General features: G+C 63.6%; 56 protein-coding genes, 1 tRNA gene and 1 pseudogene (2 of these 58 only partly in view). 24 read left to right on the top strand and 34 right to left on the bottom strand.

The genetic code is table 11. From position 1 onward, the window contains the following. The 4 genes in view from M1E10_RS12610 to M1E10_RS12595 are tightly spaced (at most 58 nt apart) and all read right to left on the bottom strand, a layout consistent with a single transcriptional unit that may run on beyond the window. Positions 1-1094: the 5' portion of an ABC transporter substrate-binding protein gene (locus tag M1E10_RS12610; protein WP_499176758.1), read on the bottom strand. Its footprint begins 196 nt before the window's first position; 1094 of the gene's 1290 nt are visible here — the first part of the coding sequence; its start codon is at positions 1092-1094; its stop codon lies off the left edge, out of view. A 58-nt stretch (positions 1095-1152) separates the two neighbouring features. Continuing rightward, positions 1153-1974, bottom strand: coding sequence for a carbohydrate ABC transporter permease (locus M1E10_RS12605; protein WP_499176757.1), 822 nt, complete (start codon positions 1972-1974; stop codon positions 1153-1155). Continuing rightward, positions 1974-2900, bottom strand: a complete 927-nt coding sequence (locus M1E10_RS12600) for a carbohydrate ABC transporter permease (RefSeq protein WP_499176756.1) — start codon at positions 2898-2900, stop codon at positions 1974-1976. The genes M1E10_RS12605 and M1E10_RS12600 overlap by 1 nt, the downstream gene beginning before the upstream one ends. Further along, the gene (locus M1E10_RS12595) at positions 2897-4042 is read right to left on the bottom strand and encodes an ABC transporter ATP-binding protein (protein WP_499176755.1); all 1146 of its coding nucleotides are present in this window, start codon (positions 4040-4042) and stop codon (positions 2897-2899) included. Before M1E10_RS12595 ends, M1E10_RS12600 begins: the two co-directional genes overlap by 4 nt. A gap of 285 nt (positions 4043-4327) precedes the next feature. On the opposite strand from M1E10_RS12595, the gene M1E10_RS12590 reads away from it, so the two are divergent. The 3 genes from M1E10_RS12590 (at position 4328) to M1E10_RS12580 (ending at position 6286) form a co-directional block, all read left to right on the top strand. Then, a complete protein-coding gene (locus M1E10_RS12590; RefSeq protein WP_499176754.1) occupies positions 4328-4513 on the top strand; it encodes a CsbD family protein in 186 nt (61 codons plus the stop codon). Positions 4514-4603: 90 nt separating this feature from the next. Next, entirely contained in the window at positions 4604-4789 is a 186-nt protein-coding gene (locus M1E10_RS12585; protein ID WP_499176753.1) for a hypothetical protein, read from the top strand. 114 nt (positions 4790-4903) lie between these two features. After that, positions 4904-6286 (top strand): M20 family metallopeptidase, encoded by a 1383-nt coding sequence (locus M1E10_RS12580; RefSeq protein ID WP_499176752.1) that lies wholly within the window; start codon positions 4904-4906, stop codon positions 6284-6286. A 4-nt stretch (positions 6287-6290) separates the two neighbouring features. Here the strand turns inward: M1E10_RS12580 and M1E10_RS12575 are convergent, their stop codons facing one another. Together M1E10_RS12575 and M1E10_RS12570 are read right to left on the bottom strand one after the other, a co-directional pair. After that, positions 6291-8105: a putative bifunctional diguanylate cyclase/phosphodiesterase gene (locus M1E10_RS12575; protein WP_499176751.1), complete on the bottom strand. Its 1815-nt coding sequence runs from the start codon at positions 8103-8105 to the stop codon at positions 6291-6293. 312 nt (positions 8106-8417) lie between these two features. Further along, a complete protein-coding gene (locus M1E10_RS12570; protein ID WP_499176750.1) occupies positions 8418-10307 on the bottom strand; it encodes a sigma-54 interaction domain-containing protein in 1890 nt (629 codons plus the stop codon). 178 nt (positions 10308-10485) lie between these two features. Between M1E10_RS12570 and M1E10_RS12565 the strand changes: the two genes are divergently transcribed. The 5 genes from M1E10_RS12565 to M1E10_RS12545 all read left to right on the top strand — a co-directional run bounded on the left by M1E10_RS12565 (position 10486) and on the right by M1E10_RS12545 (position 14639). Further along, positions 10486-11856, top strand: coding sequence for a CmpA/NrtA family ABC transporter substrate-binding protein (locus M1E10_RS12565; protein ID WP_499176749.1), 1371 nt, complete (start codon positions 10486-10488; stop codon positions 11854-11856). Between the two features lies 1 nt (position 11857). Next, positions 11858-12697 carry an ABC transporter permease gene (gene ntrB / locus M1E10_RS12560; protein WP_499176748.1) on the top strand — a complete coding sequence of 280 codons (840 nt, stop codon included), beginning with the start codon at positions 11858-11860 and terminating at the stop codon, positions 12695-12697. Continuing rightward, complete coding sequence (locus M1E10_RS12555; RefSeq protein ID WP_499176747.1) at positions 12697-13593, top strand: ABC transporter ATP-binding protein; 897 nt, start codon at positions 12697-12699, stop codon at positions 13591-13593. The genes ntrB and M1E10_RS12555 overlap by 1 nt, the downstream gene beginning before the upstream one ends. Before the next feature lie 32 nt (positions 13594-13625). Further along, entirely contained in the window at positions 13626-14108 is a 483-nt protein-coding gene (gene cynS / locus M1E10_RS12550; protein WP_499176746.1) for a cyanase, read from the top strand. Between the two features lie 69 nt (positions 14109-14177). Then, entirely contained in the window at positions 14178-14639 is a 462-nt protein-coding gene (locus M1E10_RS12545; protein ID WP_499176745.1) for a nuclear transport factor 2 family protein, read from the top strand. Positions 14640-14657: 18 nt separating this feature from the next. Here M1E10_RS12545 and M1E10_RS12540 read toward each other — a convergent pair whose 3' ends face one another. After that, entirely contained in the window at positions 14658-15284 is a 627-nt protein-coding gene (locus tag M1E10_RS12540; RefSeq protein WP_499176744.1) for a class I SAM-dependent methyltransferase, read from the bottom strand. An 11-nt stretch (positions 15285-15295) separates the two neighbouring features. After that, positions 15296-15964 carry a pseudouridine synthase family protein gene (locus tag M1E10_RS12535; RefSeq protein WP_499176743.1) on the bottom strand — a complete coding sequence of 223 codons (669 nt, stop codon included), beginning with the start codon at positions 15962-15964 and terminating at the stop codon, positions 15296-15298. A gap of 322 nt (positions 15965-16286) precedes the next feature. Between M1E10_RS12535 and M1E10_RS12530 the strand changes: the two are divergent. Then, positions 16287-16507, top strand: a pseudogene (locus M1E10_RS12530) (hypothetical protein); the annotation flags it as partial. Between the two features lie 464 nt (positions 16508-16971). Further along, the gene (locus tag M1E10_RS12525) at positions 16972-17070 is read left to right on the top strand and encodes a peptidoglycan-binding domain-containing protein (protein ID WP_499176742.1); all 99 of its coding nucleotides are present in this window, start codon (positions 16972-16974) and stop codon (positions 17068-17070) included. Between the two features lie 247 nt (positions 17071-17317). On the opposite strand, the gene wecB is transcribed toward M1E10_RS12525, so the two are convergent. The 3 genes from wecB to M1E10_RS12510 form a co-directional block, all read right to left on the bottom strand. Then, a complete protein-coding gene (gene wecB / locus M1E10_RS12520; RefSeq protein ID WP_499176741.1) occupies positions 17318-18451 on the bottom strand; it encodes a non-hydrolyzing UDP-N-acetylglucosamine 2-epimerase in 1134 nt (377 codons plus the stop codon). Beyond that, entirely contained in the window at positions 18444-18650 is a 207-nt protein-coding gene (locus M1E10_RS12515) for a hypothetical protein (protein WP_499177165.1), read from the bottom strand. Before M1E10_RS12515 ends, wecB begins: the two co-directional genes overlap by 8 nt. 1265 nt (positions 18651-19915) lie before the next feature. Beyond that, positions 19916-19990: transfer RNA gene (locus M1E10_RS12510), tRNA-Gln, on the bottom strand. Between the two features lie 217 nt (positions 19991-20207). Here M1E10_RS12510 and M1E10_RS12505 point away from each other — a divergent pair. Together M1E10_RS12505 and M1E10_RS12500 are read left to right on the top strand one after the other, a co-directional pair. Continuing rightward, a complete protein-coding gene (locus M1E10_RS12505) occupies positions 20208-21134 on the top strand; it encodes an MBL fold metallo-hydrolase (RefSeq protein ID WP_499176740.1) in 927 nt (308 codons plus the stop codon). 119 nt (positions 21135-21253) lie between these two features. Continuing rightward, positions 21254-21667: a PRC-barrel domain-containing protein gene (locus tag M1E10_RS12500; RefSeq protein ID WP_499176739.1), complete on the top strand. Its 414-nt coding sequence runs from the start codon at positions 21254-21256 to the stop codon at positions 21665-21667. 48 nt (positions 21668-21715) lie between these two features. On the opposite strand, the gene M1E10_RS12495 is transcribed toward M1E10_RS12500, so the two are convergent. Continuing rightward, complete coding sequence (locus M1E10_RS12495) at positions 21716-22669, bottom strand: DUF1499 domain-containing protein (RefSeq protein ID WP_499176738.1); 954 nt, start codon at positions 22667-22669, stop codon at positions 21716-21718. A gap of 107 nt (positions 22670-22776) precedes the next feature. On the opposite strand from M1E10_RS12495, the gene M1E10_RS12490 reads away from it, so the two are divergent. After that, on the top strand, positions 22777-23031 hold the full coding sequence (locus tag M1E10_RS12490; protein ID WP_499176737.1) for a hypothetical protein: 255 nt from the start codon (positions 22777-22779) through the stop codon (positions 23029-23031). Between the two features lie 60 nt (positions 23032-23091). Here M1E10_RS12490 and M1E10_RS12485 read toward each other — a convergent pair whose 3' ends face one another. From M1E10_RS12485 to M1E10_RS12465, 5 genes are all read right to left on the bottom strand, one after another. Further along, positions 23092-24756 carry an alpha/beta hydrolase gene (locus tag M1E10_RS12485; protein ID WP_499176736.1) on the bottom strand — a complete coding sequence of 555 codons (1665 nt, stop codon included), beginning with the start codon at positions 24754-24756 and terminating at the stop codon, positions 23092-23094. Between the two features lie 56 nt (positions 24757-24812). Beyond that, complete coding sequence (gene ppdK / locus M1E10_RS12480) at positions 24813-27536, bottom strand: pyruvate, phosphate dikinase (protein WP_499176735.1); 2724 nt, start codon at positions 27534-27536, stop codon at positions 24813-24815. A 123-nt stretch (positions 27537-27659) separates the two neighbouring features. Further along, complete coding sequence (locus tag M1E10_RS12475; protein ID WP_499176734.1) at positions 27660-31121, bottom strand: chromosome segregation SMC family protein; 3462 nt, start codon at positions 31119-31121, stop codon at positions 27660-27662. A gap of 63 nt (positions 31122-31184) precedes the next feature. After that, entirely contained in the window at positions 31185-31883 is a 699-nt protein-coding gene (locus M1E10_RS12470; RefSeq protein WP_499176733.1) for a DsbA family protein, read from the bottom strand. A 132-nt stretch (positions 31884-32015) separates the two neighbouring features. Continuing rightward, positions 32016-32528 carry a DUF721 domain-containing protein gene (locus M1E10_RS12465; RefSeq protein ID WP_499176732.1) on the bottom strand — a complete coding sequence of 171 codons (513 nt, stop codon included), beginning with the start codon at positions 32526-32528 and terminating at the stop codon, positions 32016-32018. A gap of 155 nt (positions 32529-32683) precedes the next feature. On the opposite strand from M1E10_RS12465, the gene mutY reads away from it, so the two are divergent. Both mutY and M1E10_RS12455 read left to right on the top strand, forming a co-directional pair. After that, a complete protein-coding gene (gene mutY, locus M1E10_RS12460; RefSeq protein WP_499176731.1) occupies positions 32684-33742 on the top strand; it encodes an A/G-specific adenine glycosylase in 1059 nt (352 codons plus the stop codon). Between the two features lie 16 nt (positions 33743-33758). Beyond that, positions 33759-34373, top strand: a complete 615-nt coding sequence (locus M1E10_RS12455; RefSeq protein WP_499176730.1) for an HAD family hydrolase — start codon at positions 33759-33761, stop codon at positions 34371-34373. Positions 34374-34485: 112 nt separating this feature from the next. Here the strand turns inward: M1E10_RS12455 and M1E10_RS12450 are convergent, their stop codons facing one another. Then, positions 34486-35616, bottom strand: coding sequence for a site-specific DNA-methyltransferase (locus M1E10_RS12450; RefSeq protein ID WP_499176729.1), 1131 nt, complete (start codon positions 35614-35616; stop codon positions 34486-34488). Between the two features lie 145 nt (positions 35617-35761). On the opposite strand from M1E10_RS12450, the gene M1E10_RS12445 reads away from it, so the two are divergent. Beyond that, on the top strand, positions 35762-36058 hold the full coding sequence (locus tag M1E10_RS12445) for a nucleotidyltransferase family protein (RefSeq protein WP_499176728.1): 297 nt from the start codon (positions 35762-35764) through the stop codon (positions 36056-36058). A 37-nt stretch (positions 36059-36095) separates the two neighbouring features. On the opposite strand, the gene M1E10_RS12440 is transcribed toward M1E10_RS12445, so the two are convergent. After that, a complete protein-coding gene (locus M1E10_RS12440; RefSeq protein WP_499176727.1) occupies positions 36096-36443 on the bottom strand; it encodes an antibiotic biosynthesis monooxygenase family protein in 348 nt (115 codons plus the stop codon). Continuing rightward, the gene (locus M1E10_RS12435; RefSeq protein WP_499176726.1) at positions 36440-36769 is read right to left on the bottom strand and encodes an NIPSNAP family protein; all 330 of its coding nucleotides are present in this window, start codon (positions 36767-36769) and stop codon (positions 36440-36442) included. Before M1E10_RS12435 ends, M1E10_RS12440 begins: the two co-directional genes overlap by 4 nt. A 70-nt stretch (positions 36770-36839) precedes the next feature. Here M1E10_RS12435 and M1E10_RS12430 point away from each other — a divergent pair, with 70 nt between their 5' ends. Continuing rightward, a complete protein-coding gene (locus tag M1E10_RS12430; RefSeq protein WP_499176725.1) occupies positions 36840-37538 on the top strand; it encodes an ArsR/SmtB family transcription factor in 699 nt (232 codons plus the stop codon). 134 nt (positions 37539-37672) lie between these two features. Beyond that, positions 37673-38362, top strand: a complete 690-nt coding sequence (locus M1E10_RS12425) for an HAD family hydrolase (protein WP_499176724.1) — start codon at positions 37673-37675, stop codon at positions 38360-38362. Positions 38363-38384: 22 nt separating this feature from the next. On the opposite strand, the gene M1E10_RS12420 is transcribed toward M1E10_RS12425, so the two are convergent. Beyond that, positions 38385-38927 carry a PilZ domain-containing protein gene (locus M1E10_RS12420; RefSeq protein WP_499177164.1) on the bottom strand — a complete coding sequence of 181 codons (543 nt, stop codon included), beginning with the start codon at positions 38925-38927 and terminating at the stop codon, positions 38385-38387. Between the two features lie 133 nt (positions 38928-39060). On the opposite strand from M1E10_RS12420, the gene thrC reads away from it, so the two are divergent. The 4 genes from thrC to M1E10_RS12400 all read left to right on the top strand — a co-directional run bounded on the left by thrC (position 39061) and on the right by M1E10_RS12400 (position 45451). Further along, entirely contained in the window at positions 39061-40458 is a 1398-nt protein-coding gene (gene thrC / locus M1E10_RS12415; RefSeq protein WP_499176723.1) for a threonine synthase, read from the top strand. Between the two features lie 26 nt (positions 40459-40484). After that, a complete protein-coding gene (locus M1E10_RS12410) occupies positions 40485-41783 on the top strand; it encodes a M16 family metallopeptidase (RefSeq protein WP_499176722.1) in 1299 nt (432 codons plus the stop codon). Between the two features lie 153 nt (positions 41784-41936). Beyond that, the gene (locus tag M1E10_RS12405; RefSeq protein ID WP_499176721.1) at positions 41937-42548 is read left to right on the top strand and encodes a GNAT family N-acetyltransferase; all 612 of its coding nucleotides are present in this window, start codon (positions 41937-41939) and stop codon (positions 42546-42548) included. Positions 42549-42589: 41 nt separating this feature from the next. Further along, positions 42590-45451 (top strand): EAL domain-containing protein, encoded by a 2862-nt coding sequence (locus M1E10_RS12400; protein WP_499177163.1) that lies wholly within the window; start codon positions 42590-42592, stop codon positions 45449-45451. A 76-nt stretch (positions 45452-45527) separates the two neighbouring features. On the opposite strand, the gene M1E10_RS12395 is transcribed toward M1E10_RS12400, so the two are convergent. Both M1E10_RS12395 and M1E10_RS12390 read right to left on the bottom strand, forming a co-directional pair. Then, positions 45528-45719 (bottom strand): CsbD family protein, encoded by a 192-nt coding sequence (locus M1E10_RS12395; RefSeq protein ID WP_499176719.1) that lies wholly within the window; start codon positions 45717-45719, stop codon positions 45528-45530. Positions 45720-45811: 92 nt separating this feature from the next. Next, positions 45812-46414 (bottom strand): YqgE/AlgH family protein, encoded by a 603-nt coding sequence (locus M1E10_RS12390; RefSeq protein ID WP_499176718.1) that lies wholly within the window; start codon positions 46412-46414, stop codon positions 45812-45814. 168 nt (positions 46415-46582) lie between these two features. Here M1E10_RS12390 and M1E10_RS12385 point away from each other — a divergent pair, with 168 nt between their 5' ends. Continuing rightward, a complete protein-coding gene (locus tag M1E10_RS12385; protein ID WP_499176717.1) occupies positions 46583-47446 on the top strand; it encodes a protein-disulfide reductase DsbD domain-containing protein in 864 nt (287 codons plus the stop codon). Between the two features lie 59 nt (positions 47447-47505). Beyond that, the gene (locus M1E10_RS12380; protein WP_499176716.1) at positions 47506-47991 is read left to right on the top strand and encodes a peroxiredoxin; all 486 of its coding nucleotides are present in this window, start codon (positions 47506-47508) and stop codon (positions 47989-47991) included. 61 nt (positions 47992-48052) lie between these two features. Here M1E10_RS12380 and M1E10_RS12375 read toward each other — a convergent pair whose 3' ends face one another. From M1E10_RS12375 to ctaD, 11 genes are all read right to left on the bottom strand, one after another. Continuing rightward, the gene (locus tag M1E10_RS12375) at positions 48053-48361 is read right to left on the bottom strand and encodes a Dabb family protein (RefSeq protein ID WP_499176715.1); all 309 of its coding nucleotides are present in this window, start codon (positions 48359-48361) and stop codon (positions 48053-48055) included. 71 nt (positions 48362-48432) lie between these two features. After that, positions 48433-49242 carry an endonuclease/exonuclease/phosphatase family protein gene (locus tag M1E10_RS12370; RefSeq protein ID WP_499176714.1) on the bottom strand — a complete coding sequence of 270 codons (810 nt, stop codon included), beginning with the start codon at positions 49240-49242 and terminating at the stop codon, positions 48433-48435. A gap of 60 nt (positions 49243-49302) precedes the next feature. Further along, positions 49303-49743 carry a ribonuclease H family protein gene (gene rnhA, locus M1E10_RS12365; protein WP_499176713.1) on the bottom strand — a complete coding sequence of 147 codons (441 nt, stop codon included), beginning with the start codon at positions 49741-49743 and terminating at the stop codon, positions 49303-49305. Next, positions 49740-50717 carry a homoserine kinase gene (locus M1E10_RS12360; RefSeq protein ID WP_499176712.1) on the bottom strand — a complete coding sequence of 326 codons (978 nt, stop codon included), beginning with the start codon at positions 50715-50717 and terminating at the stop codon, positions 49740-49742. Before M1E10_RS12360 ends, rnhA begins: the two co-directional genes overlap by 4 nt. 99 nt (positions 50718-50816) lie before the next feature. After that, positions 50817-51833, bottom strand: coding sequence for a 4-hydroxy-3-methylbut-2-enyl diphosphate reductase (gene ispH, locus M1E10_RS12355; RefSeq protein ID WP_499176711.1), 1017 nt, complete (start codon positions 51831-51833; stop codon positions 50817-50819). A 77-nt stretch (positions 51834-51910) separates the two neighbouring features. Next, a complete protein-coding gene (locus M1E10_RS12350; protein WP_499176710.1) occupies positions 51911-52672 on the bottom strand; it encodes an SURF1 family protein in 762 nt (253 codons plus the stop codon). 94 nt (positions 52673-52766) lie between these two features. Further along, positions 52767-53642, bottom strand: a complete 876-nt coding sequence (locus tag M1E10_RS12345; RefSeq protein ID WP_499176709.1) for a cytochrome c oxidase subunit 3 — start codon at positions 53640-53642, stop codon at positions 52767-52769. Positions 53643-53692: 50 nt separating this feature from the next. Next, the gene (locus M1E10_RS12340) at positions 53693-54304 is read right to left on the bottom strand and encodes a cytochrome c oxidase assembly protein (RefSeq protein ID WP_499176708.1); all 612 of its coding nucleotides are present in this window, start codon (positions 54302-54304) and stop codon (positions 53693-53695) included. A 4-nt stretch (positions 54305-54308) separates the two neighbouring features. Then, on the bottom strand, positions 54309-54446 hold the full coding sequence (locus M1E10_RS12335; RefSeq protein ID WP_029617119.1) for a cytochrome c oxidase system small membrane protein: 138 nt from the start codon (positions 54444-54446) through the stop codon (positions 54309-54311). Then, a complete protein-coding gene (cyoE, locus tag M1E10_RS12330; RefSeq protein WP_499176706.1) occupies positions 54446-55402 on the bottom strand; it encodes a protoheme IX farnesyltransferase in 957 nt (318 codons plus the stop codon). The genes M1E10_RS12335 and cyoE overlap by 1 nt, the downstream gene beginning before the upstream one ends. Before the next feature lie 57 nt (positions 55403-55459). Then, positions 55460-55554 carry the 3' end of a cytochrome c oxidase subunit I gene (gene ctaD, locus M1E10_RS12325; protein ID WP_499176705.1) on the bottom strand. 1606 nt of this gene lie beyond the right edge of the window, so the window shows 95 of its 1701 coding nt (coding positions 1607-1701); its start codon lies beyond the right edge, outside the window — the gene reads right to left on this strand; it ends in the stop codon at positions 55460-55462.

Here is a 55554-nt window from a genome sequence, read left to right as displayed (position 1 = left end):
TAGTAGGGGGCGAGGAATTTCTCGCCGGTCGCCAGCTTGTTGGTCGGCAGGTAGCCGGTGATGCGCACGATGGTGTTCTGCGCCTCGGGACCGGTGATCCACTTGAGGTACTTCCAGGCGGCATCCTGTTTGGCCTTGTCCTGGGTCAGGATCACGGCCGAGTTGCCGCCCGTCGGAACGCCACCCTTTTCGGCATTGTCGAGCGGGAAGGTTGCGGTCTTGAGTTCAAACCGGTCACCGACCAGGCCCTGGATGGTCTGTACGTGGGCCGGGGTCGAGAAGATGAAGCCGGTCTGGCCTGCACCGAACTGCTGGCGCGACTGATCCCAGTCGAGCAGGGTCTGGTGACCGTCGGTGACGAACTGACGGGCAAGCTTCAGGGCGTTGAGGCCGATCTCGTTGTCGAAGGCGACCGTCTTGGTGGCCGGGTCGACGAGCTGACCGCCCTGCTGGAAGATCAGCGCCTGCCACAGCCAGTCGTCCGGCCAGCCGTTGATGTCGTAGCCCATGCCAGCAGTTTTGGAGTCCAGCGCGTGGATCTTGCCGGCGAGTTCGATCAGACCGGCGAAGGTCTTGGGCATGTTGTCCGGATCACCGCCGGCTTTGCGAACGAGATCGGAGTTGATGTAGATGATCGGCGAGGAGGCGTTGACCGGCAGGCCGTACTGCTTGCCGTCGATCTGGCCGAGAGCGGCCATCTTCGGGCTGTAGTTCTCGTCGAGGAAGGCTGCGCCTTCGGCTTCGATGAATGGGCCGAGATCGGTGATCTGGTTGCGCGGCGCCAGCGTGTGGACGAGTTCCGCGGTCAGATTGTAGCCCGAGAAGTAGACATCTGGCAGGTTGCCGGTGACGGCCGAGCGCAGAACCTGCTGCTGGCCTTCGTTGTAGCCAGCGGCAGGCGCCAGGAAGTTGATCTTGATGTCGGGGTTGTTCTTCATGAACTCATCGGCCAGTGGCTGATGGAATTTCGTGAAGCCCGGCAGGTTGTAGAGAACTTCCAGCGTCATTTCCTGCGCGAAGGCAGGCTTGCCGAGGCCTGCAACAGCCAGGCCGATGGCCAGGCTGCTCAGGGCGGTGCGTCGAGACATCTTCATAGCAGATCTCCAGTGTGTGGGTTTATCGGGTTGGGAGGCAGGCTTCATGCGGGGCGGATCACTTGACTCCGGTCATGGTGATCCCCGCGATGAAATGTCGGCGCACGAGCAGGAAGCAGACCAGCATCGGCGCGGTAATGATGGTCGCGCCGGCCATCAGCGCGCCGTAGTTCGCACCGGACTCGACGTCGGCGAAATACAGCATCCCGAGGGGCGGCGGCGCGAGATTGGTGTCGGAGACGACGATCATCGGCCAGTAGAGGTCGTTCCAGTGCGCCACGAGGGAAAACACCGAGAAGGCGGCGAGCGAGGGCAGCGAACCGCGCAGCACGAGGCGCCAGCAGATCTCCATCTCGGAGAAGCCATCCATCCGCGCCGCCTCGATGATCTCATTGGGGTAGCTGCGGAAGGACTGGTGAAACAGGAAGATCGCAAACACCGACAGGAAGAAGGGCATCATCATGGCGAAGTAGGTGTTGAGCAGTTCGGTCATCGCCAGACCGACGAAGAGCGGCAGCGCCAGCGCCTGGATCGGCACGCAGAGGGCGGCAATCACCAGGGTCATCAGCAGCCTGCGGCCCGGGAAGCGGAGCTTGGCCAGCGCATAGGCGGCGGGCACCGCCGTCAGCACCTGCACGATCAGGATGCCGAGGCAGACGATGACGCCGTTCAGCATGAAGCGGGCCATGGGCACCTGGCTTGCGGCGCGCGAGAAGTTCTCTGCCGCCGAGAAGTCTTTCGGGATCGGCCAGAGCGAGACATCGAAGATTTCCGCCGACGAGCGGATCGACGTCAGGAACATCCAGTAGAAGGGCAGCAGCATGACGAAGGCGCCGAGGGCGAGGACGAGATGCGGCAGGTATCTGCGAACGTGGGCCATCAGTAATGCACCTTCCGGTCCATGTGCACCGTCTGCCAGATCGACAGGATCAGCACGATTGCCAGGAAGATCAGCGTCAGCGCTGCGGCGTAGCCGGTGTTGGAATATTCGAAGCCCTCGAGATAGAGGTTGAAGAGCAGCGTCTCGGAGCCGAAGCGGCCCTTGGTCAGCACGGCGACCGTCTCGAAGACCTTGAAGGCGGAGATCGAGGTGGTGACGACGACGAACATCGTGGTCGGGCCGAGGATCGGCCAGGTGACCGTGAAGAAGCGGTCGATCGGGTTCTTGGCGCCGTCGAGGCGGGCGGCCTCGTAGAGGTCCTTGGGGATCGCGGTGAGACCGGCGAGGAACAGCACCATGTTGAAGCCGAGCACCTGCCAGATGCCGATCATGGCCATGGTCGGGATCAGCAGCACCGGATTCGAGAGGAAGGCGACGGGCTCGAGGCCGAACCACTTGATGGCGGCATTGACCGGGCCGATGGTGGGATGCAGCAGGAACTGCCAGACGGTCGCCATGGCCACCAGCGTCGCGGTCACCGGCAGGAAATAGGCCACTTCCCAGAAGGCGCGGCTGCGCTTGCGGTTGTAGACCAGCAGTGCGACGCCGAGCGCCAGGAAGACGCCGAGGGGAATGACGATCGCCGCATAGAGGACGGTGTTGCTGAGCGCCCGCAGGAACACGTCGTCGTCCATGGCGGCGGTGAAGTTCTGCAGGCCGACGAAATTGATGGAGAGTGCACCGAGCTGGTAGTCCGTCACCGAGAAGACGGCGAGCACGATCATCGGCAGGATGTAGATGGCGATGAGCAGGAGGGCGGCCGGGGCGACGAAGGCAAGGCCGCGTAGGGTCATGCGCCGGTCTGTCCGCGACCGGCTGGGGGCGGTTGCGACAGAGGCGTTAGCGGGGAAATCCGTCGCCGTCATGCCGCCACCCGCTCGCGCACCGAGAGTTCGCGGCGTGCACCGTCGGCGCCGAACAGATGGGCCCGTTCCAGCGCGAAGGCGAGATAAGTCAGGCCGTCGGCGCCGGTCTCGAGCGTCTCGCCGGCTAGTTGCCGCAGGGTAATCCGCACCGTCTCGTCGGCCAGGAGCTGGCAGCTGACGAAGCGATCGGCGCCATGGGTTTCGGCACGCAGCACGCGCACGGCCAGGCCTTCGGCGGCGGGGCGCAGGTCTTCCGAGCGGATGCCGAGGGTCGCGGGACCGGCGTGCGCGGTGGCCGCCTGCAGTCCGAGATCCTGACCGAAGGCTGCCACCCTGCCCTGCGTGTCGATCTCGACCGGCAGCAGATTGATCGACGGGGTGCCGATGAAGCGCGCGACCGTCAGCGTTGCGGGGCTGCGGTAGAGCTCGTCGGGCGTGCCGAGCTGTTCGATGCGGCCTTCCGACATCAGCGCGATGCGGTCGGACATCGTCATCGCCTCGATCTGGTCGTGCGTGACATAGATGAAGGTGGCGCCGAGGCGTCGATGCAGGGAGGCCAGTTCCTCGCGCATGTGGGCGCGCAGCTTGGCGTCCAGGTTGGACAGCGGCTCGTCCATCAGGAAGGCGGCCGGCGAGCGCACCAAGGCGCGCGCCAAGGCCACGCGCTGGCGCTGGCCACCGGACAGCTGCGCCGGCTTGCGGTCCAGCAGATGGGGAATATGCAGCGTTTCGGCGGCCTGTTCGACGGCGGCATCGATGTCTCGCAGCGTCTGCGACGGCGCAAACAGCCCGCCGATCAAAGGCAGCCGTGCCGACAGTGGCAGGCGGCGCATGCGCAGCGGCGTGGCGATGTTCTGGCGGACGTTCATGTGCGGATAGAGCGCGTAGGACTGGAAGACCATGGCGAGGTTGCGCTCGCTCGGGTCCATGTCTGTGACGTCACTGCCGCCGATCGAGACGGTGCCGCTATCCGGCGCCTCGAGGCCTGCGATCATCCGCAGAAGGGTGGACTTGCCGCAGCCCGACATGCCGACGAGAGACAGAAACTCGCCCGGGCGGACGGAGAGATCGATCCCCTTCAGGACGTTTTCCGTCCCGAAGCTCTTGCCTATGCCCCGAAGTTCTACCGATTGCGGCGTCATACTGCGCTCCTGTTTCAGCGGCGCGTATGGAGCTTTCAGATGACAGACAGACTACGGTTTCAAGAAGTTTTAGTGACGCGGCGCGGGAGGCTCTCCATCCATTTTTGCGTATAGGTCTCAAACATTTATCGCGAATTCCCTAATATTCGCTGCCGCCGCATTTGGGCTGGAAGTGTACATCCGACCGGCGAACGTACCTGCCTCGCAAAGCTTTGCCGAGTGGACAGTCAGGAACCATGAGCCATTGCCGTCGTTGGACTCGGTCAACCCGAAAGGAGATCCCAGATGAACAGCACGATGGACAAGATGAAGGGCAAGGGCAACGAGATCGCCGGCAAGGCACAGCAGTCCGCCGGCGACGCCACCGGCAATGACGACATGAAGGCAGGCGGCGCAAAGCAGGAAGCAAAGGGCGATCTGCAGCAGGCCAAGGGCGATGCCAAGGACGCCGCGAAGAAAGTGACCGAGTAACCGCGCGCTTCACCGTCCACCTTCCGGGGCAGGCCGCCGGCCAAGCCCCGGTGAGGTGACCTGAAGAAGCAACTGCTTGTGAGGTCCAGGATGATCCAGAAGCGCGAAGACACTCCCGAACGGCGCGCGGCACCCCTGCTGCCGGTCGCCATCCTAGGCACCGTGGTGGTTGCGATCATCGCTTATCTCCTGGTCGGCAGCATGCTGCTGGACGAGGACCCAAACGGGGATGCAACGATAGAGCCCGCGGCCCGGGAGCAACCGGTTGGCGGTTAGCCAACGAAGCCCGCCGCACATCCTGCCGTACCCTTCTGCTGGCCTTCCCTGGCGGCCGGAAACGCCCTTCTATCCGTTGTTGTCGCGCGGTGCGGCCTCGGGTACGAAAGAGGGATGGATAGACATGATGTTCTTGCTCAGGCTTCGGCCTATGTTTCCACCGGCGCATTGATCGCCGACCTGGCGGGGCTGGTCGCGCGGCGCTCCGTCAGCCAGTCGGAAGGACGGCCGGACGCGCTTCTGGCCTATCTCGAGAGCGACATGCGGCCGATGCTGCAGGCGATCGGCTTTGCCTGCGATATCTTCGACAATCCGCGCGAGGGCGGTGCGCCGCTGTTGATTGCCAACCGCGTCGAGGACGAAGCCCTGCCGACCGTGCTGGTCTACGGCCATGGCGACGTCTGCAACGGCGAGGCGCAGCGGTGGCGCGAGGGGCTGGATCCCTTCGTGCTGACCGTCGAGGGCGACAAGCTCTACGGCCGCGGCACGGCGGATAACAAGATCCAGCATCTCATTAACATCAAGGCGCTGGAGACCATCATCAGGGCGCAGGGCCGGCTCGGCTTCAACGCCAAGATCATCATCGAGATGGCGGAGGAGACCGGCTCCTACGGCCTTCGCGAATTCTTCGCGCTGCAGAAGGAGGCGCTCTCGGCCAATGTGCTGATCGCCTCCGATGGGCCGCGGCTCGCCATCGATACGCCGACCATGTTCATGGGCTCGCGCGGCGGCCTGTCCTTCGATCTCGTCGTCCACCTCAGGGACAGCGACCACCACTCCGGAAACTTCGGCGGCCTGCTGGCCGATCCGGTGATCATCCTGTCACATGCCATCGCCTCGATCGTCGACGCGCGCGGCCAGATCCGGATCGCCGAATGGCGGCCGACGAGCCTGACGCCGGAGATCCGCGCGACGTTGAAGGATCTGCCACCGCGCCGGCACGACGCCGACTGGGGCGAGAGCACGCTCACCCCTTCGGAACGCGTGTTCGGCTGGAATTCGCTGGCGGTACTCGCCATTGCCGCCGGCAATATCGATGCGCCGCAGAACGCCATCTCCGGATCGGCGCGGGCCACCTGCCAGCTGCGGTTCGTCGTCGGCACCGACATGGAGGAGATCCTGCCGGCGCTTCGCCGTCATCTCGATGCCCATGGGTTTGCCATGGTCGAAGTGCGGGCGTCCAAAGGCGAGCCGTTCAAGGCCACCCGCTTTCCGCCCGATCATCCCTGGATCGCCTTCGTCGAGCGGTCGATCACCGCGTCCACAGGTCGCAAGCCACATGTGCTGCCGAACCTCGCGGGCTCGCTCCCCAACGACGCCTTCACGGATATTCTCGGCCTCCCCACCATCTGGATCCCGCATTCCCACGCCGAATGCGGACAGCATGGGCCGAACGAGCATGCCCTTCTCACCATTGCGGAAGAGGGAATGCGCATCATGACGGCGCTGTTTCTCGACATTGCGGCGCATGCGGGAGAGCTGAAACAGGCCGGGTGACAAGCTAGGAGACGTTGCGCTTCTTGCTGTGCTCTCCCAGCGGCTGACCGAACCGTTCCAGCAGATCAGCCGCGGCCGTGCGATCGACCGCCCTGGAGAAGAGGTAGCCCTGGCCGAGCTGGCAGCCCAGATCCAGCAGGTGATCCACCTGAGACTGAACCTCGATCCCTTCGGCGACGACCCGGATGCCGAGATTGCGGGCGATCCCCATCAGGCCTTCGACGATGAAGATCCCGGCGTCGCCGGGCACGAGGCGGTCGATGAAGGACTTGTCGATCTTGATGATGTCGACGGGCACCGTCAGGAGATGGGTGAGCGACGCATACCCGGTGCCGAAATCGTCGAGCGCAACGCGCATTCCATCCGCCCGCAGCGCCTTGATGGCATCGGCCACCACGTGATCGCGCTGTCCCAGATAGACCGATTCCGTGACCTCCAGGATGATGTGGTCCAAGGGCACGCCGGCTTGGCCGAAAACCCTGCAGAGCCTCGTGCGCAGGTCGCCCGTATGGAAATCCGCAGCCGACAGGTTGATGCCGACGTGCTGGAGCGGAAGCCCCTTGTCCAGCCACGTGCGGATGTCGCCTGCGACGCGCTCCATCATCCGCTGCGTCAGCTCGGCCGCGATATGGGCGTCTTTCAGGGCCTCCTGGAACTTTGCGGCGGCAATGATCTCGCCCGAGGGCGCCGTCATGCGTGCCAGGGCCTCGAATCCAACGACCTCGCGGGTGTCGAGCCGAAAGATCGGCTGGTAGTGGGCGTCAAGCCGGTTTTCCCCCAAGGCGGCGCCCACCTCGTGTATCGCCCGGAAGCGGCGGGTCTGGGCTGTCCGCAAACCGTGATAATACTGGACATATTGACCACGGCTGCGTTCTTTCGCGTGGTACAGCGCCACGTCTGCATACTGGCGGATTTCCTCGGGATCGCTCCCCACGTCCGCAAATGCGCCGCCGATCGTTGCCGCCGGGTAAACGACGTGCCCATCGCAGGTCGAGGGCGATGAAAGGCCAGACAGGATGGCGCTAGCCCGGTTCGGCAGGTTGCCCGCTTCCGTGTCGCTCACGATGACGGCGAATTCATCGCCGCCCAGTCGAAAGGCAGTCCCGGCCCCGGCCGCCGTGGAGATCCGGTCGGCCACGACCTTGATCAAGGCATCTCCTGCTGCGTGGCCGAAGGTGTCGTTGATCTGCTTGAGGTTGTCGATGTCGGCGAGCAGTATGCCCCAGCGCTGGGCCGGCTTGGAGGATACCTCCGAGAGGACCTGGTTGAAGCGGGCCCGGTTGGGCAGGCCCGTCAAGGCGTCCGTATAGGTCAGGCGCTGACGCTCCAGCACCCGATCGCTTCGATCGATCGCGATCGAGCAGAGGTGGACACAGGCATCGACGAGCTTCTGCTCCAGGGCACTCGGGCCGCGGCGTTCACGATAGTAGAATGCAAAAGTACCCACCACGCGCTCGCCGCTCTTGATGGGGGACGACCAGCACGCCTTAAAACCGAGCGCCATGACACCAGCCCTGCCGTGCTGCCAGCGGGGATCCGTTTCGATGTCCGCCGCGGTCACCGGCTCACCGTAAAACGCGGCTGTTCCGCAGGAGCCGGCAAGCGGCCCGCTTTCCAGACCTTCAACCGCTGCCGAAAACTCTGAAGGAAGCGAAGGCCCGGCCAGCGGATGCAGGTACCTGCCATCGAACGCAAGCACCGAGACCGTAATGTCCGGCACCAGGGCCTCGACCTTGAGACACAGCTTATCGACAGTGGTTGCCAGGTCCTCGCCCTTGGCAATCATCTCGAGAATCGTGTTCTGCAGCTCGAGGATCATGGCGTAGCTCCCGTGGAGACGATGGATCCTTAGCAGGATGGGTTTCTCTTCCGGTTACGTCGTTAATTAGACTTGGATCAATTAGACAAAAGATAATTCTGCACCGCCAAGAGCCTTGCACCGCTCGAGCGGTGCTCGAATCCGTCTCCGTCGTGCCATCGCGCAATTGTCGAAGATGATCGATTCCGTGATCCATCGGCGCGCCGGGCTGTGGGTTGTCCGGCCGCAGTTCGTTCGGCGGGCGCCAGTCGCCACCCTCCTCTACGTCTTTTCGCTGCGCAGATTCCGCATCGCGGGTATAGCCGGGTCGCGTCACCGTGGCAGCGCGTCCAGATCCAGTCCGAAGGCCTTGATGCGCGATGCCAGGGTGGTCGGTTTCATGCCGAGGAGGCGCGCGGCGCCGCTTGGGCCGGAGACCCTGCAGCCGCAGGCCGTCAGCGCCGCGACGAGGTTGTCGCGCTCCAGGTCGCGCAGCTGCGCATCGGTCAGGATCTCATCTGCCGCGGGTCTCTGGCTCGCCCGGGTCGCCGTCGTTGCCTCGCGGCGATGCGCATCCGGGAGGTCGATCGTCAGCCGCCCGTTCTGGGAGAGGATGGCGGCGCGCTCGATGACGTTCTGAAGCTCGCGGACATTGCCCGGCCAGTCGTAGCGGCAGAGCTCGCGGATATCGGCTTCCGAAAACCGCAGATCCATGCGCTTCGACTGGCTTTCGCGATCGAGGAAATGCTGCGCCAGGAGCGGAATGTCGTCGCGTCGTTCACGCAAGGGCACGGAGACGATCGGGAAGACGTTCAGGCGGAAATAGAGATCCTCGCGGAACTGCCGGCGCTGGACGGCCTGCTTCAGATCCCGGTTGGTGGCGGCGATCAAGCGCACATCGACGCTGCGGGTCTTCTCCTCGCCGACCCGCTCGAAGACGCCCTCCTGCAGGACGCGCAGGAGCTTGCTCTGCAGCTCCAGCGGGATTTCACCGACCTCGTCCAAAAAGAGCGTGCCGCCGTCGGCAAGCTCGAAGCGGCCGATCCGGTCGCGGATCGCGCCGGTGAAGGCGCCGCGGACATGGCCGAAGAACTCGCTTTCGAAGAGTTCGCGCGGGATCGCCGCGCAGTTCACCCGGATCAGCGGCCGGTCGCGCCGGTCACTCGCCTCGTGGATGGCGCGGGCAATCAGCTCCTTGCCGGTGCCGGACTCGCCGGTGATCAGCACCGTCGCGCCGGTCGGCGCCACCAGGTGGATCTGCCGCAGGACCGCCTGGACGGGCGCCGAGGCGCCGACGATGCCGGAGGCGTTCATCTCGATGCGGATTTCCTCCTGCAGGTAGGCGTTCTCGTGCTCCAGGCGCTCGCGCAGCTGGTCCACCTCGGCGAGCGCTGCCCGCAGACGGCTGTCGGCCTCGCGCCGCTCGGTCACGTCGCGAAAGACAATGACGGCGCCGACGATGACATTGCGGTCGCGGATGGGGGTGGAGGTATATTCCACCCAGACCGGCGAGCCGTCCTTGCGCCAGAAGACCTCGTCGACGACGGTGTGCACGGCGCCATCCCGGAAGGCGGCGTAGATCGGGCAGTCTTCATGCGGGTAGTGCGTTCCATCGGGGCGCGTGTGATGCATGATCGAGTGGATGTCCCTGGCCACCAGTTCGTCGGCGGTCCAGCCCAGAATGCGCTCGGCTGCCGGATTGACGAAGGTCGTCTTGCCCTCTGCGTTGACGCCGTAGATCCCCTCGCCCGCAGCGCGCAAGATCAGGCGGTTTTCCCGTTCGATATCGCGGAAGACGCGCTCGGCCCGCTGCCATTCCGTCAGGCCGCCGCCCATGAAATCTTCTGCCGCAGAATCGATGGAGCGGCGCCGGCGCTCGTGCAGGTCGTGAAGGCAGACGATGATCAGCTGCCGGCTGCCGTCGATCGGCAGACGCGAGCCGATGTACTCGACCTCCACCTCGCGGCCTGTCGCGTGCCGTGGCCTGAGCGTCGTCGTCCAGTAGGAGCCCTTGTCGAGGATCGCCTGGGTGAAGACGATGAGCGTCGGTATCTGCCCGTCATGGAGCTCGGTCACCGTCATCTGCAGAAGTGCCGCATGGTCGTAGCCCAGGAGACGGCAGGCCGCTGAATTTGCCGCCACCACCTGATCCGCCACGGGATCGAAGATCATCTCCGGCTGCGGGGAGAGATCGAAGATCGAGCCGGTGAGCGCCTGGGCCATGACGAATTCTCGTGAATTTGAGTTACGAAAATTCGTATATCATGAAATGTCGTGATCCACCAACGGCGCCTGACGCGCCTGAAAGTGCCGATCACCCAAGGGTGTTGCGGCGGCGGGACCACTTGGCACGCGCATTGCAAGACCTGTTCCAGTCAATGGCACAAAGGGGAACAGTGCAATGTTCGATAATCCATTTGATGCGCGTACCGTCTTTCGATCCGGCTGCAACTGCGGCCAGCACAAAAGCCAGAGCGAACACGACCAGCAGATGCGGGCGCAGGAGGTCTCCTCCAGCACCGACAAGCAGTACGAGAACGTCGTAGCGACAGCCGTTCTGCGCGCCATGTTTCCGCAAGATGCCTCCCGGCGCGCCTTCCTGAAGGCGGTCGGCGCCAGCACGGCGGCAGCCGCCGTTGCGCAGTTCTTTCCGCTGGCCACCGCCACGGAAGCCTTTGCCGACACTGGCCCGATCGAGAAGCCGGACCTGAAGGTCGGCTTCATTCCGATCACCTGCGCCACGCCGATCATCATGGCTTCGCCGATGGGTTTCTACGAGAAGCACGGGCTGAACGTCGAGGTCATCAAGACGGCCGGCTGGGCCGTCATCCGCGACAAGACGCTGAACAAGGAATACGACGCGGCCCACATGCTGTCGCCGATGCCGCTCGCCATCAGCATGGGCATCGGCTCCAACCCGCAGCCCTATGCGATGCCGGCGGTGGAAAACATCAACGGCCAGGCCATCACGCTGGCGATGAAGCACAAGGACCGGCGCGACCCGAAAGACTGGAAGGGTTTCAAGTTCGGCGTGCCCTTCGACTATTCGATGCACAACTACCTGCTGCGCTACTATCTGGCCGAACACGGCATCGATCCGGACGCCGACGTGCAGATCCGCGCCGTGCCGCCACCGGAGATGGTGGCCAATCTCAGAGCCGAAAACCTCGACGGCTTCCTTGGCCCCGACCCGATGAACCAGCGCGCCGTCTACGATGGCGTCGGCTTCATCCACATCCTGACCAAGGACATCTGGGATGGCCATCCGTGCTGCGCCTTTGCGGCATCGAAGGAATTTATCGACACGATGCCCAATACCTACAGCGCGCTCCTGAAGTCGATCATCGATGCGACGGCCTATGCCCATGAGGCCGGCAACCGCAAGGAGATCGCCGCCGCCATCGCGCCCGCCAATTACCTGAACCAGCCGGAAACGGTGCTGGAGCAGATCCTGACCGGCACCTTCGCCGACGGCCTCGGCAACATCGTGCAGCAGCCGAACCGCGTCGATTTCGACCCCTTCCCGTACCAGTCCTTCGCCGTCTGGATCATGACCCAGATGAAGCGCTGGGGTCAGGTGCAGGGCGACATCAACTACGACGAGATCGCCTCCCAGGTGTTCCTCGCCACCGACACCTCCAAGATGATGGAAGAGCTCGGTATGACGCCGCCGAAGGAAACGAACAAGACCTTCGTGGTGATGGGCAAGACCTTCGATCCGGCCGAGCCCGAAGCCTATCTCGACAGCTTCGCCATCAAGAAAGTGAACTGAGGTGACTGCACCCCTTCCCTTGCGGGCAGCGCTGCTGTCGGCTCTCATCCTCGCCCTCTTCCTCGCTGCGTGGCACCTTGCCACGCAGTCGACGGGGCCGGTCGCGGACATGGACCCGGAATATGCGCGGCTGATGGGCGCCACGGCGACCACCGGCGTCTCGGCCATGCCCGGACCGCTCGATGTCGGCGCAAAACTATGGGAGCATCTGAGCGATCCTTTCTACGACAACGGACCCAACGACAAGGGTCTCGGCATCCAGCTCGGCTTTTCCATCGCCCGCGTGCTGCTCGGCTATTGCCTGGCGGTTCTCGTCGCCATTCCGCTCGGCTTCCTGATCGGCATGTCGCCGCTCGTCAGCCGCGCGGTCGATCCCTTCGTGCAGATCCTGAAACCCATCTCGCCGCTCGCCTGGATGCCGCTAGCTCTCTACACCATCAAGGATTCCAACATTTCGGCGATCTTCGTCATCTTCATCTGCGCGCTCTGGCCGATGCTGATCAATACCGCCTTCGGCGTCTCTGCCGTGCGCCGCGAGTGGATCAATGTCGCCCGCACGCTGGAGGTCGGTCCGATCCGCCGCGCCTATGCGGTGATCCTGCCGGCGGCCGCGCCGACGATCCTGACGGGCATGCGGATCTCGATCGGCATCGCCTGGCTCGTCATCGTCGCCGCCGAGATGCTCGTTGGCGGAACCGGCGTCGGCTACTTCGTCTGGAACGAGTGGAACAACCTTTCGATCACCAATGTGATCATCGCCATCCTGGTGATCGGCGTGGTCGGCATGCTGTTCGATCAGATCCTCGCCCGCCTGACGCGCCTCGTGACATTTCCGGAGTAATGATGAGCAAGTTCATTTCCATCGAGGCCATTGCCCGCCAATATCCCGGCAAGCCGGGGTCGCCGCCGACGACGATCTTCCAGGACCTGTGGCTAACGCTCGAGCGCGGCGAATTCGGCTGCGTCATCGGTCACTCGGGCTGCGGCAAGACGACGATCCTCAACATTCTCGCCGGCCTCGATGCCCCGAGCGAAGGCGAGGTCATCGTCGACGGCCAGGCGATCTCCGGCACCAGCCTCGACCGCGCCGTCATCTTCCAGAGCCATGCACTGCTGCCCTGGCGCACGGTTCTCGGCAATGTGGCCTTCGCCGTCTCCTCCAAATGGCCGAAGTGGACGCGAAGCCAGGTTGCCGCACATGCCGGGAGCTTCATTGATCTCGTCGGTCTTTCGGGCTCCGAACACAAGCGACCGTCGGAGCTTTCGGGCGGCATGAAGCAGCGGGTCGGCATTGCACGGGCATTGTCGATCACCCCGAAGATCCTGCTGATGGACGAGCCCTTTTCGGCGCTCGACGCCCTGACGCGCGGCACCCTGCAGGACGAGGTCCGGCGCATCTGCCTGGAAACCGGGCAGACCTCGCTGCTGATCACCCATGATGTCGACGAGGCGATCTATCTCGCCGACAAGATCTTCCTGATGACCAATGGTCCGGGCGCCGTGCTCGCCGAGGTGGTGGCCAATCCGCTGCCGAAGGATCGCACGCGCGTCGACCTGCACCGGCACCCTGACTACTACCCGATGCGCAACCACATCGTCGACTTTCTGGTCACCCGCAGCCGCACGTTCCGCGACACGGTGCCGGACCACGACCCGCGCCAGGTTCCGGTGGTGAGCCCCAGAGCCTCGGTTGACGCCCCCTTTTCCAGTCCCGCTGCGGCCGCCGTCCGCAGCTGAACCAAGCCTCAAGCAAACGATAGGAGACCCCCATGAAGCGCGAAGACCTCACGGAAAAACTGCTCGACATCAAGCGCGAGAAGGGTTGGACCTGGAAATACATCTGCGAGACAATCGGCGGCTCTTCGGAGGTGCTGATCGTCGGCGCCATCCTCGGCCAGATGAAGCTTGCCAAGCCGCAGGCGGAAAATGCCGGCGAGCTCTTCGGCCTGTCGCGGCCGGAGATCCGCATGCTGAATGAAACGCCGATGCGCGGCATGCCGATGCCCCCGACCGATCCCCTGATCTACCGTTTCTACGAGCTGGTGATGGTTAACGGCCCGGCCTGGAAGGCGCTGATCGAGGAGGAATACGGCGACGGCATCATGTCGGCCATCGACTTCGACATGACCATGGAGCGCCTGCCCAACCCGCGCGGCGACCGCGTCAAGATGGTGATGTCCGGCAAGTTCCTGCCCTACAAATATTACGGCGCCAGCGGCAATGTGCCGGAGTATGGTTTCAAGGAAGAATAACCGCCATCACCTCGGTCCGGCCGAGACGCCGGACCGAGGTGATCTTTCTCGGGGAGGGAAAACAGGACCATGGTAAAGCTCGTACCGCCTTTCACGCTGGAAACAGCGATAGCAAAAGTGCGCATGGCCGAAGACGGCTGGAACAGCCGCGACCCGCAGCGGGTGTCGCTCGTCTATACGCCCGACAGCCGCTGGCGAAACCGCACGGATTTCCCGGTGGGGCGGGCCGAGATCGTCGCCTTCCTGACCCGCAAATGGGCGAAAGAGCTGGACTACCGGCTGATCAAGGAGTTGTGGACCTTTGCCGACAACCGCATCGCGGTGCGCTTTGCCTACGAGTGGCACGACGACAGCGGCAACTGGTTCCGCTCCTACGGCAACGAGAACTGGGAGTTCGACGCCGACGGCCTGATGCAGCGGCGCTTCGCCTCGATCAACGACATGCCGATCGCGATTGAGGATCGCAAGTTCCACTGGCCGCTCGGACGCCGCCCGGACGACCACCCGGGTTTGTCCGACCTCGGGCTGTAGGTAACCCGGCGCCCTTGCTCAGGCGAGCGTCTCCGGGATCTTCGCCTTGACGAAGACGTCATAGCGGGTGCTTTTTCCGAGGATCTGGTAGGACGGCTTGCGCACGCCCGGCATCGGCTCGCCGCGCAGCGGCCACTTCAGGACGACACGGTATTGCGCCGCCTCAAGGGCGACCTCCATGAGCTCAACGGAATCGGAATCTGTGCCGACGATTTCGCGGATCAGCCGCATCTCCTTCTTCACCAGCGCCGTCTTGTCGCGCGGCGGATGCATGGGATCGATCAGCACGACCTGCGGGTTCAGCTGCGGCAGCAGGTCCCGAGATTCGCCCTGGATCAGCGTCATGCGGGCGACCGCCTCGGCGTAGCGCCCGCCTTCCGCCCTCGCCCGCTCCAGTCCTTCGGCGAGCAGATCATGCATCACGGCGGAGCGTTCGATGAGCGTGACGCGGGCGCCGAGCGAGGCGAGAAAGAAGGCATCGCGGCCAAGGCCGGCGGTCGCATCGACGATCTGTGGCGTCACGCCGCTCGCAAAGCCGGCCGCCTTCGGCAGATCCTGCCGGCGTCCCTCGCCGGCGCGAAACCGGTGGCCGACGGCACCGCCGACAAAATCGACGATCAGGGGCGTTTTCTCGAGGTTCTGCACGCTGTCCGATCTCAGAAGGGTGTGGGGGCCGTGAAGGTGATGTCCGACCCGTTGGGATGGCGAAAGCCTAATTCCTCGGCGTGGAGAAGCAAGCGGGGCGCGGCCGAAAGCGCCTCCCCTTCGGCATAGAATTCATCGCCGAGGATGACGTGGCCGAGCGCCTTCATGTGGACGCGCAGCTGATGGGTGCGCCCCGTCAGCGGAAACAGGCGCAGGCGCGTGCTGTTCTCGCCGTAGCCGATCACCTGCCAGCGCGTCTGCGCCGGCTTGCCGTTCTCAAGATCGACCCGGTGGCGAGGCTTGTTGTCCGGGTCGATCGCCAGCGGCAGGTCGATCAAGCCTTCCGTCTCCGTCACCCGGCCCCAGACCTCGGCGACATAGGATTTTCTTGCGGTGCGCGCCTCGAACTGCGCGGCGACAAAGGCATGCGCCTTGCGGTTGCGCGACATGACCACCACGCCGGAGGTGTCCTTATCCAGCCGATGGACGATCAGGGCCTTGGGGAACTCCTGCTGCACGCGCGTCAAAAGACTGTCCGACAGCGCCGGATGCCGCCCCGGCACCGACAGCAGCCCGCTCGGCTTATCGAACACCAGCAGATCCGCATCCTGGTGCAAACAGGTCAGATAGGGTTCCAGCGGCGGATGGTAGATCGGATCTGGTTCGGGGAGGTTAGCCATGGCGGGCGTTTATCATATTCGGGGCGCTGGGGAAGGTGGTGGGGTGGGGGGGAAGCGGGCTGAGCACTCTCTGTCTCGCGGGATCGGCTGGGGCGCCGGAATTCCCAGCTAAGGATTCCGCCGTTTTTCAAGTCCCTGAAGAGGCTGTCATATCCCAATCACCTGATGTTCGTGTACGACAGTCTTGTACTACAGTCCTGTGCGGCTGTCCGGGGGGCCTTTCGCACGCTATAACCGAGGCTCGTTTAAGGTTTCTACCTCGTCAGATCACGTCCATACAGGATGCGCCCCAGAAGTTGATGCCGTCATCTACAGTTTGAGCTTGATCAGCATTGTCAATGATGTCACGAGTGAGTGCCTCGCAGCGCCCCCCACTTCGATCTCCGCGTGTGGCTCGCGAACTGCGACAATCGTCAAAAGACGCGGCGAATCCGGCATGATCGCATCCAACAATCGCACTGATTCAGGTCGAATGCAGTCCTGGCCTGGTCTAGGAATAACAAGGTCGGGTGGCACTACATCGCTCCGGGCAAGCCGATGCAGACGCAGTCGGGCGGACTGAGCGCCAGACGCCAAAGACCACGATCTAAACGTCACAGGATATGGTAACGAGCATTGCATTAGTGTGGGCAATGACGACTGACACGGTCGCTATTTTAGATTGTCCGACCCGATCTGCACTTCTTCACTCTGATAGGTCCGACTGCGGACTCTTGCTTCCGCCAGAAGTTTCGCGCCAGAGGTGTTAAGGTGCCCGTAGTCCCATGAAATCAAATCCGTAGGATCGTCCGAAACGCGCGACAGGCATCCTGAAGCGTTGCAGAAGCTCTCCACAGCGGACACATAGGAGACATCCTAAGCCACGCCCCAGCCGAGCCATCAATATCGGCAAAGATCACTCCGGCCCTCGGCAACTGGCCTTCCCGTGCCCAAATCTGACTTCCCACCGAGGAACGCTACCATGAACACAACCTTGCATTCTCAGCAGCTCTGGTCTGCAGCGGCGCTTGACCGCGCTTGGCTACGACCCTGGCCCTGCTGACGGCATACGTGGGCCGCAGACAATTGCCGCCGCGAAGGGTTCCAGGATGATGCGGTTGGCATGATGGTCTATGGCATTGCCGACCAGTCGCCCATGGCGGTGCTGAAGCAGGCGGAGACCCGGTTAAGCCGCAGCGGCCGGAGCCTGACAAGGGTGCGGTGGCGCAGCTGTTGCAGGACGGCTATTTCGAATCCTTCGACGGCCATCCAACCAACATGACACGCCCTACCGCGAGACGGCACCAATCATGTCAGGTCTCCCACAAATAAGCTAAAGACCGGACATCCGTCCTACGCTGTGTCGGCGCACTATTATTCATTCACTGACCACACCGTTCTCTTCACATACCCAATGTAGCTCAGGACAATCCTGAGGACTTGCTGGGACACCATATTAGTTTCGTAGTCAGCGACTTTCCCAAGAATGCGGCTGGACCCGCTTCTCTGCTGTATGATGACGCGAACAGCTTCAAGAACTCGCGACTTCGAAAGACCTGCCATGATCAATGTTCCAACATCCATCCCCTCCGGACGCTCATGAGCATTGCGAATCGTTATGGCGGGCAAGTCAAGTAACGACGCTTCTTCGGTAATAGTACCACTATCCGAGATCACGCAGAGCGCTTCCATCTGAAGTCGAACATAGTCTGTGAAACCGAATGGTTTCAGAAACTGGATACGAGCATCAAACTCAGCCCTGTCAGTCAATGAAGTCAGCCGGTTAGCGGTTCTCGGATGTGTGGAAACGATTACTGGAACATCATATGTTTCAGCCAGAGCATTTAGAGTTTCAAGCAAGTCTCTGAGATTTTCCGCGCTGTCTACGTTTTCCTCCCGGTGCGCGCTAACAATGAAATAAGTGCCAGGTGTCAAACCGAGGGTGGATAATATTCCTGAGCTCTTGATCTTCGGCATATAGAAGTCAAGAACCTCATGCATATGGGAACCGGTCTTTATGACTGTTTCAGGTCGTATGCCTTCCGCTATCAGGTATCGGCGGGCATGCTCGGTCAACACGAGGTTTATGTCACTCAAGTGATCGAGCACCTTCCGGTTCAATTCTTCCGGCACACGCTGGTCGAAACAACGATTGCCTGCCTCCATATGAAAAACGGGGATCTTTCGGCGTTTGGCAGAGATGACGGCGAGGCAAGAGTTTGTGTCCCCGTAAAGAAGTACCGCATCCGGCCGCTCCTTTTCCAGAACCACATCGGCCTTCTCGATCACGCGGCCAATCGTCTGTGCCGCAGTCGTGCCAACCGCATCAAGGAAATAATCGGGTTTACGGATACCCAGATCGTCGAAGAATATCTGATTAAGCTCATAGTCGTAATTCTGCCCGGTATGGACAAGTACATGCTCTGTATAGCGATCGAACTCCTCGATCACTCTGGACATCTTGATGAGCTCAGGGCGGGTCCCAACAATCGTCATTATCTTACGCACGCAGTTCACCCCGCACGTAGTCAAGCGTTAACAGAAGGCTCTTGATTCGAGAAACATCCAATCTAGTGGTGTTATGCGACGTATAATCGTCCAAGACCGAAACTTTGGTCTCGCCTTCGACGAAATATTTGTCATAGTTGAGATCCCTGTCATCAGCCGGCACCCGGTAATATTCACCAAGATCCTGCGCGCGCCTCATGTCCTTCGGAAGTTTTTCCACAACCGCGCATTAGTCTGGGCCAATCTCTCAGCAATACTTCAGCCCCAAATTATTGAAGGCGCTAGCCTAGCCTAATATACGAGTCTGTCGCCTAATCCCATTCTTTCAGGAAAATCAATGCAAAGGAGGGGAGCGTATCGCAACAGGCCCAACGGGCTCTCCCAGCGGGTGAATCCCGAGTCCTGTCGCCTCCAGATTATCATTCATAGCCCATAATACGTCTACCTGATCTTGTCTAACTCTCTCTAGTCACGAGAGATTGTCATTTGTTGCAACGGCACGGATGGGATAGATCGTGTCCCAGGGTGTGGTGTGGCAGGGCAGCAGTGGTCTTTCCAGCTTCCTATTCAAGAGAGCCGCAACAACCATTTCACTGGCGAGACCAAGCAATGGACAGAGATCGTTCGCATTCCCAACGATGACGCTGTCCGCCTGACGGGCGCACTGGGGCTCGAATAGGACGATGGTTTGCCGTTCAGCGGTCCCCTCCATACCCTTGAGATAATCGCGACAATCGGCGAATGTCTGCTCACTAAGTTGTCAGCCTCATGCTTACACATTCCAAGCTCGGTCCGGCAAGCACAGTGAGCGCCGAAGCTACACCACCTATTGGACCCGTCGCACATATGGAATTGCCATGATCCGGCACCCCAAAACCCTTCTGAATGCCGGATGAAGCGGACATCATTTTCGCATGTGCAACCTGATCAACATCGAAATTGTCATCAGTCAGCGCTTATTGATCTATATTGGTCATTGGATCCGTAAAGCCCGATCGCCAAAAATCGCGGCATTAACATCAACGCTTCCCCAGTCCATTTGGCAGGTACCGTTCCGCAGCAAGAATGTGCAAGCTTCTATAGTTCTTCGGTTGAATCCGCCCTGTACGAGGGCGTCGTGGCGGTAGCGCCGGATAGGCAGCCGTGGACGCTAGGACAGTACTCCTAAACGATCGGTGGCCGATGCGCTTTGCGAAGTGCAGCGACTCGCAGATGTGAAAAGACGCCGTGGCTACTGTGATGTTAGCGACTCGTACGACAGCATGATGCGCAGCCGATTGCGACGCCAACTGACGAATAGGTTCGCTAGCTGCTACGCGCGGAGCTGAGAGCCGGGCGGATCACGGTTTGGGCGACCGTTGCATACGACAGCCGTTACGACACTCCTGTCCGACAATGCCCTAAAGCGATTTCCAGCTTACATAAAATGCTGAAAATCTCGATTCCCGCCTGACAAACACACACTGGCTGGGGCGCCAGGATTCGAACCTGGGAATGCCGGTACCAAAAACCGGTGCCTTACCGCTTGGCGACGCCCCACCGTGACCTGGATGAAGCGGCGTGCATGGAGCGCCGCTTCACGGGTGGGGCTGCTCTAGCAAAGCTTGGATGCGGCGGCAATTGGTGGTGTGGTGGTTTTTTGAAGATTTCAGGCGCCGGATCGTGCTAGTTGCGCCGGCACGCGGTGAACGGAACGCAGGGTGCGAAGCCTGCGGATTGCAGGTTCGTGGACAGGCGCGCCGAGAGGAACATGCCGATGGCAGGGACGGACGATGTTGGAGACCCCGAATTCGACCTCACCTTCCAGCCCGCCTACGGGCAGGCGGTGCCGGTGGCGCCGGGCGTCGAACGCATCACCGTCAACAACCCCTCGCCCTTCACCTTCCACGGCACCAACAGCTATATCGTCGGGGGCTCCTCCGTTGCCGTCATCGATCCAGGCCCGGACGACGAGGTGCATTTCCAGGCGCTGATGGCGGCGCTGAAGGGCCGCGAGGTAACGCATATCTTCGTCAGCCACACCCACCGTGACCACTCGCCGCTTGCCCGCCGGCTGAAGGCCGAAACCGGGGCGCTGACGGTGGCGGAGGGGCCGCACCGGGCGGCACGGCCACTGTTTGCCGGCGAGGTCAATCCCTTCGCGGAGAGCGCCGACAGCGATTTCATCCCTGACTTAGCCCTCGGCGACGGCGAGACGATCGACGGTGACGGCTGGAGCCTTACGGGCCTCCACACCCCCGGCCATACCGCCAACCATACCGCCTTCGCGCTCGAGGGCAGCGGGCTCCTGTTCTCCGCAGACCACGTGATGGCCTGGGCCACCACGATCGTGGCGCCGCCCGACGGCTCGATGGCCGACTTCATGGCCTCCGTCGAGAAGCTTCTGGCCCGTGACGACCGGATGTTCCTGCCCGGCCACGGTGGGCCGGTGCGCGAGCCCGCCTCCTTCCTGCGCGGGCTTCGCGCCCACCGGCGCATGCGCGAGCGGGCCGTGCTGGAGCGGATCAAGGCGGGCGACCGGGTGATCCCGGACATGGTGCGGGCAATCTACAGCCGCACCGATCCGCGGCTTCACGGCGCCGCCTCCCTTTCCGTGCTCGCGCATCTGGAGGATCTGCTGGAGAAAGGACAGGTCACCAGCGACGGGCCACCGTCGCTTTCCGGAACCTTCTTTCCGGCCTGAGCGATCCCGACCGCCGATGTGGCGCGGAGATGGAACATCATCTCCCGTCTTGCCGTTGTCTGACGATCCCCGGAGCGACCGCTCCGGTTGCGGATCCATCAGAACAACCGAGGTCAATCATGAAAACGATCCCAATCGCTGCCGCCATCGCGCTCTTTGCCGGAACCGCTCTGGCGCAGGCGCCCATCAAGGCACCCATCGTCGTTCTGTCGGAGTCCGTGCAGGGCGCTGCCCCGGCCTATGTCTTTTCCGGCAATCTGGACGACGAAGATGTCTACGGCGCGGACGGCAATGTCATCGGCGAAATCGAAGACGTGCTCCTCAACGTCGATGGCACCGTTGCCGCGGTCGCCCTGGAAGTCGGCGGTTTCCTCGGCATCGGCCAAAAGGATGTGCTGGTCGACTGGAGCACGCTGGAGATCACCGTCGAAGGCGATGACGACATCCGAGTCACCGCCCCGACCCTGACGCGCGAGATTCTGGAAGGCGCCGGCGCCGTCGATCTGGATGCCATCGGCCTCGGCGACGACTGAGTGACCCGCAGGCGGGATAGCCGGAGCAACGGCTGACGGCGCCTGCCGTCAACCGCCGGCAATCCCTAGAAGTTCGGCATCCAGCCGATCAAGAAAATCCTCCGCGATCTCGGCGCTCAGCCCGAGGTCGTGGGGGCCGTAGCGGGATGCGACGCGGAGATCGACCGAGGTCGTTTCGGCGTCCTCCCGCAGCCGGATCACGATGTCGAATGGCAATCCGAGCGCCAGTGTGCGCACCTCGCCCTGCAGAAGAACATCGTCCACGGGCGTGAGGACAGTGCCATCGTTGATGTCAGGCCCCACCGTGAGCGGGGCGAGCTGACCGGGGAGCAAAGGGCGCGGCAGGGGCACGGGAGCAATGACTGGAAGATCGCCCTCCTGCGATAAAGTTCCTTCCGCGTCGTCGAGCGATTGCGACGACGGTGATGCCTCCGGCGCCATCTGTTCCTCGTTCTGGCGGTCGCGGAGGCTTATGCGCGCCGACAGAGCGGCGGCCTCGACCCCCTGCAGAACACGGTCAAGAGCTCCTTCGTAGCGGCGCCCAGTGAGGCCCGGATAGGCGGCGAGCTGGGCGCGGCGGTCGGCGGCGCTGACGGAGGCCGGTCGCGCCAGCCACTCCTGCGCATAGTCGGGACGGGACAGGAACTCCGGTGTATCCTCGATGTCCGTCGCAACCTCGTAGATCGCCGGCTGCTTCAGGTAGGCGGCCGCGCCGGTCGCAACCACCGCCAGCGGGACGGCCGCATAAACGAGCGCCTTTGCGGCGGCAATGCCGCCTTCCGCCCCCTTCTGCCACAGACGGACGAGACCGATCAGCGCCAGCGGCACCGCGGCGGCGGCGATTGCCGACGACAGCAGGACAAGGGCCAGCATGTCCGGCGTGCGCAGCGGCCCGAAGCGGTGCCCGATCACGGCCAGCGCAAACAGCAGCAAGGCCGCAACAGCGATCCGGCGCGCGGCATAGGCGGAACGGGAAATGGGCCGGACAAAGCGGACGGTCATGGAATCACAGCATCTGGAATTGGCCACGTCATGTTCGCTTGTGTAGAACAGGACGGGTGATATGCAAATCGCATATTGCCCGAGGCAAGGCCGATACGGAGTTCGTCATGCGCCATCATCTTCTCTTCGTCGCAGCGGTGCTGCCGCTCGTTCTGTCGGGCTGCCAGACGGTGACGCCGGAGGAACGCCGCGCCATCGACCTGCGCACCTGCGCCGGCTATGGGTTCAAGCCGGGCACGGAAGCGATGGCGCGCTGCCTGCTCGACCTCGATCTTGATCGCCGCGCCGACATGCGCAGCTGGCGCGACCAGCAGAACCGCACCATGTGGGGACCCCGGACCGTTTTCATCGAGCGCTCCTGACCGTCCTCAATTGCCAGGTTACCCCTCCGGTGCGACAGCCCGGAGCCAGGACCTGCACCGTCACTGAGCCCGGTCGGAAGCTTCCATGACCATTGTTCTCAGCCGGCTGATCTCGGCCGGCCCGACCGGCGGCTGGGTGACGGCGACCCAGGCGTCGATATAGTGCTCCGGCGCGTAGACATGGCCGTGGCCCATGGGCGAGCTCGTGGCGATCATCATGTCGAACAGAAGCTGCAGCATCGTCACGACGGGCAGCCAGGTGAGATCGGGCGAGACGTCGGGCCCGCGCGGTGCCTGCATCCAGTCGGGCTCGCGGAATACCGCGGTGGGGTCGAAGAAGGTCACAGGATCACTGGCATACTGTAGAAATACGAACCGGATCGGGCCCCAGTCCGCCTCCGCATCGTTCAGCGCGTTGGTCTGGTTGGTGAAGCGGATAATCGAACCGTCGCGGAAGCGCGGCAGCCAGGCAGGCGAGCCTTCGTTGCGCTGCGCCGTCGCCGCCTGCCAGCGTGCGCTGCGGAACGGCGGACCGCTCCAGAGTGCACCCTGATAGGGATCGGCGACTACATCGTAGATGTCGGTGGAGATCTGCGAGTTGAGGGCGCCGAGGCTTAGGCCATGCAGGTAGAGCCGCGGTCGCGCCTGCGATGGAAGCGAGGTCCAGTATCCGTAGACGGCATCGAACAGGGCGCGTGCCGCGTCCTGTCCCTCCTCTGGCTCCACCAGCAACGACAGCCAGCTTGTCAGGTAGGAATACTGTAGGGCGACACTCGCCACGTCGCCCCGATGCAAATATTCCAGCGTATCCATGGCGGCGGGATCCACCCATCCCGTTCCCGTCGGCACGACGATCACCAAGACAGAGCGATCGAAACCGCCCTGCCGCTGCAGTTCGCGCAGCGCAAGCGCCGCCCGCCTCTCGGCCGTTTCCTCATTGTTGAGACCGACGTAGACCCGGACAGGTTCCAGCGCCGACGTTTCCCAAAAGCCTCCGATCTCGGCTGCGCCGGGCCCGGAGGCAATGAAGTTGCGGCCCTGCTGGCCGATGTCTCCCCAGGCCACGTAGGACGCGCCACTGCCGGTCTTCAATGGCGCCGTGGGAGCCTGGGTATCGTCGTCCATGAGCGCATCGACCTGCTGGAAGGAGGCGTCCATCGCGTCGACCGCCGAGCGGATGAGGACGCCTTGCCCGATCGACCAGAACAGCGCGACGGCCAGAAGCGCACCGATGACGTTGGAGACGCGGCGCGGCACGAAGCGGCTCAGCCAGCGGGACAGGGACAGGCAGGCCAGCCGGAACAGGCGACCGAGCAGGAGGGCGATCAGGAAAGCCACCAACGCGACGAGACCCAGCTTATAGGGCTCCGCGCTGTCGAGCGGCGGCAGGTCCCAGAGTGTTCGGATCGAATTCTGCCAGCCGACAGCCTGCCACAGGAAGACCATGGCGAGCAGCACGCCGCCGGCACCGGCAATCAGTGGCAGGCGCCGGACATTCCGGTCGGCGCTCGGCAATTCGAGATAGTCCCACAGCCAGGCCAGACCGGTGCCGATCATGTAGCCGCAGGCGGCGGAGACGCCGGATAGAAGTCCCTGCACCAGAAAGGGGCGTGGCATCAGGCTGGGCGTCAGCGACAGCGCGAAGAAGATGAAACCTGCAACCAGCCCGACGGTGGACAGCGGATGGGCGAGCCCCGAGATGGCGTGCCTGACTCTGTCTCTCATCCGTATGTCTTCCTTGCCGCCGCCGGGGCCCTAACGCTTGGTCGCATCAGTCCCGGTCAACTTGCTTTGCCCTTCGTTTTCGCTGCGACAGACAGGACGCCATGTCTCTGGGTCGCCCTGCCCTGGATGGCCGCCTGAGCGGCCGCAAGCCGGGCAATCGGTACGCGGAAGGGCGAGCAGGAGACATAATCGAGGCCGGTATTCTCACAGAAGGCGATCGAGGCCGGATCGCCGCCGTGTTCGCCGCAGATGCCGAGCTTCAGGTCCGGTCGGGTCTGGCGGCCGCGCTCGCTGGCGAGCTGGATCAGTTCGCCGACACCGTCGAAATCGAGGGATACGAAGGGGTCCTGTTCGATGATGCCCTTGCGCTGGTAGGTCGGGATGAAGGAGGCGGCGTCGTCTCGGGAGATCCCGAAGGTGGTCTGCGTCAGGTCGTTGGTGCCGAAGGAGAAGAACTCCGCGGTCTCGGCGATCACATGGGCCCTGAGCGCTGCCCGCGGCAATTCGATCATGGTGCCCGCCAGATAGTCGATCTCGACGCCCGTCTCCCGTACCACCTCGGCGGCGACGCGATCGATGCAGGCCTTCACGTAGTCGAGTTCGGCGCGCAGCGACACGAGCGGCACCAGGATCTCCAGCGTCACGGGTTCGCCCGTCTCCCGGCCGGCTTCGAAGGCCGCCTCGAAGATGGCGCGCGCCTGCATTTCCGCAATCTCCGGATAGGAGATGGCGAGCCGGCAGCCGCGATGGCCGAGCATCGGGTTGAACTCGTGCAGCGCCTCGACCCGGCGGCGCAGAAGGCCCGGTTCCATCTCCATGGCCGCCGCGACCTCGTCGATCTCCTCGTCCGATTTCGGCAGGAACTCGTGGAGCGGCGGATCGAGCAGGCGGATGGTCACGGGCAGGCCGTGCATGATCGAAAACAGCTCGACGAAATCGGAGCGCTGCATCGGCAGGAGCTTGACCAGCGCGGCACGGCGACCGGCCTCGTCCTCGGCGAGGATCATCTCGCGCATCACATGGATGCGGTCGCCTTCGAAGAACATGTGTTCGGTGCGGCAGAGGCCGATGCCCTCGGCACCGAACGAGCGGCCGGCGCGTGCATCCTGCGGTGTATCGGCATTGGTGCGCACCCGCATGCGACGGGCCTTGTCGGCCCAGTCCATCAGCCGGCCGAAATCGCCCGACAGTTCCGGCTGGACCATCGCCACCCGGCCCTTCAGCACATGCCCGGAGGAGCCGTCGACGGTGATGATGTCGCCCTTCTTCAGGACGATGCCGCCCGGGCAGATGAGCTGCTCGTTGCGCAGGTCGACGCGCATGGTGCCGGCGCCGACGACGCAGGGGATGCCCATGCCGCGGGCTACGACGGCCGCGTGGCTGGTCATGCCGCCGCGCGTCGTGAGGATTGCCTCGGCGGCATGCATGCCGTGGATGTCTTCGGGGCTGGTCTCGACGCGCACCAGGATGACCTTGCGGCCGCCCGCTTCCGCCGCGACCGCCTCTTCTGCCGTGAAGACAATCTCGCCGACGGCCGCCCCTGGAGATGCGGGCAGGCCCGAGCCGATGACGGTGCGTTCGACGCGTGGATCGATGGTCGGGTGCAGCAGCTGGTCGAGCGACGACGGCTCGATGCGGGCTACCGCCTCTTCCTCGCCGATCAGTCCCTCGTCGACCATATCGACGGCGATCTTCATGGCGGCGCGGGTGGTGCGCTTGCCGGAGCGCGTCTGCAGCATCCAGAGCTTGCCGCGCTCGACCGTAAATTCGACGTCCTGCATGTCGCGGTAGTGGGTCTCCAGACGATCGCAGATCGCCACGAACTCCCGGAAGGTTTCCGGCATCAGCTTTTCCATGGACGGCTTTTCCGAGCCGGATGCCTGCCGGCCCTCCTCCGTCAGCGATTGCGGCGTGCGGATGCCGGCGACGACGTCCTCGCCCTGGGCGTTGACCAGGAATTCGCCGTAGAGCGCCTTCTCCCCCGTCGAGGGGTTGCGGGTGAAGGCAACGCCCGTGGCCGAGGAGGACCCGTGGTTGCCGAACACCATGGCCTGGACGTTGACGGCGGTTCCCCAGGCTTCCGGAATGCGGTGGAGCATGCGGTAGGTGGCGGCGCGCGGGTTCATCCAGCTGGCGAAGACGGCGGCGATGGCGCCCCAGAGCTGCACATGCGGATCCTGCGGGAAGGTCTGGCCAAACTCCTCCTCGATCATCTTCTTGTAGAGCGCGACCACATGCTGCCACTGGACGGCTGAAAGATCGGTATCGTAGTCGTGGCCGTGGCGGGCCTTCTCGTCCTCGAGGATTTCCTCGAAGACTTCATGGTCGATGCCCATGACGACGTCGCCGTACATCTGGATGAACCGCCGATAGCTGTCCCAGGCAAAGCGCGCGTCGCTGGCATCATGGCCGAGCGCCTGGACCGTCTCGTCGTTGAGTCCGAGGTTTAGGACGGTATCCATCATGCCAGGCATGGAGGCGCGGGCGCCGGATCGGATCGACAGGAGAAGCGGCTTGGCGCTGCCGCCGAACGAGCGCCCGGTATCGACCTCCATGGCGGCGATGCCTTCGAGCACCTGGGCCTTCAGGTCCTCGGGCAGGCTGCGGCCATTCTCGAAATACCAGGAGCAAGCCTCGGCGGGAATGGTCAGACCCGGCGGCACCGGCAAGCCAAGGCTTGCCATCTCCGCAAGGTTTGCTCCCTTGCCGCCCAGAAGGGCGACATCGGCAACGCTACCCTCTGCCGTTCCGCCACCGAAGCGGTAGGCCCACTTCTTCATTCGACTGCTCTCCACCCATCGCAGCATGTTTTTCCTAGGAATACAGACTTTGCGTCAGTTTGGAAACGGATGGCGGCGGGATTATGTTGCGACGCAACAAAAGCAGGAGTGCGGCAGCGACACTCAGCTGGCTTCGCGCAGCAGTTCGGCGGTCTGCAGATCCACCGAAACCAGCTGGCTGACGCCCTGCTCGGCCATGGTGACGCCGAACAGGCGGCTCATGCGCGCCATGGTGATCGGGTTGTGGGTGATGATCACGAAGCGGGTCTCGGTGGAGGCCGCCATCTCGTCCATCAGGTTGCAGTAGCGCTCGACATTGTGGTCATCGAGCGGCGCATCGACCTCATCTAGGACGCAGATCGGCGCGGGATTGGTGAGGAAGACGGCAAAGATCAGCGCCATGGCCGTCAGCGCCTGCTCGCCGCCCGACAAGAGCGTCATCGTCTGCGGCTTCTTGCCCGGCGGACGGGCAAGGATTTCCAGGCCGGCTTCCAGCGGGTCATCGCTTTCGATCAACTGCAGCTCGGCCGTACCGCCGTTGAACAGGTGGGTGAAGAGGCGCTGGAACTCGACGTTGACCACCTCGAAGGCTGCCAGCAGACGCTCGCGGCCTTCGCGGTTGAGGCTCTGGATCGCGCCGCGCAGCTTGCGGATCGCGTCGATCACGTCGTCGCGCTCGCGGATCAGCGCCTCGAGCTTGTCGGAGAGCTCCTTCTGCTCCTCCTCGGCACGCAGGTTGACGGCGCCGAGACGCTCGCGCTCCATCTTCAGCCGATCGACCTCGCGCTCGATGTCGCGGACATCGGGAAGAGCCGAACCGGGCGCCAGGCCCGCCAGCCGCAGCACCTCGTGCGGGGCGACGTTCAGGGTCTCGCGGATGCGCAATTCGCTCTCGTGGCGCCGCTCGGCCGAGGAGACCAGGCGCTCTTCGGCACGGCCGCGCTTTTCGCGGACGTCCGCAAGCTCCGCCAGGGCGGTCGTCGCGACGCGATCGGCATCCCGTTGGCGGGTCTCGGCCTCGACGAGGCGATCGGCTGCGGCGCGACGGGCCTCCTCGGCCTTCTGCAGCTCCGACAGCAGGCTGCGGCGCTTCTCGTCGAATTCTTCCGGCGCCGCCTCCAGATCGGCGATCTCCTCGCGGGCTTCCTCCTCGCGGTCGCGTAGCGTCGCGACATGGCTCTCGGCGCTGGCCGCGCGGGCCTGCCAGGCGGAACGCTCCTGGGCGATGGCGGCGAGACGTCGGCGGCGGGCCTCGGTTTCGCGGCTAAGGCCTTCGTAGCGGGCGCGGGCTTCGGCCAGCACACTTCGGTCCGTTGCCACCGCCAGCTGCTGGTCGCGCAGGCGCTCATCGATGCCGGAGAGGTCGGGCGCGTCTTCGATTTCGATGCGGGAATTCTCCTCCTGAAGGAGAATGTCGTCGATCTGCCCGCGGACCTGACTTGCGGCTTCGGTCACCACGTCGCGGCGGCGCAGCAGGTCGCCGGCCGCGCGTTCGGCCGCAGCCAGCGCCTCGCGCGCTTCGGCAAGCTGGCGGGTGGCGAAGCGGCTGCGGTCGCGGGCATCGGCGAGCCGCGCTTCTTCTGCGGCAATGCGGGCCGCGGCGTCGGAGAGCGCCGCTTCGGCGTCGGAAAGGATGATCCTTGCCTCCTCCAGCTCGGCCTCCAGTTCCGAGAGGCGGTTCTTCTGGGAGAGACGGAGAGCTGCCGCACCCGGCGCTTCGGACCCGGCGACATGCCCGTCCCAGCGATAGACCGCGCCCTCCCGCGTCACCAGCCGCTGACCGGGCTTGAGCTCTCCCATCAGGCGGGCGGCATCTTCTGCAGCCACGACGCCGATCTGCGCCAGGCGGCGCGTCAGTTCAGGCGGCGCGGAGGCATAGAACAGCAGCGGCTCACAGCCGGCCGGAAGCGCGGGGTCGGCCGAGGCGTCGCCGTTGACGGTCCAGAAGGCGGGTGCTGCCGGGTCGGTGGAACTCTCCAGGTCGTCACCCAGTGCGGCGCCCAGAGCAGCCTCGTAGCCGCGATCGACCCGGATCGCTTCGGCGACCGCCGGAAAGCCACCGGATACCTCGCCGGCCGCCAGCATGCGGGAGATGGTGCGCGCCTCGGTCTCGAGGCCGTTCAGCTGCGACCGGGCCGCATCGACGGGGCGGCGGGCCTCGACCTCGGCGGAACGCGCGCCGGCCAGGGCGGCTTCGATGTCTTCGGCGGCGGCGGCGGCTTCCTCGACGGCATACTCCGCCGCCTCCACGACTTCCCGCCGCTCGGCCGGGTCATCGAGCGCCGACAGCCTCTCCGAAATCGCTTCCAGTTCCGCTTCCGCGTCCTGCATATGCCGATCGAGCCGCTGGCGGCGCTCAGCGAGGTCACGGATCTGGCGTTCCAGCTGGGTGCGGGAGGCGGCCGCCTCGGCGCGTTCGGCGGTGACGGCGGCAAACAACCGCTCGCTTTCGGCCAATGCCGCCGCCGCAGCCTCGAAGGCTTCCCGAACCTCCTCGGCTTCAGCACCGGAATCGGCCAGGATGTCGGTGATCTCCTGCTCTTCCTCGTCGAGCTTGGCGAGGAAACCGGCATTGTCGGCGACGAGCTGTTCCTCGCGGCGGATGTCTTCGGCAAGCTGCAGGAGCCGGCGGGACAGTTCGTCGCGACGCTTCAGGAGGCGGCCCGCCTCCTCGTCGAGCTGGGTGCGGGCGATCTGGATGCGCTGCAGGGCGGCACCCGCCCTCGCCTCCTCCTCGCGCAGTTCCGGCAGCTTCAGGCTGGCAATCGCCTGCGCCTTTGCCGCCTCCATCTGCGCCTGCGCCTTTTCGGCGACGACCATGGTCGCCTGGTTGAGCGCGGTTTCCGCCTCAAGCTCGGCTTCGCTCGCCTGGGCCCAGCGGATGTGGAGCAGCATGGCGTCGCGGGCGCGGATGTCGGCCGACAGCATCTTGAAGCGGTTCGCCTGGCGGGCCTGGCGCTTCAGGCTCTCGATCTGGCTTTCCAGCTGGGCGGTGATGTCCTCCAGCCGCTCCAGATTGCCCTCGGCGCCGCGCAGCCGCAGTTCGGCCTCGTGGCGGCGCGAATGCAGGCCGGAGATGCCGGCGGCCTCTTCCAGCAGTTGCCGGCGCGCCTGTGGCTTGGCGTTGATGAGCTCGCCGATGCGCCCCTGCCCGACCATCGAGGGCGAGCGGGCGCCGGTCGAGGCATCGGCAAACAGGAGCTGGACATCCTTGGCGCGGGCTTCCTTGCCGTTGATGCGATAGACGGAGCCGTTCTCGCGTTCGATGCGGCGCGACACCTGGATCTCGTCGGAATCGTTGAAGGCGGCAGGCGCCGTGCGGTCCGTGTTGTCGAGGAACAGGGCAACTTCGGCGGTGTTGCGGGCGGGACGGTTTCCCGAGCCGGAAAAGATCACGTCGTCCATGCCGGATGCGCGCATGTTCTTGTAGGAGTTTTCCCCCATCACCCAGCGCAGGGCCTCGACGAGGTTCGACTTGCCGCAGCCGTTGGGGCCGACGACGCCGGTCAGGCCGCGCTCGATGATGAACTCGGTCGGCTCGACGAAGGACTTGAAGCCGAGGACGCGCAGCTTGTTGAATTTCATGCCGCGCACCGAGGGCGGGCGGCGGACACGGGTGCGCCGCCGCCGGTCAGATCATGAACGGTCTCAGAGCAAGCTGTCGATAAGAGCCGACATGCTTTCAACAGACATGGCCCCCGCATAGCGTTCGCCGTTGATGAGGAAGGTCGGCGTCGAATTGACGCCGAACTCATCGGCACCACGCTTCATCGTTGCGTTCACATCATCGAGAAGTTGCTGGTTCGTCAAGCACGCCTGGAAACTCTCCTGTGAGAAACCGGCCAGCTTGGACATTTGCAGCAGTGCCGCACGGCCATCTTCAGCCGCCGCCCAGGCATTCTGCTGCTTCATCAGCATCGAGACCATCGGGAAATACTGCTCCGGCGTGCTTGGTTCCTGCGGGTTCGAAGGGTTGCAGCGGGCGAGCATGAAGGCGGCCGCCGCGCGCGGATCGAAGGGAAATTCGCGGATGATGAACCGTGCCTTGCCGGTGTCGACGTACTTCGTCTTGATCTCGTCGAAGGTCGTGTTGTGGAAGGTGGCGCAATGCGGGCAGGTCATCGACATGTACTCGATGATCTGGACAGGCGCATTCTCCTCGCCGATCGCCATTTCCGGCAGCGGGCCGAGCTTCAGAGCCTCGGTCATGTCCACGTCGCCCTGCGACTCGGGCATTTCCTGGGCGAAGGCTTGGGTCGCCGAGAGCGGCAGCGCCAGCACCAGGGCCGCCGCTGCGACGCCGCCCATGAGTGCACGCCGGGTGATGTTGGTTTCGGTCATCGTCATCGGACACCTGCCTTAGAGTACAAATAAAGGTCGCCATTCCGTATCGTGCCCTCAAGACAGGAACAAGGTGGCGAAGAGTTAAATCCTTCAAAGCTTTGTGACACGCGCCAGCTGAACGGCAGCTGTACGGGATCAGCGCTTCTTCTGCAGGACGGCGGTACCGAGACGGGCGACCGCCTTTTTAAGCGCATCGCCTTCGATCCCCTCCATCATCCCGTCCAGGCGTTTTGCCGCCTCGCCCTTCAACGGCTGCGGTCGCGGGCGATGCTTCGCCGTCTGGGAGACGGGCTTCTGGACGATGCGGATCTGGTGGACGGCCGGAAAGCCGAAGAAGGCGTTGATGCGGGCGATCAGCTCGCCCTGGGCGTGGGTGAGGAAGAGCGCCTGCGCGCCCTCGCAGGCGATCGTCAGGACGCCCGGCCGATAACCTCCCGCAGCATCGTCGGAGGCATCCCGGCGCGGCCAGGCGATCTTCTCCGGCCGGCTGCAGTCGGCAAACTGGTCGCCGGCGATCTCGTCCCAGGAGCCGAGCAATGCCGTCGAGATCCCCGCACGGCGCGCCAGCACCGGATCGATGATGCCGTTGGCCAGTTCGGCGATCTGCATCTCGCGCCGGGGGCGAAAAGGCTTTGCATCACGGGCCATGCTTATCTCCGTCATAAGGTCTTTGCGGCTGCGGCAGCTGCTCTGGATGGGACTGAGGCCGGCTCTATCGTTGACGCTCCAAGGCATCTCGGCGATAGAGAGCCTTTAGAACAGAAACACAGGCTTTTCCAGCGCGCGTGAACGATCCTCAGGCCATGAAACGGACACTTCTCGCGTGGTACGACCGGCACCATCGCGAACTGCCGTGGCGCGTGTCGCCCGGAGCTTCTGCACAGGGGCGGCGACCGGACCCCTACCACATCTGGCTTTCCGAGGTGATGCTGCAGCAGACGACCGTGCAGGCGGTGAAGCCTTATTTCGCCAAGTTCCTGACGCTCTGGCCGACCGTTGCCGATCTCGCGGCGGCGCCGACCGAGGATGTGATGGCGGCCTGGGCGGGGCTTGGCTACTACGCCCGCGCCCGCAACCTGAAGAAATGCGCCGAGGCTGTCGCCACCGAGCACGGCGGCGTCTTCCCGGACACCGAAGAGGGACTGCGCGGCCTGCCGGGCATCGGCGACTATACCTCCGCAGCCGTTGCCGCCATCGCCTTCAACCGCCCCTCGGCGGTGATGGACGGCAATGTCGAGCGGGTGATTTCGCGGCTCTACGCGATCGATGCGCCCCTGCCCGGTTCGAAGCCCGCGATGAAGCGGCGGGTGGTGGAGCTGACGCCTGAGGATCGCCCCGGCGACTTTGCGCAGGCGATGATGGATCTCGGCGCGACGATCTGCACCCCGAAGCGCCCGGCCTGCGCGCTCTGTCCTCTCAACGATCGCTGCCTGGCGCTTGCCGAACACGATCCGGAGAGGTTTCCAGTCAAGGCGGCGAAGAAGGAAAAGCCGGTGCGCTTCGGTGCGGCCTTCGTCGCCGTCAACCCGGAGGGTGCCATCCTGCTGCGGCGACGCACCGACAGCGGACTGCTCGGTGGCATGACGGAAGTGCCGACCACCGCCTGGACCGCGCGGCTCGACGGTGGCCAGACGGTGGAGCATGCGCCCTTCACCGCCGGGTGGGAAGGCTGCGGCACCATCGTCCACGTCTTCACCCATTTCGAGCTTCGCCTGAGCGTCTTTCGTACCGTGACCGCCGAGGCGGGACTTTCGGAGCAGGGCTGGTGGGAGCCGGTGACCAATCTCCACGCGCAGGCGTTGCCGACCGTCATGAAAAAGGTAATCGCACAGGCTATTCCACGCGTCTTCGAAACCCACTAGCGAGCAAGGAACCCAGATGGCAGGCCCGATCAACCACATCGTCTTCGACATCGGCAAGGTGCTGATCCACTACGACCCCAACCTTCCCTTCAGCCGCGTCATTCCCGACGCGGATGAGCGCGCCTGGTTCTTCGCCAATGTCTGCACCCATGAATGGAACCTGGAGCAGGACCGCGGCCGCTCGTGGAGCGATGCGGAGGCACTGCTGGTTGAAAAGTTTCCGGAGCGCGAGGAGCAGATCCGCGCCTTCCGCACCTACTGGCCGGAGATGGTGCCCTATGCCTATGAGGACAGCGTCAAGATCATGGAAGGGCTGATCGAGGAAGGCCGGGACGTGACGATGCTGACGAACTTCGCAGCCGATACCTTCCGCCATGCCCGCGAGATGTATCCCTTCCTCGACAAGCCGCGCGGCGTCACGGTCTCGGGCGAGATCGCGCTGATCAAGCCGGACCGCGAGATCTACGACAAGCATGCCGGGGATTTCGGTCTGGAGCCGCAGTCGACGATCTTCATCGACGACTCCCTTGCCAACGTCGAGGGCGCCAGGTCTGCCGGATGGCAGGCGGTGCATTTCACCGATGCGGCCAAGCTGAAGGCGGATCTGGCATCCTTCGGCATCGCCACCTGACAAAATGACATGACGCCCGGAGGTCAACTTCCTCCGGACGTCATCTTATTCCCTTCCGGGACTGGAGGTACAAAAACCGGAAGGCGAATATCTGCTCGCGGCCGGTGGATCGTCAGCCGAGATTGCCGAGATTGCTGCGGATGACCGTCCGCAGGTCGTCGATGGGGCGCAGCGCCTTGCCGTCTTCGTAGTGCCAGAAGGTCCAGCCGTTGCAGGCGTCGAGACCCTGGACCTTTGCACCGAGGCGATGGATGGAGCCGGCGTCGCCGCCGGCGGCGAGTGTCCCGTCGGCGCGGATGATGGCGCTCCAGCGGCGCTTGGCATCCGTCAGCACCTGGCCCGGACGAACGAGGCCGCTTTCGACCAGCGTGTTGAAGGCAACGCGCGGCTCGGCCTTCTTGCCGGTCATCACCGTCAGTTCCGCCTTGCCGAGCGGCTCGACGGCCTCGATGCGGGCGGTGGCGGCATCGATGTAATCCTGCTCGCGCTCGATGCCGACGAAGTTGCGGCCGAGACGCTTGGCCACGGCGCCGGTGGTGCCGGTGCCGAAGAAGGGGTCCAGGATGACATCGCCTGGCTTGGTGGACGCCATGATGACGCGGGCGAGCAAGGCTTCCGGCTTCTGGGTCGGATGGACCTTCTTGCCGTCGTCGCCCTTCAGGCGTTCGCCGCCGGAGCAAATCGGAAACAGCCAGTCGGAGCGCATCTGGACGTCGTCGTTGGAGGCCTTCAGCGCATCGTAGTTGAAGGTATAGGACTTCGCCTTGGCATCGCGGCTGGCCCAGATCATCGTCTCGTGGGCGTTCTGGAAGCGGCGGCCCTTGAAGTTGGGCATCGGGTTGGTCTTGCGCCAGACGATGTCGTTGAGGAGCCAGAAGTTGAGGTCCTGCAGCATGGTGCCGACGCGGAAGATGTTGTGGTAGGAGCCGATCACCCAGATGGTCCCGTTCGGCTTCAGCACGCGGCGGCAGGCGAGCAGCCAGGCGCGGGTAAAGGCGTCGTAGACCTCGAAGGAGGCGAACTGGTCCCATTCGTCGTCGACCGCATCGACCAGCGACTGGTCCGGGCGGTGAAGCGCACCGCCAAGCTGCAGGTTGTACGGAGGATCGGCAAAGATCGCATCGACCGACTGGTCGGGCAGCGCCTCGAGTGCGGCGACGCAATCGCCCTTGATGATGGTGTTGAGCCAGGTGGCCGGCCGAGCCTGCAGACGCAGATCGGCAATCGGAAGGACTGCTGCCATGGGATACTCGCTCTTACGCTTACTCGAACTGTTTTACTGACTGTTATGGTTACCTATGTTGGTTACCAAAGCCTGAAGGCGGCGGCCGATTTCGGGAATATTTGGCGCTATGGCCACCAGACCGCGACTGCTGTAAAATCGGCGCATGAAGAAAAGCGAGGCGATCGAGAAGCTGACGGCACAGACCGACGCCATCCGGGCGCTCGGCGCCACCTCGCTTTATCTGTTCGGATCAGTGGCGCGGGACGAGGCGAGCGCTTCGAGCGATCTGGATCTGTTTATCGATTATGATCCGGCAACACGGTTCAACGCCTTCGATCTCGTCGGTATCAAGCTTTTCCTCGAAGAGGAGTCTCAATTGCCCGTGGACATCACGACGCGCGACAGTCTGCATCGGATGCTCAAGGACCGCATTGAAGCCGGTGCCCTGCAGATCTTCTGACAAAATCTAGGTTGGTCGGGGTCACTATTCGCCACGACTACGCCGCATGCACCGCCTTGCTGTCGTCTGGGGCCTCGGCGCGTTCGAACATGCCGTAGTCGCGCACGACGTGGCCGATGCGCAGGCGGTAGTCGGCGAAGATGCCGTTGCGACCTGCGTGCTGCGCCGCCCGGTGGGCTTCCAGGGTGCGCCATTGCCGGACCGCCTCCTCGTCGCGCCAGAAGGAGAGCGAGAGGAGCTTGCCGCGCAGGGTCAGGCTTTCGAAGCGCTCGATCGAAATGAAGCCGTCGATCTTTTCCAGTTCGGTGCGCAGGTCGCCGGCCAGATCCAGGTAGCGATGGCGCTCGCCCATGTAGGGCAGGACTTCGAAGATGACGGCGATCATAGCGTCACCTGCTGGCCGTGCGGCAAGGACAGGTTCTTCAGGAAGATGCGATCCTCCTTCAGGATGAAGCGCTCGCGCTGCACGAACTCGTAATTCTCGCGGCCCAGCGGATCAGCGGCAAGCCGGTTTCGATAAGCTTCGTAGGCGGCGAGGCTTTCAATGTTGTAGACGCCGTAGGCGGTGGTCGAGGAGCCTTCGTGGGGGCCGAAGTAGCCGATCAGATCGGCGCCGCAGCGCGGGATCGCCTCACCCCAGGTGCGGGCGTAGGTCGCAAAGGCGTCCTTGCGGAAGGGATCGATCTCGTAGCGAATGAAGCAGGTGATCATGGTGGTCTCCGTTGATGCCTGGGCACAATAGCCGGTTGATCGGCGGGAATGCTTCGGCTACGGTCGAAGCATGAAAGAAGGTCCAGACATTGCCCGCATCGGAACGCTGATCGGCGATCCCGCCCGCGCCAACATGCTGACGGCGCTGATGGGCGGCCAGGCGCTGACGGCGACGGAGCTGGCGCAGGCGGCCGGAGTGACCCTGCAGACGACCAGTTCGCATCTCTCCAAACTCGAGGACGGCGGGCTGATCTCGCAGCGCAAGCAGGGACGGCACCGCTATTTTGCGCTGGCGGACACGCAGACAGGCGCACTGCTGGAAGCGATCATGGGGTTTGCCGCCAGCCGGGGCCATCTGCGCCACCGGCCGGGACCGAAGGATCCGGCGCTACGCAAGGCGCGGGTCTGCTACGATCACCTCGCCGGGGACTATGGCGTGCGCATGCTGGACAGCCTGATCGCTGATGGCTCGATCCGCGCCGACGGCACGGAGCTGAGCCTGACGGCCGAAGGCAAGCGACGGCTTTCCGAGGTCGGCATCACCCTGAACGCGCCAACCTCCTCCCGGCGACCGCTCTGCAAGTCCTGCCTCGACTGGAGCGAACGGCGCTCGCATCTCGCCGGTGTCGTCGGCAAGGCGCTGCTGGCGCATTTTCTGGCCAAGGGCTGGGCACGGCGCAGCGACGACAGCCGCGCGGTGCTGTTCAAGCCCGAGGGGGAGCGGATGTTCCTGTCGCTGTTTCCCACAGAGCCGTCCAGCGAGACCTGATCTCCGGCCGATAGCCCAAGTCGCGGATCGGCGAGCGTCCCGATAAGCTTGCCCCTGCCCTGCCGGCGCGAGAGTTGAGCATCGGCACCCCGTCGTATAGAAGACCCGCCTCAGCTTCCAACAAGGCAATTTCCATGAACGGCTTCGACCTCATCATCTTCGACTGCGACGGCGTGCTCGTCGATTCCGAAATCATCGCGGCGCAGGTCGAATCACGCCTGCTGACGGAAGCCGGCTATCCGATCAGCGTCGAGGAAATGGGCGAGCGCTTCGCCGGCATGACCTGGCGCAACATCCTGCTGCAGGTGGAGAAGGAAGCCGATATTCCGCTGTCGGCCTCGCTGATCGACAAGTCCGAAAAACTGCTCGACGCGCGGCTTGCGCGCGACGTGAAGATCATCGAGGGTGTCAAGTTCGCACTGGCGCGCCTCTCGACGCAACGCTGCATCTGCTCCAATTCCAGCATGCACCGGCTGGAGATGATGCTGGAGAAGGTGGGGCTGAAGCCCTATTTCGAGCCTCACATCTTTTCCGCGAAGGATCTAGGACCGGATCGCGTCAAGCCGAAGCCGGACATCTTCCTGCATGCGGCCAAGCAGTTCGACGTCTCGCCGCAGAAGGTGCTGGTGATCGAGGATTCCGTCCACGGCATCCATGGCGCCGTTGCCGCGGGCATGCGGGTCGTCGGCTTTACCGGTGCCTCGCATACCTACCCAAGCCACGCCGACCGGCTGACGGAGGCCGGTGCCGAAACGGTGATCGCGCGGATGACGGACCTGCCGCCGGTGGTTTCCGCGCTCGGCGAATGGGCCGGCGCGGTCTGACCGAAAGCATTTTTTGGCCGCGTTATCTTTTCGCGGGAACGTCGAAGCCGAGGCGGACGCGGGTGAAGCGCGAGGCGCCGCCCTGGGCATTGGGGATCTGCACGTCCGGCTTGCTGAAGATGAACTGCGTACCGGTGGCCGGCATTTCGACAGGGAAGCTCACCTTCTGCGAGTAGATGACATTGTCGCCATCCACGACTTCCACCAGCACCGGCAGGGCGATCTGGCCGCCGGCGACTGCGGGACCCGCAACGACACGGCCCTGGGCCACGACATTGATGGTGATCGTCGATTCATTGGCCGTGCACTGGCGCGTGGAGTCGCCGAAGGATGCCTGATAGGCGAGCCGTTCCGGGTCATCCTGGCCGCCGCGCGCATAGGACCGGTAAACGGCATTTTCCTCGCGCATCACCACCGGCGGGCAGAAGGCCTGCACGACGGGCACCGCGGTCTCGGCCGCGGGCGCCGCGGAGGAGAGCCCCGAGGTGGGCGAAGAGGAATTGCAGCCGGCAACCAAGGCCAGGAGAGAAACTGACAAAAGCCTGCGCGTTACCGTGCCAAACACTGAACTCACCCTTCTCAACATCTTTTCCTGTCCACCTGCGGCATGCGGAAGATCACCTCTTCCGGCCTTTCGCCACAGATTTTCATGGTCTATATCAGCGGCGCAAACAAAAATCGATTAGGGATTCAAGGTCGTGGAATACATTTCTACCCGTGGAGAGGCTCCCGCACTCGGCTTCCGTGACGCCTTGCTTGCCGGACTTGCTCGAGACGGCGGGCTTTACGTGCCGCGCGAGTGGCCGGTCCTGACGAAGCGCGCGATCCGCGACCTGCGTGGCAAGACCTATCAGGAGGTGGCCTTCACGATCCTGAGCCACTTTACGGGCAACGAGATACCGGCCGAGAAGCTGCGGTCGATGATCGACGATGCTTATGCGACCTTCCGGCATCCGGCGGTCGCGCCGCTGGTGCAGACGGGGCCGAACGACTTTGTGCTGGAACTCTTCCACGGCACGACGCTGGCCTTCAAGGACGTCGCCATGCAGTTGCTTGCCCGGCTGATGGACTATGTGCTGGCAGAGCGCGACGAACGGGCGACCATCGTCGGCGCCACCTCCGGCGATACCGGCGGCGCGGCAATCGACGCATTTGCGGGCGGAAACCGGACCGACATCTTCATCCTTTTCCCAAAGGGCAAGGTCTCGCCGGTGCAGCAGCGGCAGATGACCACGTCGACGGAGGCCAATGTCCATGCGCTGGCCATCGAGGGCAATTTCGACGACTGCCAGCACCTGGTGAAGGAAATGTTCAACGACATCGCCTTCCGCGACCGCGTGCAGCTTTCCGGCGTCAACTCCATCAACTGGGGTCGGATCATGGCGCAGGTTGTCTATTTCTTCACGGCGGCTGTTGCACTCGGCGGTCCGGACCGGAAGGTGTCGTTCACGGTCCCGACCGGCAACTTCGGCGATATCTTCGCCGGTTATGTGGCTAAGCGCATGGGCCTGCCGATCGACCGGCTGGTGATCGCCACCAATGACAACGACATCCTGGCCCGTACGTTGAAGACCGGGCGCTACGAGATGCGCGGCGTCAAGGCGACGTCCTCGCCGTCGATGGATATCCAGATCTCCTCGAACTTCGAGCGGCTGCTGTTTGAGGCCTATGGACGCGATCCCGCCGCCGTACGCTCCGCCATGGCGAGCCTTCGGCAATCCGGGGCGTTCGAAATCCAGCCGGAGGCGCTGAAGGCGATCCGCAAGGAGTTTCGCGCTGCCCGGGCGACGGAGAAGCAGGTGGCCGAGACGATCCGCGAGACGCTGGCCGAAACCGGCTACCTCATCGACCCGCATACGGCGACGGGCGTCTTCGTCGCCAGGAAGCACGCCCGGACCAACAGCCCGATGGTGACGCTTTCGACGGCCCATCCGGCCAAATTCCCAGCGCCGGTAAAATCCGCTTGCGGAATTGACCCGGCGCTTCCATCATGGCTTGCTGATCTCATGACCAGGGAGGAGCACTTCGACATCCTGCCTGCAGAGCTGAAGGACGTCGAAAACTTCATCGGCGGACACGCCCGAGCAGGCAAGTGAGTGGCGCGGTGCCAGAAAGACAAGCAATGAATGTGCAAGTGACTCGGCTTTCTTCCGGGTTGACGGTTGTAACCGAGGCCATGCCCCATCTGGAGAGCGTCGCGCTTGGTGTGTGGATCAAATCCGGTTCGCGTAACGAAACGGAAGAGGAGCACGGCATAGCCCACCTCCTCGAACACATGGCCTTCAAGGGAACGGCGCGGCGCAGTGCCCGCGACATTGCCGAAGAGATCGAGAATGTCGGCGGCGAACTGAATGCCGCAACCTCGACCGAAACAACTTCCTATTACGCCCGCGTGCTGAAGGACCATGTCCCGCTCGCGGTCGATCTGCTGGCCGACATCCTGACGGAATCGCTCTTCGACGAGGAAGAGCTGAGACGTGAGAAGCATGTCATCCTGCAGGAGATCGGCGCGGCCAACGACACGCCTGACGACGTGGTCTTCGACAAGTTCTCCGAGGTCGCCTATCTGGGCCAGACGATCGGCCGGCCGATCCTCGGCACGCCGGAGAGGGTGCAGAGCTTTGCGCCCGGGCAGATCCGCAACTATCTATCGCGCAATTACACCACTGACCGGATGTTCGTGGTGGCCGCAGGTGCTGTCGATCACGACGTCTTCTGCAAGCAGGTGGAGGAGCGCTTCGCGACGCTGCCGCTGACGCCGAGCGCGCCGCCGGTGATGGAGGTGGCACGTTATCTCGGGGGCGAAACGCGCGAAGTTCGCGACCTGATGGATGCGCAGATCCTGCTCGGCTTCGAGGGCAAGGCCTACCACATGCGCGACTTCTACTGCTCGCAGATCCTCGCCAACGTGCTGGGCGGCGGCATGTCCTCTCGGCTGTTCCAGGAGGTGCGCGAGCACCGTGGCCTCTGTTATTCGGTCTACGCCTTTCACTGGGGCTTCTCCGATACCGGCATCTTCGGCATCCATGCCGCGACCGGCGGCGAAGATATTCCGAACCTTGTGCCAGTGATCATCGAGGAACTGCGCAAGGCGTCTGAAACGATCCATGTCCAGGAAATCGACCGGGCTCGGGCCCAGATTCGCGCGCAGTTGCTGATGGGCCAGGAGAGCCCAGCCGCACGCGCCGGCCAGATCGCACGGCAGATGATCCTCTACGGTCGCCCGATCCCCAACAACGAACTGATGGAGCGGCTCGAGGGCATCACCCCCGAGCGCCTGACGGATTTGTCCGGCCGGCTGTTCTTCGACACCGTTCCGACGCTTTCGGCGGTCGGCCCGATCGAGAAGCTTCCGCCAATGGAAGAACTTTCCGCAGCGCTGACACATCAGGCGACAATGAAGCAGCGGGCGAACGGCTAGAGGCTTCCTGCCGGCTGCGCGGGCCATCATCCACGAGGCTTCCAGCCGGCAGCCGCCCCGCAGCCCCGTTCGGGTCTGCCTCCAGTGCCGGAGTTTTCGGCACTTCACGTCAACCGGGAGCGTCCGCTGCCCGATGAGCCTCTGGAGTGGGACATGACGAGATCGATGTTTCGGTTTTTGTCACGGCAGCCGGAAGGCCCGCTTCTTTACGGCGACGCCCATCTCCTGCGTCTCGCCCGTCCTGGCGACTATGGCCAGTGGCATAGCCTCCGCTCCGAAAGCCGCGCCTTCCTGCAACCCTGGGAACCGAGCTGGCGCGACGACGAGCTAACGGCGGCGGCCTTCCGTGCCAGGGTCGATCGCGGTGTCGACGAATACCGGGCCGGGCATTCCGTGCCTCTCCTGTTGTTCGAGCGGCCGAGCATGACACTGCTGGGCGGGCTGACCATCGGCTACATCCGACGCGGTGCGGCACAGAGCTGCATGATCGGCTATTGGATGGGCGAGCCTCATGCGGGAAAGGGGCACATGCAATCCGCCCTTAAAATTGCCATCCCCTACATCTACGGCCAACTTCAGTTGCACCGGATCGAAGCAGCCTGTATCCCGGAAAACTGGAAAAGCGTCCGGCTATTGGAAAAAACCGGATTCGAGCGGGAAGGTCTTTTGCGACAGTATCTCAAGATCAACGGCGAGTGGCGGGATCACGTGATGTTCGCGCGGCTGCCGGAAGATGGTGAATTCGGGAAGATGATGAGGCCATGACCGCCCGCTACAGAAACATGGCGGGTCTCCGCTGGGTGATGATGCTGATGCTCACACTGGCGGCAGGATTGCTGGGCCAGGTGCCTGCAGCGCTCTCGGCCGAGCCGGTGAAGATCTCGCGCGACGACACCGCTCTCGACCTCACTGCGATGACGGATATACACACCAACCAGGGCGAAGCCTTCCAGGTTCCCACCGCCGCGGGCGCGGACGGCATCCGTCGCCGCATCGAGGTGCGCGCCAGCTCTCTTGAACACAACGGCGACTGGGCCGTCTTCGCGCTGGCCAACGTCTCGGAGGAACAGCTCGAGCGGGTGATCGTCGCGCCGCATTTCCGGCTGGCGGGATCGAAGATCTTCTGGCCCGACCTCGGCTCGCAGCGGATCATCGCGATCACGCCGAGCGAGGGCTTTGCGCTCGACCGGGAGCAGAGCCCGGATGCCGACGTCTTCCGCATCACGCTTAACCCCGGCTCCGTCATCACCTTCGTCGCCGAGCTGTCGACACCGACGCTGCCGCAGCTCTACCTGTGGGAGCCGGCCGCCTACAAGGACACCGTCAACGCGTTCACCCTCTATCGCGGCATCGTGCTCGGCATTGCCGGCCTGCTGGCGGTGTTCCTGACGATCCTCTTCGTGGTCAAGGGCACCTCGATGCTGCCGGCGGCGGCGGCGCTCGCCTGGGCGGTTCTTGCCTATATCTGCGTCGACTTCGGCTTCCTCGACAAGCTGATCAGCATCACCGCCAGCGACCAGCGAATATGGCGAGCCGGTGCAGAGGTGGCGCTCGCCTCCAGTCTGGTGATCTTCCTCTTTACCTATCTCAACCTGAACCGATGGCACGTGCATCTGGGGTATGCGACGCTTGCCTGGGTGCTCGGTCTCGGCGTCCTCTTCGGGGTCGCCATCTACGATCCATCCATCGCCTCGGGGATCGCCAGGCTTTCCTTCGCGCTGACCGCAACCTGCGGCATTCTGCTGATCTTCTACCTGGGCCTCAGCCGCTACGACCGGGCCATCCTGCTGGTGCCGACCTGGGCGCTGATCCTCGTCTGGCTGTTCGGCGGCTGGCTGACGGTGACGGGGCAGCTCGACAACGACATCATCCAGCCGGCGCTTGGCGGCGGCCTGGTGCTGATCGTGCTCCTGATCGGCTTTACCGTCATGCAGCACGCCTTTGCCGGCGGCGCCTACCAGCAGGGCCTTTTTTCGGACCTGGAGCGCCAGTCGCTGGCGCTGACCGGCTCCGGCGACACCGTCTGGGACTGGGACGTTGCCCGCGACCGGGTGGTGACGACGCCGGACCTTTCCGGCAAGCTCGGCCTGCCTGCCGGCACGATGCACGGGCCGGTCCGCAACTGGCTGCCCCGGCTGCATCCCGACGACCGCGACCGGTTCAAGGCGACGCTCGACGTGCTGCTCGAGCACAGGCGCGGGCGGCTCAGCCACGAGTTCCGCATCCGTGCCGAAGACGGGCACTTCCACTGGCTGCAGATCCGCGCCCGGCCCGTGCTCGGCTCGAACGGCGAAATCATCCGCTGCGTCGGGACGATCGTCGATATCACCGAGCAGAAGAACTCGGTCGAGCGGCTGCTGCAGGATGCCATGCACGACAACCTCACCGGGCTTCCCAACCGGCAGGTCTTCCTCGACCGCCTGCAGTCTGTGCTGACGCTTGCATCGACAAACCCTAACGTTCGTCCGACCGTGCTGGCGATCGACATCGACCGCTACAAGCAGGTGAACGACGCGCTCGGCATTGCTGCGGGTGACAACATCCTGATCGCGCTGACCCGCCGGCTGCGGCGTCTGCTGCGCCCGCAGGACACGCTGGCACGGCTGTCAGGCGACCAGTTCGGGTTGATCCTGGTTTCCGAGCCTGATCCCGCCAAGGTCGCCGATTTCGCCGACGCCGTGTCACAGGCGATCATGGTACCGATCAATTTCGCCAATCGCGAGATCATCCTCACCGCGTCGATCGGGCTGGCCTCCTGGGTCGACCGGCAGGAGAATTCCACGGAACTGCTGAGCGACGCGGAGCTTGCCATGTACCGCGCCAAGCGTGGCGGCGGAAATCGCGTCGAGCCGTTCCGGCCGATCTTCCGCACCTCCGGCACCGATCGGCTGCAGATCGAGACGGACCTGCGCCGCGCCATCGATCGTAAGGAACTCTCGCTCGCTTACCAGCCGATCATCCGCCTCGACAATGGCGAGATGGCGGGATTCGAGGCGTTGATGCGCTGGGAGCACCCGCGCCGGGGCAGCATACCGCCGTCGGAGTTCATTCCGATCGCCGAAGCCTCCGATCTCATCGGGCCGCTGGGGCTGTTCGCCCTGGAGCGCGCCGCGGCCGACCTGATCGACTGGCAGCGACAGACAGGCACGCTGCCGATCTTCGTGTCGGTCAACCTCTCCAGCGCGCAACTGCTCAACAACAACCTCTACAACGATGTGCGCGCCCTTCTCGCCAAGAGCGAATGCGACCCGAGCCAGCTCAAGCTCGAATTGACCGAGTCGCTGATGATGGAAAACCCGGAACAGGCCCGCCTCGTGCTTACCAAGCTCAAGGAGATCGGTCTTGGGCTTGCCCTTGACGACTTCGGGACCGGTTACTCCTCCCTCGCCTATCTGACGCAATTCCCGTTCGACACGATCAAGCTCGACAAGGCACTGGTGAAGGATGTGCAGGATCGACGCGCGGTCTTGCTGCGCTCGGTGATCAGCATGGCCCGCTCGCTGGAGATGGACGTGGTTGCGGAAGGCATCGAGACAGACGAGGACGCGGCAGAGCTGGCCAAAATGGGCTGCCAGTTCGGCCAGAGCTTCCTGTTCGGCTCGCCGATCACCGGCGACGCAACGCTTCGGCTGTTGAAGGAGCGGTTCCCGCTGACGAAACGAGCCTGACAGGCAATTGCGGACTGCAGACACAGAAAAGCCCGCTCTGGCAGCCGGAGCGGGCTTTTCAATTCAGTCAGTCAGATCAGGCCTTGTCGACGATCTTCTTGACGCCTTCCTTGACTTCGCCCTTGGCCTGCTGGCCGTGGCCCTTGGCTTCCTGAGCGGCGCCCTTGGCTTCCATCTCGTGATTGTCGGTCGCATCGCCAACTGCCTGACGCGCCTTACCAGCCATTTCGTTAGCCTTGCCTTCGATCTTGTCGCCAGTGCTACCCATGTCGGGTCTCCTTCATACGGCCGGAATGGCTCGTTGGAAGAAGAACGCATGATGCCAACCTTCGTTCCGCCCACGAAGGCGGGGACGACAATTCAGGCGTGTCCGGCTTCGCTCGAGAGCGCCGCCGGCGAGATGCCCAGGAGCGCCAGCGCCCGCTCGTATTTAGTGTCGACGGAGGCATCGAAGATCAGTTCCTCGGCGGAGGGGCAGGTCAGCCAGCCATTGTTGGCAATTTCGGTCTCCAGCTGGCCTGGGCCCCAGCCAGCGTAGCCAAGCATCATGGTCGCGCGCTTCGGTCCTTTGCCCTTGCTGATCGCCCGGATGATGTCGAGGGTTGCCGTCAGGGAAACGTCCTCGGTTACCGGAATGCTGGATTCGCCGACGTAGTCGTCGGAATGAAGCACGAAGCCGCGTCCCGATTCCACCGGCCCACCCATCAACACGGGGAGCCGCCGCACCTCGTTCGACAGCGCCGCGACATCGTCGCCGTGGAGTATGTCGAGATGTTCCAACACATCAAGGAAGGACACCGGCTGATTGCGGTTGATGATGAAACCCATCGCGCCGGCAGGTGAGTGGGCGCAGACATAGATCACGGTGCGGACGAAGGTGCCTTCCTGCAGGCCAGGCATGGCGATCAGGAACTGACCGTCCATAAAGCTCCGCTCGCTCGTGTCCTGTAGAGAAGCTACCACGAATTTCGCCTCCGTTCGTCCCGGTCAATGGCGATGCGATACTCCCGCCCCAGGCTGGTGATTAGGTGAAAGATGGGGCAAGGCTCCCCGGCAATCAACCTAAAATGATCCGCCGGCATGGACTGATGGCTGGTTCCGGCGACAGACATCCGATAGAGCATTGCTTCCATGACCCCTGACGTAACCAGACACGTTTTCGCGAGCCACCGGCCGAAGGCTCTGATCGCTTCGCTTGTCCTGCTGGCAACAACCGTGCTGAGCGCCGCCATGCCCGCCAAGGCGGAGATGACCGACTGGGCGACCAACGAGGGCGGGCGCATGCGGCTCGTCGCCCTTCCGCCGAGCCCGGACGGCATAGTGCGCGGTGCCTTGCAGATCGAGCCGAACCCCGGCTGGATCACCTATTGGAAAGAGCCCGGCGATGCCGGTATACCGCCGCAGTTGATTGTCTCCGAGGACGACAGCGTGAGCCTCGACCGGCTCGATTATCCCGTACCTAAGCGTATCGATAACGGGTCGCTGCGCGACATCGGTTACGACCATCCAGTGGCCCTGCCCTTCGCGCTCCGTGTCGAGAACCCGGCCAAACCCCTGACCGTCGGCGTGTCCGCCTTCGTCGGGCTTTGCCGCAACATCTGCATCCCCTTCCAGGCGGATTTCGCCCTGCAACTGGCAGGCACCGGCGCCACACCCGTTCAGGAAGCCATGCTGGTGGCATCCGCGGAGGCAAAGCTTCCCGAAGCCCCTTCAGGCGACTTTGCGCTGACCCATTACGCGCTCACCGGCAACGACAGGCTGCGCCTGAGGCTGCGTCTTCCGGGCGCGCTTGCCGCCCCACCCCAAGTCATCGTCACCGGTCCGCAGGGTCATGTCTTCTTCGACAGCAAGGACGGACGCCAGGATGGTGAGGATTATGCGCTGGATGTGCCGATCGAGAAGCTTCCCAAGAGCTACGACATGCGCGGCAAGCGCTGGGGGATCCTGGTGATCGCGGGCGATCGCGCCATGGAAACCTCGCTTGCCTTCAACTAGCGGGAATCTATAGTGCGCTCGACCGGCAAAGGCGCCGCCACAAGAGGAGAGACATGTCCATGACCATCGCCATCGGAGAAAAGCTGCCAGCCGCGACCTTCAAGGAGAAGACTGCGGATGGTCCCGTCGAGATCAGCACCGATGAGCTCTTCAAGGGCAAGCGCGTTGTGCTCTTTGCGGTGCCTGGCGCCTTCACGCCCACCTGTTCGCTCAATCATCTTCCGGGCTTCCTGGAGAACCGCGATGCGATCCTTGCCCGCGGTATCGACGACATTGCCGTCGTCGCCGTCAACGACTGGCACGTGATGGGTGCATGGGCGCAGTCTTCGGGCGGCATGGGCAAGATCCACTTCCTGCCGGACTGGAATGGAGCCTTTACCAAGGCAATGGGGCTCGACATGGACCTTTCCGCCGGGGGCCTCGGCGTACGCTCGAAGCGGTATTCGATGGTGGTCGATGACGGCGTGGTGAAATCCCTCAACATCGAGGAGAATCCCGGCCAGGCGACCGTCTCCAGCGCCGCGGCCCTCATCGAGCAGCTCTGAGCGGCAGGAAGTCAAATCCAGAATGAGAAACGGAGCCAAGTGGCTCCGTTTTTTTTGTTGTTCAGGTCTCGAGGTCGAAAATCAGCAGTCCCGCTACTCCGCCGTCGGTGGAGGCGACGATTCGCTCTCCGACCGCCACATGCTCCGGATGCACGAGATAGGCGTCGCGTGCGTCCGTATTCTCGAAGGTGACGACAAAGCCGTCACGGAAGCCGCCGTTCAACCCCTCCGGAGAGACATTTGGGCCGTATTTGATCTCCAGCATGCCGGGGACCACGCTCTTCAACGCCGCCACTTCCTCGTAGAGCGCCTGCTTGTCGCTTGCCTGCAGGGCCGATTTAAATCTCAAGAACACACAATGAAGGATCATTTGCTACCTCCGCAATCTCCCGTCCGGGCACAATAAGAAGAACCTCACGAAGGGCAACAAGATAAGCGCACTCATTCGAAGTCGAGCAGCAGGGCGCGATGGTCGGAGACTTCCGGCTCCGCGACGACGTCGAAGCGACGCACCGCAACTCCGTCACTCACCAGAAGGTAGTCGGCATAGCGACCGGCCTTCTCATACCAGGAGGTTCTGGTGTCGGTGAATCCGCCGGCGGTGACCAGATCCGTCAGTCCCATCGCGCTCAGGATCTCGAATGTCCGGCTGTCGGGCAGCACGTTGAAATCACCGCAGACAATCAGTCCGTCGTCCGGCTGCCGTACCTGAGCGATCACCCTTGCCAGGGCATGCGCCTGCGCGATGCGGGCAGGCGTGTCCCGCTTTCCCGACAGTTCCCTGAGGCCGTGCATCTGCGCGACCGTGAAGAAACGGCGGCTCTCGGCGCTGTAGATGCGAAGGCAGTGGGCATTGCGCGAGCGGGGATGCGGACCCCAGCCATCCGGCGAATAGTCTCCGTGCACGAAGGAGAGGGCCTGGCCGACGACCGGGTGATTGCTGCGGACAAAGGTTGCCAGTCCGAACTGCGAGGGCAGCGCATCGTCGCCATCGAAGAGTTCACCGCGGGCCACAGGGGCAAAGAAGGCATCGTGATCCGGCAGGGCGGCCCGCAGGTCGGCAAAGAGATCGGCCCGCTGCGGCAGTTCCAGCGAGCCGTCGCGGTAGAGGAGCCAGCCGTCGGTGCGCCCGGTGGTGCGGGTAACCTCCTGCAGGCAGAGCACGTCGGGGTCGGCCTGGCGCAGATAGTCCATCAAGGGCGCGTGGAGGCGGCCGCCCCAGGCATTCAGGGAGATGATGCGCAGCGCCATGATTCAACCCCTCCCCCGTCGATGCCCGCCGGCGTCTTCGTGCCGCACCGGGCGGTCCGGCTAGCGCTTCTTGAACGGCGCCATGCCGAGCCTGGCAAGTTCGTCGGCCCGTTCATTTTCCGGATGGCCTGCGTGGCCCTTCACCCAGTGCCATTTGACCTTGTGACGCTGGTTGGCCGTATCGAGCGCCTGCCAGAGCTCACCGTTCTTCACCGGCTTCTTGTCGGCGGTCTTCCAGCCGTTCTTCTTCCAGCCGAAGATCCACTTCGAGATGCCGTCCATCACGTATTTGCTGTCGGTGTGGAGATCGACCTCGCAGGCGTCCTTCAGCGCGTCCAGCGCCGAGATGGCGGCCAAAAGCTCCATGCGGTTGTTCGTCGTAGCGGCCTCGCCGCCGAAGAGTTCCTTCTGCACCTCGCCATAGCGAAGGATAGCGCCCCAGCCGCCGGGGCCAGGATTTCCGGAGCAGGCGCCGTCGGTGTAGATGTCCACGTGCTTCATGATGCGATCTCCGGTGCGAGGCCATATTCAACGCTGGAGGCGATGGCACGGTGGAAGCGCAGCTTCTTCAGGTACTCCAGCGGATCCTTCTTGACCACCAGCGCACCGGCGGGCGTCGTCAGCCAGTCGTAGAGGCGGGTCAGGAAGAAGCGAAGCGCCGAGCCGCGGGCGAGCACCGCCAGAGCCTCGGTTTCCTCTTTCGAAAGCGGCCGCACTTCGCGGTACCCCTCCAGCAGCGCCATGCCCTTGGTGAGATTGTAGGAGCCGTCCTTCTCGAAGCACCAGGCGTTGAGGCAGATGGCGACGTCATAGGCGTAGAAATCGTTGCAGGCGAAATAGAAGTCGATCAGCCCGGAGAGGTCGTCGCCCAGGAAGAAGACATTGTCGGGAAAGAGGTCGGCATGGATGACGCCGGCCGGCAGGTCGCGCGGCCAATGGGCCTCGAGGAAGGCGAGCTCCTCGGTGATCTCCTCCTGCAGCCCCGGTTCGACCTCATCGGCGCGCTCGGCTGACTTTTCCCACAGGCTTTTCCAACCCTCGAGCGACAGGGCGTTCGGGCGCTTCAGCTGGAACCCGTCGCCGGCGACATGCATGGCGGCCAGGGCCCTGCCCACCTCGCGGCAATGGCGTGCTTCCGGCTTGCGCAGCCACATGCCTTCCAGGAAGGTGATGATGGCGGCGGGGCGGCCAGAGAGTTCGCCCAGCAGTTCACCGTCGCTGCGTGGCAGAGGCAGCGGACAGGACAGCCCGTGGGCCGCCAGATGCTGCATCAGTCCCAGGAAGAACGGCAGGTCCGCCTTCTCCACCCGCTTTTCGTAAAGCGTCAGGATCAGCGGGTCGCGCGTCGTATGCAGCAGGAAATTGGAGTTTTCGACGCCTTCGGCGATGCCCTTGTAGGAGGTCAGTTCGCCGACGTCATAGGGGCTGAGAAATGCCTTCAGGTCGTCTTCGGTGATGTCGGTGTAAACGGCCACGTCGGGTTCTCGCAAATCAAGAGGCACGGGTGCGGCGGCGTGTTGCAAGGCGCCTTCGCAGGAATCAGCGCGTGTTCTACCTTATCGGAGGCCGACCCGTCACCCGTTGACGAAGGCCATGTCTTCGCGGGTGAGCGGCACGCTGCGCAGCTCCCTGTTGACGAGAAAGTTCTCCGTCTCCTCGGCGGTGATCGCAAGCTCCACCGTCACGGCATAGCGGGAACGGAAGGCCTCGATGATCTCCTCGACGATCACCTCGGGCGCGGAAGCGCCGGCGGAGATGCCGAGCGTACCGATCGCACCCATCTGGTCCCAATCGAGCTCGGAGGCGCGCTGCACCAGCATCGAGCGGGTTGCCCCGGCCCGCAACGCCACCTCGACCAGCCGCTTGGAGTTGGAGGAATTGGGAGCGCCGACGACGATGAAGAGATCGCAGCCGGGCGCGGCTTCCTTGACGGCATCCTGGCGGTTGGTGGTGGCATAGCAGATCGAATCGGCCGCCGGGGCCTGCAGCAGGGGGAAGCGCTCCTGCAGCTTCGCTATCACGCCTGCCGTATCGTCGACGGAGAGCGTCGTCTGGGTCACGAAGCCGAGGTTGGCGGCATCGGCCGGCACGTAGACTTCCGCGTCCTCGATTGTCTCGACCAGCGAGACCGTGCCCTCCGGCAGTTGGCCCATTGTGCCGATGACCTCCGGGTGTCCGGCATGGCCGATCAGGATCACATGGCGGCCGAGGCGCTGGTGGCGCATCGCCTGCTTGTGAACCTTGGACACCAGCGGGCATGTGGCATCCAGATAGAAGAGGTTGCGGGCCTGGGCATCCGCGGGGACAGACTTCGGCACGCCGTGGGCGGAAAAGACGACCGGCTGCTGGCGGTGCTCCGCCGGGATCTCGTCAAGTTCCTCGACGAAGACGGCGCCCTTGGCCCCCAACCCCTCGACCACATAGCGGTTGTGGACGATCTCGTGGCGGACGTAGACGGGCGCGCCATAGGCCTTGAGCGCCAGGACGACGATCTGGATGGCCCGGTCGACGCCGGCGCAGAAGCCGCGCGGGCCGCAGAGGCGGATCGTCAGGGGCGGCTTTTCGACAGGCTGATCGACGTGGATATTCATTCCGTTCCGCTGCTCGATGGTTTGCAGATATGGTTCATATAGGCGAGCGCGTCCGCGGTCGCCAAGGAAAACTTTCGTCAGTCGGCATCATCCGGTCTGCGCCGGCGCAGGCCGACGGCAATCACGACCACCACCAGCGCACCGGCCAGCCCGTACCAGGTGACGGCATACTGCAGGTGGTTGTTGGTCAGCGCGAACTGCGTGACCCCACCCTGCGGCAGGCCGCCGGGGACGGTCTGGGAGGCGTCGACATCCATGAAGAAGGGAAGCACGAGGTCAGCATCCACCCCCGTAGTGGATGTCATCGCCGACAGGTCCTTCCAGTAGAAGATGTTCTTTGCCGGATCGTTGTCGGGAACGATGGCGGACGGCTTATCCAGAAGCTCGCCGCGGGCATAACCGGTAACGGTGACTTCGCCTGAGATCTGCCCTTGCCGCCGCAGCGCCGGGTCCTTCAGGTCATAGGGCACGAAGCCACGGTTGACGAAGAGAACCGCGCCGTCCTCCAGCGTCATGGGGGTATAGACGTAGAAGCCGGGCTGGCCGTTGTGGGTGGCGAAGAAATGCCGTTCGTCCGCATGGTCGAAGGTGCCGCTGACGCGCATGGTGCGATATTCGATGTCCTCGCCGCGCGAGAGCATGGCGGCAATCTCTTCGGCCCCGATCGGCGGTGCATCGCGCCGTGCGGCCATGTCGGAGAGCAATTGCTCCTTCCACTGCAGCCGCTGGACCTGCCAGGTGCCGAGCGTCAGCAGCACCGCCAGAACCGCCAGCACCAGAACGCCGGTGATCGCCATCCTGGCGCGTCCGCCGCCGTATTTGCGCGGGGTGTCCGTCATCTGTCGCGTGCCCTGTGTCATGCAAATCCCTCGAAAGCAGAAGGGCGGCTTTCGCCGCCCTCCCCCTTGAACTTGGTGATCGTGATCGCCCGGATCAATGGGCGAGCGGTGCGCCCCAGCCACCCCAGATGTAGATGGAGAAGAAGAGGAACAGCCAGACGACGTCGACGAAGTGCCAGTACCAGGCCGCAGCTTCGAAACCGAAGTGCTTGGTCGGGGTGAAACCGCCGCGCATGGCACGGATCAGGCACACCAGCAGGAAGATCGTGCCGACGAAGACGTGGAAGCCATGGAAGCCCGTGGCCATGAAGAAGGTGGCGCCGTAGATCGAGTTGGAGAAGGCGAACGGCGCGGTTGCATACTCGTAGACCTGCACGAAGGAGAACAGCAGGCCGAGCGCAACGGTGAGGGCAAGGCCACTGACGAGGCCCTTGCGGTCGTTGTGCAGCAGGGCGTGGTGGGCCCAGGTCACGCAGGTGCCCGACAGCAGCAGGATGACCGTGTTGTAGAGCGGCAGGTGCCAGGGATCGAGAACCTCGATGCCGGCCGGCGGCCACTGTCCGCCCAGGAACTCCGTCCGAGTCGCCTGGATGGCCTCATTGGCGTAGAGGCTGGCGTCGAAGAAGGCCCAGAACCACGCCACGAAGAACATCACCTCCGAGGCGATGAACATGATCATGCCGTAGCGCAGGTGCAGCGAGACGACGCGGGTGTGGGCGCCTTCACGGCCTTCCTTGATGGTGTCGCTCCACCAGCCGACCATCGTGTAGAGAATGATCGCCAGGCCGATGTAGAACAGCCACGGCGAAGCCCAGTTGACGCCGAGCATCTCGAACGAGCCACCATTCAGGTAGCGCATGTAGCCGACACCGCCGAACGTGAGGACGAAGGCACCGATGGACGCCAGAAGCGGCCACGGGCTCGGATCGATGATGTGGTAGTCGTGATTTTTCTGATGCGCTTCGGCCATGTCAGAATCCCCAGGTCCATGCTTCTCTGTCGGCGAACCGGCAGAACCTCTCAAAGTTGCCCATTGGCTGACTTACCCTTTTCCTGAACTGCTGCAACCGGCTTTGCGGGTTGCGCAGGGTAGAAAGTGTAAGACAACGTGATCGTCTTGATGTTTTTCGTCTCTTCGGCCTTGGCGATCTCCGGATCAATGAAGAAAACCACCGGCATTTCCAGCGTCTCGCCGGGCTGAAGCGTCGTCTCGGTGAAGCAGAAGCACTGCACCTTGTTGAAATAGGCCCCGGCTTCCATCGGCGTCACGTTGAAGACGGCCGTCCCGGTGCTTGGCTGGCTGGAGCGGTTCGTGGCGGTGAAATTAACCTGAACCGTCTCGCCGATCTTCGGCACGATGCCCTTCGCTGCCTTGAATTCCCAATTCAGCCCGTTCGACGTGTTGGCGTCGAAGGTGACCGGCATGGTCTGCTCGAGGATGGTGTCGGAAAACTGTTCCGTGCGCTGCGTCGTGCCGTTGTAGCCGGTGACCTGACAGAACAGCTGGTAGAGCGGAACGGCCGCATAGGCCATGCCAACCATGCCGCCGACGAAGACCAAGCACAGGGCCATGATGGCACCGTTGCCGAGGCGCTTGCTTTGCTGAGGCTTCGAAGCAGGGTTCATCGTCATGTTCTCAGTTCCCCAGCCCGCCGACCTTGACGAGCGTGATGACGTAGAAAAGCAGGACCAGACCGGCCAGCACGAGTCCGAGGGCGACATTGCGATTGCGGCGGGACTTCTTCTGCTTCTCGGTGACTTTGACAGTTTCGATCACAGCAGACCTCCTGCGAGGTTGAAGAGCCCGGCTGCGAAGTAGTCCACCAGCAGCGCCGAGAAGATCGCAAACAGGTAGAAGACGGAATAGGCGAACATCTTCTTGGCGGCTACCATCTTCTCATCGCCGTCCGGCATCCGCCAGACGGCGATGGAACAGTAGATGAAGATGGCACTGAGCACGGCGGCAAAGATGCCATAGCCGATCCCCGCAAGGCCGGTGAAATACGGGCCGACGGCGACTGCCGCTGTCAGCACGGTGTAGACGACCATCTGGGTCTTGGTGGACCGCTCGCCTGCGACGTTGGGCATCATCGGAATGCCGACGGAGCCATAGTCGCGCATCTTGAACAGCGCCAGCGCCCAGAAGTGGGCCGGCGTCCACAGGAAGATGATCAGGAAGAGGAGGATGCTGTCGAGCGTCACCCCACCGGTAACGCAGGCATAGCCGAGCATTGGCGGGAAGGCGCCAGAAGCGCCGCCGATCACGATGTTCTGCGGCGTCGAACGCTTCAGCCACATGGTGTAGACGACGGCATAGAAGAAGATCGTGAAGGCGAGAAGTGCGGCGGCGAACCAGTTGACCGCCAGGCCGAGGATGATGACGGAGAAGACGGAGAGCGTCACGCCGAAGGCCAGCGCCTCGCGCGGCTCGATCCGGCCCGTCGGAATGGGGCGCTTGGCCGTGCGCGACATGATCGCGTCGATATCGGCGTCGTACCACATGTTGAGCGCACCGGACGCGCCGGCGCCGACGGCGATGCAGAGAATGGAAATCAGGCCGAGAACCGGGTTGATCTCACCCGGCGCAAGGATCATGCCGACGAAGGCCGTGAAGACCACGAGCGACATGACGCGGGGCTTCAGGAGCTCGAAGAAATCGCGAGCGCCGGCTTCCGACAGGTGAAAACCACCGTCCAGAGCTGCTGCGTCGTGATTGTCTATTACCGTCATCATGCTGTCCTGTCTGGTTTTCAGGGCACCGCTGGTGCGGTGCCCTGTCTGTTTTGATCAGCGGATCTTCGGAAGCTGTTCCCACTGGTGGAACGGCGGCGGCGAAGAGAGCTGCCATTCGAGCGTGCTGGCACCCTCGCCCCAGGGATTAT

The organism is Rhizobium sp. PK7-22 (genome assembly GCF_056530405.1).
Note: the sequence above shows the minus strand (reverse complement) of the source record. Positions and strands in the feature narration are given on the sequence as shown.

What these genes read in the sequence shown, in the direction of transcription:
- M1E10_RS12605 (WP_499176757.1), bottom strand. Translation starts at nt 1,974, where the DNA reads ATGGCCCACGTTCGCAGATACCTGCCGCATCTCGTCCTCGCCCTCGGC.
- M1E10_RS12600 (WP_499176756.1), bottom strand. Translation starts at nt 2,900, where the DNA reads ATGACGGCGACGGATTTCCCCGCTAACGCCTCTGTCGCAACCGCCCCC.
- M1E10_RS12595 (WP_499176755.1), bottom strand. Translation starts at nt 4,042, where the DNA reads ATGACGCCGCAATCGGTAGAACTTCGGGGCATAGGCAAGAGCTTCGGG.
- M1E10_RS12590 (WP_499176754.1), top strand. Translation starts at nt 4,328, where the DNA reads ATGAACAGCACGATGGACAAGATGAAGGGCAAGGGCAACGAGATCGCC.
- M1E10_RS12585 (WP_499176753.1), top strand. Translation starts at nt 4,604, where the DNA reads ATGATCCAGAAGCGCGAAGACACTCCCGAACGGCGCGCGGCACCCCTG.
- M1E10_RS12580 (WP_499176752.1), top strand. Translation starts at nt 4,904, where the DNA reads ATGGATAGACATGATGTTCTTGCTCAGGCTTCGGCCTATGTTTCCACC.
- M1E10_RS12575 (WP_499176751.1), bottom strand. Translation starts at nt 8,105, where the DNA reads ATGATCCTCGAGCTGCAGAACACGATTCTCGAGATGATTGCCAAGGGC.
- M1E10_RS12570 (WP_499176750.1), bottom strand. Translation starts at nt 10,307, where the DNA reads ATGGCCCAGGCGCTCACCGGCTCGATCTTCGATCTCTCCCCGCAGCCG.
- M1E10_RS12565 (WP_499176749.1), top strand. Translation starts at nt 10,486, where the DNA reads ATGTTCGATAATCCATTTGATGCGCGTACCGTCTTTCGATCCGGCTGC.
- M1E10_RS12555 (WP_499176747.1), top strand. Translation starts at nt 12,697, where the DNA reads ATGATGAGCAAGTTCATTTCCATCGAGGCCATTGCCCGCCAATATCCC.
- cynS (WP_499176746.1), top strand. Translation starts at nt 13,626, where the DNA reads ATGAAGCGCGAAGACCTCACGGAAAAACTGCTCGACATCAAGCGCGAG.
- M1E10_RS12545 (WP_499176745.1), top strand. Translation starts at nt 14,178, where the DNA reads ATGGTAAAGCTCGTACCGCCTTTCACGCTGGAAACAGCGATAGCAAAA.
- M1E10_RS12535 (WP_499176743.1), bottom strand. Translation starts at nt 15,964, where the DNA reads ATGGCTAACCTCCCCGAACCAGATCCGATCTACCATCCGCCGCTGGAA.
- M1E10_RS12515 (WP_499177165.1), bottom strand. Translation starts at nt 18,650, where the DNA reads ATGAGGCGCGCGCAGGATCTTGGTGAATATTACCGGGTGCCGGCTGAT.
- M1E10_RS12505 (WP_499176740.1), top strand. Translation starts at nt 20,208, where the DNA reads ATGGCAGGGACGGACGATGTTGGAGACCCCGAATTCGACCTCACCTTC.
- M1E10_RS12500 (WP_499176739.1), top strand. Translation starts at nt 21,254, where the DNA reads ATGAAAACGATCCCAATCGCTGCCGCCATCGCGCTCTTTGCCGGAACC.
- M1E10_RS12495 (WP_499176738.1), bottom strand. Translation starts at nt 22,669, where the DNA reads ATGACCGTCCGCTTTGTCCGGCCCATTTCCCGTTCCGCCTATGCCGCG.
- M1E10_RS12490 (WP_499176737.1), top strand. Translation starts at nt 22,777, where the DNA reads ATGCGCCATCATCTTCTCTTCGTCGCAGCGGTGCTGCCGCTCGTTCTG.
- M1E10_RS12485 (WP_499176736.1), bottom strand. Translation starts at nt 24,756, where the DNA reads ATGAGAGACAGAGTCAGGCACGCCATCTCGGGGCTCGCCCATCCGCTG.
- ppdK (WP_499176735.1), bottom strand. Translation starts at nt 27,536, where the DNA reads ATGAAGAAGTGGGCCTACCGCTTCGGTGGCGGAACGGCAGAGGGTAGC.
- M1E10_RS12475 (WP_499176734.1), bottom strand. Translation starts at nt 31,121, where the DNA reads ATGAAATTCAACAAGCTGCGCGTCCTCGGCTTCAAGTCCTTCGTCGAG.
- M1E10_RS12470 (WP_499176733.1), bottom strand. Translation starts at nt 31,883, where the DNA reads ATGACGATGACCGAAACCAACATCACCCGGCGTGCACTCATGGGCGGC.
- M1E10_RS12465 (WP_499176732.1), bottom strand. Translation starts at nt 32,528, where the DNA reads ATGGCCCGTGATGCAAAGCCTTTTCGCCCCCGGCGCGAGATGCAGATC.
- mutY (WP_499176731.1), top strand. Translation starts at nt 32,684, where the DNA reads ATGAAACGGACACTTCTCGCGTGGTACGACCGGCACCATCGCGAACTG.
- M1E10_RS12455 (WP_499176730.1), top strand. Translation starts at nt 33,759, where the DNA reads ATGGCAGGCCCGATCAACCACATCGTCTTCGACATCGGCAAGGTGCTG.
- M1E10_RS12450 (WP_499176729.1), bottom strand. Translation starts at nt 35,616, where the DNA reads ATGGCAGCAGTCCTTCCGATTGCCGATCTGCGTCTGCAGGCTCGGCCG.
- M1E10_RS12445 (WP_499176728.1), top strand. Translation starts at nt 35,762, where the DNA reads ATGAAGAAAAGCGAGGCGATCGAGAAGCTGACGGCACAGACCGACGCC.
- M1E10_RS12440 (WP_499176727.1), bottom strand. Translation starts at nt 36,443, where the DNA reads ATGATCGCCGTCATCTTCGAAGTCCTGCCCTACATGGGCGAGCGCCAT.
- M1E10_RS12435 (WP_499176726.1), bottom strand. Translation starts at nt 36,769, where the DNA reads ATGATCACCTGCTTCATTCGCTACGAGATCGATCCCTTCCGCAAGGAC.
- M1E10_RS12430 (WP_499176725.1), top strand. Translation starts at nt 36,840, where the DNA reads ATGAAAGAAGGTCCAGACATTGCCCGCATCGGAACGCTGATCGGCGAT.
- M1E10_RS12425 (WP_499176724.1), top strand. Translation starts at nt 37,673, where the DNA reads ATGAACGGCTTCGACCTCATCATCTTCGACTGCGACGGCGTGCTCGTC.
- M1E10_RS12410 (WP_499176722.1), top strand. Translation starts at nt 40,485, where the DNA reads ATGAATGTGCAAGTGACTCGGCTTTCTTCCGGGTTGACGGTTGTAACC.
- M1E10_RS12405 (WP_499176721.1), top strand. Translation starts at nt 41,937, where the DNA reads ATGACGAGATCGATGTTTCGGTTTTTGTCACGGCAGCCGGAAGGCCCG.
- M1E10_RS12400 (WP_499177163.1), top strand. Translation starts at nt 42,590, where the DNA reads ATGCTGATGCTCACACTGGCGGCAGGATTGCTGGGCCAGGTGCCTGCA.
- M1E10_RS12395 (WP_499176719.1), bottom strand. Translation starts at nt 45,719, where the DNA reads ATGGGTAGCACTGGCGACAAGATCGAAGGCAAGGCTAACGAAATGGCT.
- M1E10_RS12385 (WP_499176717.1), top strand. Translation starts at nt 46,583, where the DNA reads ATGACCCCTGACGTAACCAGACACGTTTTCGCGAGCCACCGGCCGAAG.
- M1E10_RS12380 (WP_499176716.1), top strand. Translation starts at nt 47,506, where the DNA reads ATGACCATCGCCATCGGAGAAAAGCTGCCAGCCGCGACCTTCAAGGAG.
- M1E10_RS12375 (WP_499176715.1), bottom strand. Translation starts at nt 48,361, where the DNA reads ATGATCCTTCATTGTGTGTTCTTGAGATTTAAATCGGCCCTGCAGGCA.
- M1E10_RS12370 (WP_499176714.1), bottom strand. Translation starts at nt 49,242, where the DNA reads ATGGCGCTGCGCATCATCTCCCTGAATGCCTGGGGCGGCCGCCTCCAC.
- rnhA (WP_499176713.1), bottom strand. Translation starts at nt 49,743, where the DNA reads ATGAAGCACGTGGACATCTACACCGACGGCGCCTGCTCCGGAAATCCT.
- ispH (WP_499176711.1), bottom strand. Translation starts at nt 51,833, where the DNA reads ATGAATATCCACGTCGATCAGCCTGTCGAAAAGCCGCCCCTGACGATC.
- M1E10_RS12350 (WP_499176710.1), bottom strand. Translation starts at nt 52,672, where the DNA reads ATGACGGACACCCCGCGCAAATACGGCGGCGGACGCGCCAGGATGGCG.
- M1E10_RS12345 (WP_499176709.1), bottom strand. Translation starts at nt 53,642, where the DNA reads ATGGCCGAAGCGCATCAGAAAAATCACGACTACCACATCATCGATCCG.
- M1E10_RS12340 (WP_499176708.1), bottom strand. Translation starts at nt 54,304, where the DNA reads ATGACGATGAACCCTGCTTCGAAGCCTCAGCAAAGCAAGCGCCTCGGC.
- cyoE (WP_499176706.1), bottom strand. Translation starts at nt 55,402, where the DNA reads ATGACGGTAATAGACAATCACGACGCAGCAGCTCTGGACGGTGGTTTT.